The sequence below is a fragment of the Bradyrhizobium sp. CSA112 genome, from assembly GCF_029051645.1.
Classification (GTDB): Bacteria; Pseudomonadota; Alphaproteobacteria; order Rhizobiales; family Xanthobacteraceae; genus Bradyrhizobium.
The window spans coordinates 56,462-105,778 of record NZ_JAACFS010000028.1; the positions used below are offsets into that span (position 1 = coordinate 56,462).

Here is a 49,317-nt window from a genome sequence, read left to right on the forward strand (position 1 = left end):
TGAAGCCGAGCGCGATCAGCGCGAACAGAAGGCCGAGCGTGAGGCCGTTGAGGATATGCGGAAGCAGATCGAACAAAGCTGCAGTCTCGTGTTGGAATTGCGAGACAGCGGGCGCATTTGCGCCCGCCGCAGGAGATGAAGCCCGTTGTCGTCAGGAGTCTACGGTCGGAACCTGCTCGTAGGGCGTCAGCTTGCACTTGGCTTGCGCGTCCGTATCGGCAGCCGCCTTCGGCTCGGTCCAGCTGATGATCTCATACAGGTCGGTGTTATCAGACTGCTTGGCGTTACGCCGCGCCAGGTAGATCGTCTGCTGCATCTGATGCGTCACCGGATCCATGTAGGCATCGAAATGCTGCATGCGGTCGGTCGCCGAGACCTTCAGGTTTTCCAGTTCCTTGATAATCTTGATATTGTTGGTCGAGCCTGCGCGCTCGATCGCGCGCAGCAGTTCACGCGTCGCCATGTAGCCGTTGTAGGAGACGTTTCCGGGCACCGGGATCGACCCCTCCTTGTTGGTGGCCTGCCACTTCTTCACGAATTCGGCTACGCCCGGCAGCGCCAGCTTGTGATACCAGGTGGTGCCGAACACGCCGAACAGGCTGTTGGGCGCGCCCCACACATCGGGCCAGTCCTGCTGGTTGTTGATCCAGGCCGGCTTGCCGTCGAGCTTGAGCTGGGCAACCTGCTCGCGCAGCGCCTTGATGTCGTCGCCGCCGATCGCGGTCGCCACTACATCCGGTTTCGCCTGCTGGATCTTCAACAGATACGCCGTGAAGTCACGGGTGTTCTGCGGCACCAGCAGATTGTCCATGATCTTGCCGCCGGCACCTTCGACCTGCGCTTTCGTCGCAGCCGACGTGGTGTGGCCCCACACGTAATCATTGGTGAGCAGCATCCAGTTCTTGCCGATCGAATCGACGGCGTTCTTGACCGACGCCTTGGAGAAATTGGTGCCGTTACCGTCCCAGACGAATTTGATGCGCGAACAATTCTCGCCGGCCTCGCTGGGCGCCGAGGAATTGGTGTTGAGGTAGATCACGCCGTTCTTGGCGGCGACCTGGGTGATGGCGTTGGCGACGCCGGAATGCACCGCGCCGATCAGGATGGTGCAGTCTTCCCGGGTGATGAAACGCTCGGCGATGCGACTGCCGGTCGCCGGCGTCGTTTCGGTGTCGGCGGTGATCCAGGTGACCTTGCGCCCGAGCACCCCGCCTTTGGCGTTGGCCTCGTCGATCGCCATCTGGATGCCGCGCAGATCGTCCTGGCCGCTGTTGCCATACTGGCCGCTGGCGTCGCAGGTCAGGCCGAGCTTGATCGGCTTGGCGGCGCCTTGCGCCCAAACCTGATTCTGCTTCCAGGGGCCGAAATAACTGGCCGTCCCGGCAAAGGCACTGGCCATCAGGCTGCCCTTGAGAACGCTTCGCCGCGAGATTTCACGCTTCGTCATGGCTCCCTCCCAAACGCTTCGTTTTCTTGTTGCGGCTCATAGAATGAACGTTCTATTATAAATGTAAAGTGGAATATTTGGACCAGAAGATTGAACCAATCGGCGAAACGGCCGCGATCGGGTAAAGCTGACACCATGGACAAGCCTGCCGGCACGGCGATGAATTACGATGAGTTGCGCGGCGCGATCGCCCAGCGGCATCGCGCCCTGTCCGGACGCCTGCAGCAGATCGCCGAATTCGTGCTGGACCATCCAACCGACGTCGCGCTCGGGACCGTTGCGGAGATAGCGGAGCGTTCCGGCGTGCCGCCTTCGGCCATTGTCCGCTTCGCCCACGCGCTCGGCTTCGACGGCTTTACCCAGATGCAGCAGGTGTTCCGTTCGCGCCTCGTCGCCGGCGTGGCGCCAAGCTACAAGGCGCGGCTGGCGCGGATGAAGAGCGAGGAGAAATCGATCCTCGGCCGCAAGCCTGCCGCGGTGCTGGGACGCTTCGTCGCGGAGGCGCAATCATCGCTGGTAGCGCTGAGTCAGTCAGCCCACGAGCACCAGCTTGAAGCCGCCATCAAAATACTGGCGAAGGCGCGCGACATCTATTTGCTCGGTCTTGGCGGCTCGTTTCCGGTGGCGACGCATCTCGCCTATGTGCTGAGAAAATTCGGGCGGCGCGTGGTGTTGCTCGACGGCACCGGCGGCAGCATTCATGAGCAATCCCATCCCGCTACCGCCGAGGACGCGCTGGTCGCGATCAGCTTCCGCAACTATTACCCCGACACGGCGCGACTGTTTCCCGAACTGGTGGCTCGCAACGTGCCGGTGATTTCCATCACCGACAGTCTGCTGAGCCCGATCGTCGAGGGCGCATCGGTCGTATTCGAGATCCAGGACATGCCGGAGCCGGCACTGCGCACGCTGGTCGCGCCGATGTGCCTGGTGCAGGCACTCGCCATCGGCCTCGATCTCGCCGCAGACTGACCTTTCACATCAGGAGAAGACATCATGCCGACATACGACGCCGCTCGAGCGCTGAAGGATAAGGTTGCGTTGGTCACCGGCGCCGGCCGCGGGCTTGGCCGGGCGTTCGCCGAACGGCTCGCGAACCTCGGCGCCGATGTCGCCATCCACGGCATGCGCGAGCATGGCCCGGCGGAATATGGCGAGGGATCGACACTGACGGCGGTCGCCGCCGACGTTGCAGCGGCGCATGGCGTGCGCACCATTCGCGTCCTCGGCGATCTCACCCAAGGCGCCGACATCGCGCGGGTGGTCGAGACAACGACAAAGCAACTCGGCCCGATTGACATTCTCGTCCACAATGCCGGCGGCGACATCGCGGCCAAAGGCGGCAAGCCCGACCCGAACGACGCCGTCGGTATCAGCGAGGAGGATGTGCGCGCAGTGCTCGACCGCAACCTGCTCTCAACCATCCTCACCTGCCAGGCCGTGGCGAAGGAGATGATGCCGCGCCGCCAGGGCCGCATCGTCACCATCGGTTCGGTCGCCGCCTTCAAGGGCCGCACCAATGCTTCGATCTACGCGGTCGCCAAGGCGGGCATGACGCATTACACGCGCTGCCTCGCCGACCAGCTCCGCTCCTACGACATCACCGTGAACTGCATCGCGCCGGGCGACACCCGCACCGGCCGGTTCATGGGCACGCGTGCGGTCGATCAAAGCCGGATGGTCGAAACCGGCACGCTCGACCGCATCGCCACCGTCGACGAAGTCGCCCGCGTCGTCGAAGTGTTCGCAGGCCCCTTAGGCGCGTTCGTCTCAGGGCAAGTCTTGCGCGTCGATGGCGGAGGACAATGCTGGGCGGCGTGATGGCCGCTGAAAGCTGCCTGTTTAGGAGCTCATTAACGTAACTATGCCATAAGGAGAGTATTTAAATAAGGAATATTGCGGTGGTCGAAACTCGGGTTGCGCCACGCGTTAAAATTATGAAAGCTGCCAAGATGGACTACGGCGGCGACAAGTATCCATGCATTATTCGCGACATATCCAGCACCGGTGCAGCGCTGGAGTTTTCCGATTTTCTCCGCATTCCCGATGAATTCACATTGATCATCCCAGATGACCGCTTGCGGCTTCCATGCCGCGTTGTATGGCGCAGGGAGTACCGCGTCGGAGTGCAGTTCAGTTGATTTGAGCAATCAGCCCCGCTGGGCGCGGCTCAGCAACGCTATCAGTCCCGGTAGCCAACGATCGCCTTCACCTCGAGATATTCTTCGAATCCGAAAACGCCGAACTCCCGGCCATTGCCGGACTGCTTATAGCCACCGAAAGGCAGGCTGCGGTCGAACGGAGCACCGTTGAGGTAAACGCGCCCGGCGCGAATGCGGTTGGCGACAGCGCGGGCGCGGTCGAGGTCCCTGGACTGCACGAAGCCCGCCAGTCCAAACGGCGTGTCATTGGCGATTTCGATCGCCTCGTCCTCGGTATCGTAGCTCATGATTGACAGCACGGGGCCGAAGATCTCCTCGCGGGCAATCCGCATTTGCGGCGTCACATCGCCAAAGACGGTCGGGTGAACATAGTATCCACGGTTGACTTCGGCCGGCCGCCCCGTTCCGCCCGCCACCAGGGTCGCCCCCTCATCGACGCCCGACTGGATAAGATTTTGAACTTTCTCGAACTGCGTCTGGCTCACCAGCGGGCCCATGGTGGACGCCGGATCGAGCGGGTCACCCAGGCGAATGGTGTCGACAGCCTCACGCGCAGCCGCGAATGCCGTGTCCCGCTGCGCGCGAGGAACAAGCATGCGGGTGGGAGACTGGCAGTTCTGGCCGGCGTTTGTGTAGCAGGCGTGAACGCCCTCGATCACAGCGGCTTTCAGGTCGGCATCGGCGAGGATGATGTTCGCGGACTTGCCGCCCAGTTCCTGCGCGACGCGCTTGACCGTATCGGCCGCAAGCTTCGCCACTCTGACGCCGGCCGTTGTCGAGCCCGTGAAAGACACCATGTCGATCTCGGGGTGGGCGGCGATCGCCTCGCCCACCGTGGATCCGTCGCCGTTGACGAGATTGAAGACGCCTGCCGGGATGCCGGCGTCGTCGACGATCTCTGCAAACAGCATCGCGCTGAGCGGCGCGATTTCGCTGGGTTTCAGGACGACAGTGCAGCCGGTCGCCAGCGCCGGCGCGACCTTGGAGGCAACCTGGTTCAGCGGCCAGTTCCAGGGCGTGATCAGCCCGCAGACACCGATCGGTTCGCGGCGAATGATCCCGTTCCCCATCCGCTCCTCAAACCGGTATTGCGCAAGTACGCGCGCCGCTTCCTCGAAATGAAACAGCGCGACGGTTGCCTGACGCTGGGTCGCAAACGTGATCGGCGCGCCCATTTCGAGGGTCATCGTCCGTGCCAGTTCCGGTAGACGCGCCCTAAAGCCCTCGATGATCTTCTGAAGCCAGGACAGGCGCTGTTCGACACTTGCTTCGGAATAGGTCGCGAATGCGCGGCGAGCTGCCTTTGCGGCCCGATCCACATCCTGACGGGAGCCCAGGCTGATCTGCGCGAAGGTCTCCTCCGTCGCGGGATTGACCACTCCCAAACTTGACGGTGCGGCAGGATCTACCCAAGCGCCATCGATGTAGAATTTCAATTTTTCCATTGTTCCTTATCCATGACGTCCACACGACGGCGTGGTTGTTCCGCGGGACTTAGAGATGCCGACCCTCATCCACCGGCACCACGATTCCCGTCGAGCTGGTCAGATTGACGATGCAGGCAATCACAGCCCTGGCGACATCGTCGGACGTGGTGACGTGGGCCAGCGGCATTCTCTCAGCGGTTTTCTGCAACTGTTCGCGAGTCCGGCCGGCGACGAAATCCGTATCGACGCCGGCCGGCGAGACGGAGAACACGCGGATGCGCGGCGCAAGCACTTTCGCGAGCGCGATCGTGAGCGCGTCGACGCCCGCCTTTGCAGCCAGATATGCCAGGCTGCTGCCCAAGCCCGTACGCGCTGCGATCGACGAAATGTTCACGATTGCCGCCCCGCTGCCGCGTTCGAGCAAGGGACGGAAGGCGCGAACCATGGCAAATGGCCCGCGCAGATTGAGCGTAACGGTTCGGTCGAAGATATCGTCCGTCAGTCCCTGGAGATCGGCGGCAGGCACAGGGGTTGTGGCGCCTCCGCAGTTGACGAGAACATCGAGCCGCCCGTGCTGCTTGTCCACCGCTGCCACGGCCTCGGCAATCGAAGCCTGATCGTCGATTGCGATGCTCATGGCGAGATGTCCGCTGCCCTGCAGCCCACCGACCACCTCCTCCGCCAGTGCGCGGCGGCTGTTGTAACCGACCACGACAGCCGAACCCATGGCGGCAAGGCGCGCCGCGGTTGCCTTGCCGATACCGCTGCTGCCGCCGGTCACGAGCGCGACTTTCGGGATCGACAGCGCAGGAATTTCAATGCCAGTCATTTACGGCGGCCTTGCCCTGCTACATCGTGATCTTGGCGGCCGCGATCACAGGCCCCCATTTGGCGAGTTCGCCGGCGACAAACGCCTTGAGGTCTTCCGGAGAGCCTCCAACGCCCTGCAGGGCGTTTTGCGCGAGAACGGACTTGCCCTTGTCGCTTTTCAGGAAGGCGTTCACTGCATTGTTCATCTTGCTCACGATGTCATGCGGCGTGCCGGTCGGAGCGACGATCGCGTACCACGCGGTCGCCTCGAATCCCCTGAATCCCGCTTCCTGCACCGTCGGCACATCGGGCAATTGCGCGACGCGCTGGCTCGTCGTCACCGCCAGTGCGCGAATCTTCCCGCCGGCCACCAACGGCAGATAGGTCGGCATGAAATCCATGGCGACGTTGACTTGTCCTCCCAGCAGGTCCGTGATCAGCGGCGCTGAGCCGCGATAAGGCACATGCGTCATGTCCACGCCGGCAAACTGCTGAATCAGCGCCGACGTAATGTGTCCGAGCGTGCCGTTGCCGGGAACGCCGACATTGACCTTGCCGGGGTTCTGCTTGGCATAGGCGATCAGCTCGGGAAGCGTCTTCGCCGGAAAGTCCGATGTCGCCGTAATGATCATTGGAGACTTGGCGACGAGCACGACCGACGTGAAGTCTCGCTCGGAGTCGTAAGCCAGGCCCTTGTACATGAATTTGTTGAGCGCGATCGGCGCCGGCGTCCCGAACAGCCACGTATAGCCATCGGCAGTCGCCTTCGCGACCGCCGCTCCGCCGAGATTGCCGCCCGCTCCCGCTCGGTTCTCGACGATGAACTGCTTGCCGAAGTTTTCGCTCAGCGTATTGGCGACGGCGCGTGCGAGGGTATCAACGGCGGCGCCAGCCGGGAACGGCACAATCATGGTGACCGGACGATCCGGCCACTCTTGCGCGACGGCGCGGTGACACGGCGCAAGCGCAAGTGCGAGTCCCAGGAGACCTAACGTGAGCATGCGCATGCGCTTATTCTCCGGCAAACTTGTCCAGGCCTTTGCGGTGCAACCATTTGGATAGTTCGTCCGCAACGGATTCGTTGTTGAGATCGGCAAAGGCGATGTGCGTGTTACCGCGTAAGCCAGCGTCAGGAAGCAGCAGGACCTCGCAATCTCCGCCGTGCCGATTGACGATATCGCAGAAGGTCCGCGCCACCTTGACCGAGGTGGCCCAGATGGGACGCGTGTCGGTGTAGTCGCCGAACACCATCTGGATCGGAAATTTCGTCAGCTTCTTGAACTCCGCCAGCGGCACGGAATTGGGACCGTACGGGGCGCCGGGCTTGGGCTCGGGTCCCTCGCCCTCCGGGAAGATGAAGCCCGGAGTCTCATAGGCAACGATGCCCTTCATGTTGCCGCTTTTTGCCTTGAGCGCCGACAACAGCGCACGCCAGCCGCCCGCGGAGTTGGTGACGGCAACGACGGGGCCAACCTTGTCGATGGCCTGACCGCCGGCGTCCGCCTGCAGCAATGCATTCTCGAGCGTATCGAACTCGTCGTAACGGGCGCGCGTCGCCTGATTCCAGGCTTCCCGATCGGCCGTCGGAAACTGCAGGCCCGGATGCCAGTTCAGATAGGTCAGGCCGAAACGCCAGGCGGCGAAGTTACGCTGATCGAAATAGTCAGGCGTGTAGGTGATCGGCTCGCAACTCCAGTTCGCGCGACCGACGCGCGGGCCGTCCCACAGATAAACCAGATACCCCTTGCGCAGGAAAATGCTCTTGTAACCTTCGCCCCCGTCCCAACGGTTCTCCCACACCTTCGTGCTGGAGCTGTGCCACATGATCAGGCCGACGCTGCGCCTCTTCACGGGCATAAAATATTCGACGTAACCATGGTCGCAGGACAGCGTTTGGCTGGGATCACCCGGCTTGGTAATGACCTTGCCGCCCACTTCAAACGCACCCGTTGTTTCCAGGACGATCGGAGGCTTTGGTTTGCGATCCTCTTCAGCGAAGGCCGTATTGCTCAATCCGGCAAGCAACAATGCTGCAGCAAACGGCGGCAACAGTTGACGGCCTTTCGAATGGCTTCTACCGCAATTCATGATCTGCCTCCCTCCCCTGGGCGCGCCCGCTTTTCGCGGACTTCGCGCTTGTCTTGCTAGGCGGCGTTCTGTGCGGCCGACTGCGTCACCGGAAGATTCAGGAACCGCGCCGCGTTGTCGCTGATGAGTTTCCTGATCGCCGGCCGCGGCATCTGCAGATCGAGCAGGATCTGCGTGATGCTGCGGAAACCATCGACCGGGCGCTGCGAGCCCTGCAGCCCGAGATCGGACGATAAAATCGTATTGTCGACGCCGGCAACTTCGATCAGGTGCGCGAGATCATCCGGGCTGTACTTCAAGGATTTTCCCTCGATGAACATGCAGATCGAATGTTCCATCTTGACGCCGCGGGCGACGAGCTGGCGGATATCGGTGTCGTTGCAGCCGACGATGTAGGTCGGATGATTGACCATCATCTTCTTGACGCCGCGCCGCGCTGCCTCGTCGAACAGGATATGCAGTTCGCTCGCAGGCAGGTGCCCACCGGCCAGGATGATGTCAGCTTCGGCAATGAGGTCGATGACCTTTCTGGTGTCATCAGTGAGCTTGCCGTTGGCGTCGAGCGCGGAAAGCGGAATCGGATCGAGCATCTTCTGCGCGGTCTTTGGGAAGGTCGAATTTCCGGCCGCCATGGCTTTGATATGGTTCGCCGCCGACAGCGTCGGCATCCAGACGATCTTGGCGCCTAGCTTGATCGCGTGGTCGACGGCGTGCGGGTTGATGCCACCAGACGCATTGTTCAGCACGATGCCCGAGAACAGCTTCACATTGGTTTCGGGGAACAGCTTCTCCAGGAGGATCGCATGCGCCATGCCGGCGTAGAAGTGGTCCTTGTAGAGCACGGCGCGGAATTTCGCTTCCGCCGCATCGAGCAGCTCCTCGTGATGATCGAGGATGCGCGGCATCGCCGCCGGCCCGCTATGGCAGTGCAGATCGATCGCACCTACCAGAAGCTCGGCGACTTCCGCCGCCCGCGACAGCGGCGGCAGCGGCACCGTGTTCGGATAGGACACTTGCTTGTCGGCCATGGTCAGGGCCCTTTCGGTTACGTGTCAGGCGGCGGACTTGCCGGCGGGAGTTTGCGCGGGCATCGGATAATCGTCTGCGTTCAGCACCCAGCCCGGCTTCGCCGAAAAATCCAGACGCGGCGGGCAGAAGATGTCGACGAGAACGTTGAGCTTGGGATCGACGGCCTGCGAGGTATGAATGGCCGGCGGCGGGATCACGGCGATCGAGGGCGACCCGCAGCTTTCGTGATCGTCGTTGCGCCACTGCGCCATGTCGGTCGTCCAGGGCCAGCGCAGGTGATGAACAAAAGTGCCGGCCAGCGCCAGCGAGCATTGCTCGAAATCGTCATGGTGGTGCGGCGACATCTTGCTCGGATCGCGCGGGCCGTTCCTCGGTTCGAGGAAATTCACCATGAAGGTCGAGCAGCGGAAGATCCGCCCGAACCGGCCTGGCGTTGCCGCGACGTCGAGACTGTAGGTACGGATCTTCGGCCCACCGGCAGCTTCCGGCCACGGCTCGAACGGCGGCAGATTGGGGTGCGCCTTCGCGTAGGAGGCGGCATTGGAGCACAGCCTGGCGAGGTCTTCGGATCGCGTCGTCATCATGCGCACCACCTTGGCGGCGCCGAGCAGCGTCACAGAGCTTGCGCCCGCCGGCACGAAGCTGATGGTGTGGCCGTTGACGACTTTGCGCTCGCTGCCCCACGCAATCTCGGCGCCCGCCCCTGGATCGGGAAACAGCACGACATATTCATCCGGCTGGTCGGCCCGGCTCAGCACCGCGCCCTTGTCGGTATCGCTATAGGCGATGATGAAGTTCTGGCCGCGGGCGTACCAGGTGCGTGCGCCGCTTTGACTTTCGGCCGGCGGCGTTTCGTAGAATTTCGCATACTCGGCGCCCGCAAAGTGGGTGGCGGCCGGTTTTGTGCCGACCGGAGCGGCGGCGAGCGCGGCGCGAGGATCAGTGCTGTGATACATGCGAGCCATCCGTGGTTTGAACGAGGGATTTGAAATCCGAAAGCGTTTGCGCCGCGGCCCGGCGCATCTGGCCCTGATCCGACGATATGATGAAGGCGCTGGCGCCGAGGCCGGCGAAATCCTTGGCTTCCGCCGCGCTCGCGACCATCACGCAGACCGGCTTGGCGGCTTTCTTCGCGGCCGCAATGATCCTGATGACCGCGTCCTTTACGGACGCGTCGGCCGACGACTTGGCGCCGAGGGAGACGGTGAGATCACCACGTCCGATAAAGAGCCCGTGGATTCCATCAACGGCGGCGATGGCGTCGATCTGATCCAGCGCTTCGGGATCCTCGATCATCGCGATCGTGCAGACCGATGCGTCCTGTTCATCGACGAGGGCCCACATCGGCGTGCCGCCATAGGCGCCGGCGCGGGCCGAGCCGGAATAGCCGCGCCGTCCACCGCGGTATCGCGCGGCGGCCGCAATCGCGCGCGCCTTCTCGACCGTCGCGACATGGGGCACCAGCACACCGGCTGCGCCGCAATCCAGGCACGACAGGATCTTGGCCGGATCGTCCGACGACACCCGCACGATGCCTGCGAGGTTGCTGGCTCGCGCGGCCAGCAGCATGACATCGGTCATCGCGCGATCGATCGGCGCGTGCTCCTCGTCGATCACGATGAAATCATAGCCGAGCGCGCCGAATATCTCGGTCGCGTGCGTGGTCGGCGTCTTGATGAATGAGCCGACGACGGTCTGCCGCGCGGAGAAGCGGCGGCGGAATGACGAAAAATGCGGCCTGACGACGTCTCCGGACACGGTTGCTCCTCCCCGGCCATCTGCACGGGCCGCCTTCAGAAGGCGGGCTCTGGCGTGGCGCTTGCGAAAACCATTGCAGGGAGGACGCCGGCGGGCCATAGCTATTCCGCCGCGTTCCACCAGGTGGAATATTGAATATGCCGCTCAAATCCGACACTGTCGAAGCCGCCTCGCGTAGCCTCCTGCTGCTGGAGGAGCTCAATCGCCACCGCGTCACCTCGATCGACCGCCTGCACAAGGCGACGAGGCTGCCAAAATCGACGGTGGTGCGGTTGATGAAATCACTCTGCGCGATGGGCTATGCTGCCAACGACCGGCGGCAGGGCGGCTACGCGGTCGCCTCGCGGGTCAAATCGCTGAGCAACGGCTTTCACGGCGATCCGCTGGTGGTGGAAGCCGCGCGCCCGTGGGCGATCGCCTTCACGCGACAACATCACTGGCCGATCGCCATCGCCGTGCTCGACAGAAGTTCTGTCGTGGTCCGCTTCAGCACGATTCCCGACAGCCCGGTTTCGCCATTTCACGGCACCCTCAACATGCAGCTCAGCCTGCTCGGGCGGGCGCTGGGGCGCGCCTATCTGGCCTTCTGTCCAGTGAGCGAACGGTCGATGCTGCTCGACGCGCTGACACGATCCCAAGAGCCTGAAGACAAGCTCGCCACCGAGCGCAAACGCGCATTGTCGTTGCTGGCCACGATCCGCAAGCAAGGCTTCGCCGAACGCGACCCGATGGTCGAACCGCGCTCGTCGAACACGATCGCGATTCCCATCATCGTCAACCAGCGCGTGCTCGCCACCGTCGGCATGACCTACTTCACGTCGGCGCTCGACCGCGCAGACGTCATCCGGCGCTACGTGCCGCTTCTGAAGAGCCTGGCCGACAACATCGCGGCAAGCGTCTCATCGTTGCAGGAGTAGATGAGACCGCCCGAAGGCTCTCTCTGGAGCTCTGATGGGGCTGGCGCTATTAGGCTATGAAAGAGCAGGCTGATTGTGGCGTCGATAGGCTAGGAAGCCGACGCCAGCAACAAGCGCGACATGAAATCGATGCCGGGCTCTCCAACGGAAAGAGGGTAACTTTCAGAATTTCAGTGAGTGAGCGTGGTAGCGAGAGAGGGACTCGAACCCCCGACCCCAGGATTATGATTCCCGTGCTCTAACCAGCTGAGCTACCTCGCCACGGTTCACCGTCACGGCACACTATACCGCATTCGCGAACGCGCGGCATATAAGGAGTGGCTCGCGGACCTGTCAAGCAAAGCCGGCGGTCCGGCCAACCGTCTGCAAAAATAGCGCTATTTCGGCCGGATTGTCGGGTCGCCGCCGGGGCTGCCGGGCGGCGGAATCACCGGCGTCTTGCCGCCGTCCGGCGGCGGAGGCGCGTGCATTTCGGGATCGACCCCTGGGGGCGGACACAATACGCCCTCCGAGCGGGCCAGCTTGTCGCCTAGCGGCTCGGTCCGCTGGCCCGTGGTCGTTCCTTCCGGCGTCTTCTCGCCGGGCTTCGGCAACGGCTGCATCGGCGCGCAATCGGCGGCGCGCTGCGGCGATGGCGGCGCGGTCTGGGCCGGCGGCGTGGTCGGACTTGGCGGGGCCTGTGCCCCCGCCACGTCGGCGGCCGCCATCAACACACATGAGAGAAGAAGTGCGCGTTTCATTGCCATGCGAGGGAAACGGCCTGCACTCACGGAGGTTCCGCAGTCAAGCTGTCGCTCTTTTGTTTGACGCGTTATCTTAACGCGAAACCGGCCTTCACCCCCGGATCAGGTCCGAGGGCATGCTTCGCTCGAAAACGCTATTTGCTTCACGATTTCCGAAAGCGGATCAGCGAAAAATGTCCCATAGGCGGCATCGGCCGCCGCTCGGTCAGGGTGACGCCGCCATGTTTGGCGGCCCAGTCGGTCAGCCGTTCCCACGGGAATTCCGGCCGCCAGCCGAGCCGCCGCGCCAGTGGCGCAAAAGCCAGTTCGAAGATGCGGCGCGGGCCGCTTTCGGCACCGATGTGATTGACTAGAATGAGTTCACCGCCGGGCTTCAGAACGCGGATGAAATCATCCAGTGTCGCCTCGGGATCCGGCACCGCCGTGATGACATACTGCGCCACCACCGCATCGAAAAACGAATCCGGGAACGCCAGGTTCTTGGCGTCCATCACCGCGAGCGCTTCGACATTGGTGAGGCCGAACTCGCGCACGCGCTTCCGCGCCCGCCGCAGCATCGGTTCGGAAATGTCGACACCGCACAATTTCGTGTTGCGCGAATATTCAGACAGCGACAGCCCGGTACCGACGCCGACGTCGAGAACGCGCCCGCCGATCTTGTCGGCTTCCGCGATGGTCGATCGGCGGCCCTCGTCGAATACCTTGCCGAAAACGAGATCGTAGACCGGCGCCCAGCGCCCATAAGCCTTTTCGACCCCCTCGCGGTCGATGTCCCCAGCCATTTCCCCTGCCCCGATTTTTTCTTAAGTGCGCATCGCCTCGGCGAGCGGCGCAGCCTTTTCCTGCGCCCCTCCCCTCGTCACCGGATGGCGTGCGGTCGCGCTCCTGATGAATCCGCCGCCGAGCACGCGCGCCTGTCCCGCAGGCGCATCGTAGAATACGCAGGCCTGGCCGGGCGATACGCCCTCTTCGCCGGCAACGAGTTCGACCTCATAACCGCCATCGACCGCGCGCAGCCACGCCGGCTGCGGCGCGCGCGTCGAGCGCACGCGCACGAACATCTCGATGCCGTCGCCGATGACGCGGTCGAGCGCGCCGTCGCCGATCCAGTTGACGTCACGCAGGCGGATGCGATCCATCCGCAATGCCTCGCGCGGCCCCACCACGACGCGGCGGCTGGCCGCATCGAGCTTGACGACATAGAGCGGCGCGCCGGCGGCGATGCCCAATCCCTTGCGCTGGCCGACGGTGAAATGAACGATGCCCTGATGCCGGCCGATGACGCGGCCCTCGAGATCGACGATGTCGCCGGGCTCGATCGCGCCGGGCTTGAGGCGGCCGATGATGTCGGTGTAGCGCCCGGTCGGCACGAAGCAGATGTCCTGGCTGTCCTGCTTCTCGGCGACTTCGAGACCAAGGCGCCGGGCCAGTTCGCGCGTCTGCGGCTTGGTCATGTCGCCGAGCGGAAAGCGCAGATAATCGAGTTGCTCGCGCGTGGTCGCGAACAGGAAATAGCTCTGGTCGCGATCGGCATCAGCGGCGCAGACCAGCGCCCGCGATCCGTCGGCAAGGCGGCGCGACGCGACATAGTGTCCGGTCGCGAGCGCCTGCGCGCCGAGTTCGCGTGCGGTCGCCAGCAGGTCGCGAAACTTGACCGAGCGGTTGCACTCGATGCAGGGCACCGGTGTTTCACCGAGCGCGTAGCTGTCGGCAAAATTATCGATCACGGATTCGCGGAAACGGCTCTCATAGTCGAGCACGTAATGCGGAATGCCGATCCGTTCAGCGACGTTGCGGGCATCGTGGATGTCCCGCCCGGCGCAACAGGCGCCCTTGCGATGGGTGGCCGCGCCATGGTCGTAAAGCTGCAGCGTGATCCCGACCACGTCGTAGCCTTCGGACTTCAGCAAGGCAGCCGTCACCGATGAATCGACGCCGCCGGACATGGCGACCACGATCCGTGTGTCCTGCGGACGGCCTTCGAGATCCAGACTGTTTCGCATGCCAGGGGTCATCGACTTCACTCGCGAGCAACACCACGCGGCTCGCGGTCAGGGTTAAAAAGCCTTGATATATAAGGCCTTATGGCATCATTCGGCCGTACCGGGCCGGATCGGACGCCGCTCTTTAATATAGGCCGTATTCCCGCGAGGCAATCAGCCGATCTCCTTTTTGGAGCGGCTCCAGGACGGCAAATCTTGCCGCCGGGCAGAAAAGGGGGCCGCGGTCATGCACGGCAATCCGGCGACCATCTTCCTAAGTATTTGAAAAATAAAAAAAATTTTTGCAACGGCAGGTGGCCCGGTCCTTGCTGAATGGTAGCCGAGAGCTCAGCGCGAGGGTCACCCGTGGTTAGTGTCACGTCAGAAGTATCGGCAAACGCATCTTTTCAGTCCGCAGCGGCGAGGTCCGGCCGGCCGGATTCCGAGCCATCCTCCGGAAACGACAGCTTCGCGGCGCTGGTCGACAGCAATACGGCCGCCAGCCACAACGACAATCGCACGCCGGACCCAGCGCCCGCCCCGCGGCGCTCCGACGATGCGCAAGCAGCGTCCGACAATCGCGCCCGCGACAACGCCGCCGCTTCGGACAAGGCAGACAAAGCCGCGCGCAACGATTCGAATGATCGCAACGCCACGGCCAAGGCAGGCGACCGCAAGGCCCGCGACGACGACAAAGTCAATGCCGACACCGATACCATGGCCGATACCGATGCCAAGGCGACGACGACCCGCCGCGGCAAATCAAAGTCGGACGCGGCGAAGTCCGACAATGCGAAGTCGGACGAAACAACTCAGGCATCCACCGGCGATACTTCCCCGGCAACCGGCCAGACCGAGACGGCATCAGATGGAACGGCTGTGATGACGGCCGATGCGGTTGCCGCAACCATCCCTGCTGCCGCAGCGCCGGCTTCCACGACGCAAGCAACCGACAAGGCGACCGCGCCGCTTGCGATCGCCGCGGCTGCGATCGCTGCCTCCGCTTCCATCGCCGCCGAGACCGCGCCAGCCGCTCCCGCCGCTGAAAGCGCGGATACTGCCGCCACCGTCACCTCGCCTGCAACTGCGAACACCACGCAAGTGGATGCCGCTAAGGCGAGCGCGCAGAACGGCATCGGACAGACCGTCAGCGCCCAAGCGACGTCCGCCGACACAACCGGCACCGCGAAGGCCGCCTCAGTGGTCGCGGCGACACCCGCAGCCCCCAAGGCTGCTGTACTCAAGAATCCCGATCTCGCCAGGAAGAGCGCCACGACGATCGTCGAGCAGGCCGGCAGCACCGACACGGCCGATACCGCCACGCCCACAGCACCTGCCGCTGATACTATTGTGGCCGCCGTCACGCCGACGACCGAAGCTGCTGGCAAGCCGACGTCCGAGAACGGCATTGCCGACGCCGTGAAGGCCGACGCGTCAGGCAATTCCATCGCGCCTTCGCCCGCGCATGCCAATGCGAACGCGAATGCGCCTCTCGCCACCCCTGAAGTCGGCCAGGCGCCGCTCAGTTCCGCCGGCAACGGCCTGCAGGCCTCCGGCGCGATCCAGATGCACCAACCGGCCGCTTCGGCCACGACGTCGACCGCCGCTCCGCAACTCACCGCCACCGCATCCACAAGCGCGGCGGTGCCGCTGAGCGGGCTTGCGATGGAAATCGCCGCTTCCGCCAAGAGCGGCAAGACCCGCTTTGAGATCCGGCTCGATCCCGCCGAACTCGGCCGCATCGATGTCCGCATCGATGTCGATCGCCACGGCCAGGTGACGTCTCATCTGACCGTTGAACGGCCGGAAACGCTGTCGATGCTGCGTCAGGACGCCAATCAGTTGCAGCGCGCGCTGGACAATGCCGGCCTCTCGACCGGCAACGGCGGCTTGCAATTCAGCCTGCGCGACCAGTCTTCGCAGGGCCAGAACGACGGCAACCAATCCAATCCCAACGCGCATCGCATCGTCGTCAGCGAGGAAGACAGCGTGCCGGCCGTCGTCGCCGGCCGCAGCTATGGCCGCATGCTCGGTGCGAGCGGCGGCGTCGACATCAGGGTTTAAGGGAGATCGCCATGGCAGTTGACGTAACCATGCCGACGACGGTCGTCTCGGCGCCCGGCACTGGCACCGCCACCAGCAACAAGACCGCTTCGGAGAAGACGACGGGAATTGCGGATAATTTCCAGACCTTCCTGACGCTGCTGACGACACAGCTCCAGCATCAGAACCCGCTTGACCCGCTCGACACCAACCAGTTCACCCAGCAGCTCGTGCAGTTTGCCGGCATCGAGCAGCAGCTCAAATCAAACGAACAGTTGAAGGCGCTGGTCGAGATCGAAAAGAGCGCCCAGGCGACGCAGGCGCTGGTCTATGTCGGCAACACGGTCTCCGTCGACGGCAGCAAGGCGCAGTTCGACAAATCTGCGACCTGGAATTTCAATTCCGACAAAGACACCAGCGCGACGATCACGATCACCAATTCGACGGGACAGACGGCCTATACCGGCAACTATACGCTCAAGAAGGGCGGCTCCAGTTTCGTCTGGGACGGCAAGGGCAATGACGGCGTGCAGTGGCCGGCCGGCACTTACACCTTGACCGCCACGGGCAAGGACAGTTCAGGCAACAATGTCGCGATCTCTACCGAAGTCCAGGGCGTCGTCGATTCAGTCGATCTCAGCGCCTCGCCGCCGCTGCTGTCGATCGGCGGCCACAGCTATACGACCGACAAGATCAAGCGCGTGATACGTCCGAGCACCTCGAGCTGACCCCTTCAGCCCGCCGCATTCCTTTATCCGGCCCTCGTAGGCCCGGTCCTCCAGCAACCGCAAAAGCGGTTCCCGGAGGCTCGGGCCGCAGCCATTTCCGGTCATTTTCAAGGAGATTCGTATTGAAGCCGTAGGCTTAGGTAAATTTTAAGCCGAGGGGCGTAGATTACTACCCTGAGTTCAGTGGTTGAGAGTTTGTGAGTACGCCATGACAGAACCCCACCGCCCGAGGGTGAAATACGTCATCGGGCCTGACGGCAGTCCGTTAACAATTGCTGACCTGCCCGCGCCCGGAACCAAACGGTGGGTGATCCGCCGCAAGGCCGAAGTCGTTGCAGCGGTCCGCGGCGGCCTGCTCTCCCTCGAGGAAGCCTGCAGCCGTTATACCCTGACGGTCGATGAATTCCTGTCCTGGCAGTTTTCCATCGATCAGCATGGCCTGGCCGGCTTGCGGACCACCCGCATCCAGCAATATCGGCAGTAAACTCTCCCGAACCGAACGATTTGATGAAAACCGACTTCGTTTTGCGAAGCCGGTTTTTTTCATGCCGGAACTATTCGCGGCGGCTTTAACTGACGTTAACCATATGGAAACCATCCCCTAGGCAATAATTGCCCAGTCGGTCCCGGGGACCGAATCCCCTGGGGGCAGTTGGTGCAAAGTCTCGTTGCTTTCTTGAAAGGCCTGGGCGCAGCGCGGCTGATGGCCATGGTTGCGGTGACGACCGCGCTGATCGGCTTCTTCGCCTTCGTCATCATGCGTGTCACGACGCCGCAGATGACCACCCTGTTCACCGATCTCACCACCGAAGATTCCTCCAGCATCATCAAGGACCTGGAACGCCAGGCGATTCCCTTCGAGCTGCGCAATGAAGGCGCGGTCATCATGGTGCCGAAGGACAAGGTCACGCGGCTGCGGATGAAGCTGGCCGAAAGCAACCTGCCCAAGGGCGGTGGCGTCGGCTACGAGATTTTCGACAAGTCCGACGCGCTCGGCACCACGAGCTTCGTCCAGAACATCAATCATCTGCGTGCGCTGGAGGGTGAACTCGCCCGCACCATCCGCGCCATCGATCGCATCCAGGCCGCCCGCGTCCATCTGGTGCTGCCGGAACGGCCGTTGTTCGCGCGCGAGGCGCCGGAGCCGTCGGCCTCGATCGTGGTGCGGGTGCGCGGCAGCCTCGAACCCCAGCAGATCCGCGCCATCCGCCATGTCGTCGCCTCGGCCGTCAACGGGCTGAAGCCGCAGCGGGTGTCGATCGTCGACGAAGGCGGCCGGTTGCTTGCCGACGGCGCCACCAAGGACGCCGAGATCGCCGTCGGCGACGAGCGCCGCACCGCCTACGAGAAGCGCATGCGCAACGAAGTCGAGGCGATTGTCTCCTCGGTGGTCGGCCAGGGCCGCGCCCGCGTCCAGCTCACCGCCGACTTCGACTACAACAAAATCACCCAGACCTCGGACAAGTTCGATCCCGAGGGCCGCGTGCTGCGCTCCAGCCAGACCCGCGAGGAATCTTCCCTCACCGCCGAGAACAGCGGCCAGGTGACGGTCAACAACGAACTGCCCGGCAATCAGACCAACACCACGACGCCGGCGGCCCGCGACCAGAGCAAAAAGAGCGAAGAAACCAACAATTACGAGATCTCCCGCACCACCAAGACCGAAATCACCGAGGCCGGACGCGTCAACCGGATCTCGGTCGCGGTGCTGGTCGACGGCGCCTATACCAAGAACGAAAAAGGCGAAATGGTCTATCAGGACCGCAGCAAGGAACAGCTCGATCGCATCGCCACCCTGGTGCGCTCGGCGATCGGCTTCGACCAGAAGCGGGGCGACCAGGTCGAGGTCGTCAATCTTCGCTTTGCCGAAGCGCCGTCCGTCGCTCCGGTTGTCGAACCCGGCGGGCTGCTCGGCATGCTCCAGTTCACCAAGGATGACGTCATGTATGTCATCGAGCTCGGCGTCATGATGCTGCTCGGCCTCGTCGTGCTGTTCATGGTGATCCGGCCCCTGGTCAAGCGCATTCTGGCTTCCGAAGTCATCCCTGCCCTGACTGAAGCGATGCCTGCGTTGATCGAGGGCAGCGGGCCAGGCGGAGAACTCGGACCCGGCCAGGCCTTGATCGCCGGCACCAGCGGCGCCGCTCAGTTGATCGACGTCGCCCAGGTCCAGGGCCAGGTCCACGCGCAAGCCGTGCACCGCGTTGGTGAACTCGCCGAACGCAATCCGAACGAGACCGCTTCCATTGTTCGCCAATGGCTCAGCGAACCCGCCGAGTGACCTGACATGGCCGTACCGCAAACCACGAACGTCAACGACATCACCACCGTCATCTCGGCGCTGGCGAGCCGTCAGGCGAGCCGGCCCAAGGGCAAGCCGCTGAGCGGCCCAAAGCGCGCCGCCATCCTGATGCTGGCCCTGGGCGAGCAATATGGCGGCAAGGTGTGGTCGCTGCTCGATGACGACGAGGTACGCGAACTGTCGATCCACATGTCGACGCTCGGCACCGTCGAGGCCGACATCGTGGAAGACCTGCTGCTCGAATTCGTCTCCCGCATGTCGGCGTCCGGCGCCCTGATGGGCACCTTCGACGCCACCGAACGGCTGCTGCAGCAATATCTGCCGTCCGAGCGCGTCACCGGCATCATGGACGAAATCCGCGGCCCGGCCGGCCGCAACATGTGGGAGAAGCTCTCCAACGTGCAGGAAGAGGTGCTCGCCAACTACCTCAAGAACGAATATCCGCAGACCATCGCGGTGGTGCTGTCGAAGCTGAAGCCGGAGCACGCCGCCCGCGTGCTGGCGATCCTGCCCGAGGATCTTGCGCTCGACGTGGTCGGCCGCATGCTGAAGATGGAAGCGGTGCAGAAGGAAGTCATCGAGCGCGTCGAGCAGACGCTGCGCACCGAATTCATGTCCAACCTGTCGCAGACCCGCCGCCGCGACGCGCACGAGGTGATGGCCGAAATCTTCAACAATTTCGACCGCCAGACCGAAACCCGCTTCATCACCTCGCTGGAAGAGGAAAATCGCGAATCCGCCGAGCGCATCAAGGCGCTGATGTTCACCTTCGACGACCTCATCAAGCTCGACTCCGCCTCGGCACAGACGCTGATGCGCAACGTCGACAAGGACAAGCTCGGCATCGCGCTGAAGAGCGCCAACGAGGAGGTGCGCGCCTTCTTCCTCGGCAACATGTCGTCGCGCGCCGGCAAGATGCTGATGGACGACATGGCCGCGATGGGACCGGTGCGGCTGCGCGACGTCGACGAGGCGCAGGCGCTGCTCGTCAATCTCGCCAAGGACATGGCCGCCAGGGGCGAAATCACCCTGACCAAGAACCGCGCCGACGATGAGCTGGTGTACTGATGGCCGCGCCCGCAAAATTCCTGTTCGACACCGACTTCGCGGCGCCCGACAGGACGCGCGAGCGTGCCGCCACGGCCGCCGAGATCGCGCAGAAGGTCGCGGAGGCCGAGGCACGTGCCTACCGCGCCGGCTATGAAGCAGCCCAGCACGAGGCCAAAGTCGAGAGCGACCGTCGCTCGGCGCTGGCGCTGGAAGAGATCGGCATCGCCATCAGGGGCATCGCCACGCGTTTCTCCGGAATCGAGGCCAGAATGGAAACCGAGGCCGTCGATGTCGCGGTCGCGGTGGCGCGCAAGCTGTGCGGCGAACTGGTCGCCCGCGAGCCGCTCGGCGAGATCATGGCGCTGGTCAGCGACTGCTTTTCGCATCTGGTTGCCACTCCGCACCTCGTCGTTCGCATCAACGACCAACTCTACGATGCCGCCCGCGAGAAGATCGAACGGCAGGCGGCCCAAAGCGGCTTCGAGGGCCGACTGGTGATCCTGGCCGAGCCCGGCATCGCCACCGGCGACTGCCGGATCGAATGGGCCGACGGCGGCGTGGTGCTGGAACGCGCCGCCATCGAAGCGAAGATCAGCGAACTCGTCGGGCGCTATCTGGCGTCCCGCAATCAGGCCGGAATGTGAAGGCCATGAGGACTGAACCATGAGTGACACCGACGCACAGGTACCGCTTCCCGATCTCAACGCTGCGGACGCACCGCCGGTCGACGATCTCGCCTACAACGAGGACGAACAGGCCACGCGCATCGCGGCCGACCTTGAGGCCGTATTCGACGTTCCCGTGCAGGTCTCGGCCGTGCTCGGCCGCTCCAAGATGGATGTCGGCGAGCTCTTGAAGCTCGGACCCGGCACCGTGCTCGAGCTCGACCGCCGCGTCGGCGAAGCCATCGACATCTACGTCAACAACCGCCTGGTGGCGCGTGGCGAGGTCGTGCTGGTGGAAGACAAGCTCGGCGTGACCATGACGGAAATCATCAAGGCGGAACGTAACTAGCAAATTTGGCGACACGCGCCTGCGAGGCGCGAGGGAATTAACAGGAGACTGACATGCGGCTTCTCATCGTTGGCACATTGAAGGGCCAACTCACGACCGCCACCAAGATCGCGATGGCTAACGGTGCCTCGGTGACCCATGCCGAAGCGACCGAGCAGGCGATGGCTGTGCTGCGCAGCGGTAAAGGCGCCGACCTGCTGCTGGTCGACGTCGCGCTCGACATCCGCGACCTGGTGATGCGGCTGGAAGCCGAACACATCCACGTGCCGATCGTGGCCTGCGGCATCTCCAACGACGCCCGCGCCGCGGTCGCCGCGATCCACGCCGGCGCCAAGGAATACATCCCGCTGCCGCCCGATCCGGAACTGATCGCCGCGGTGCTGGCCGCCGTCGCCAATGACTCGCGCGACCTGATCTATCGCGACGAAGCCATGGGCAAGGTCATCAAGCTCGCACAGCACATCGCGGGCTCCGACGCCTCCGTGATGATCACCGGCGAATCCGGCACCGGCAAGGAAGTACTGGCGCGCTACGTCCACTCCCGCTCGAACCGCGCCAAGCGGCCGTTCATTTCGATCAACTGCGCGGCGATCCCCGAGCACCTGCTGGAATCGGAACTGTTCGGCCACGAGAAGGGCTCCTTCACCGGCGCCGTCGCCCGCCGTATCGGCAAGTTCGAGGAAGCCACTGGCGGCACGCTGCTGCTCGACGAAATCTCCGAGATGGACGTTCGCCTGCAATCCAAACTGCTGCGCGCGATTCAGGAACGCGTGATCGACCGCGTCGGCGGCACCAAGCCGGTTCCGGTCGATATCCGCATCATCGCGACCTCGAACCGCAACCTCTCTGAAGCCGTGCGCGAAGGCACCTTCCGCGAGGATCTGCTGTTCCGCCTTAACGTCGTCAACCTGAAGATCCCGCCGCTGCGTGACCGTCCGGCCGACATCCTCGAACTGGCGCAGCACTTTGCCAAGAAATACGCCGGGGCCAACGGCGTGCCGCTGCGTCCGATCTCCGCCGACGCGCGGCGGGTGCTGACATCGAACCGCTGGCAGGGCAACGTCCGCGAACTGGAAAACACCATCCACCGCTCGGTGCTGATGGCACAGGGCGACGAGATCGGCCCCGAGGCCATCCTGACGCCCGACGGCGACCGCCTCGATCTTGCCAAGACCGCACCCGCAGTCGCGCACGCGACCTTTGCCGCCGAACAGGTCACGCGTGCCCTGGTCGGCCGCACCGTCGCCGATGTCGAACGCGACCTGATCCTGGAGACGCTCAAGCACTGCCTCGGCAATCGCACCCATGCCGCCAACATCCTCGGCATCTCGATCCGCACGCTGCGCAACAAGCTGAACGAATATGCCGACGGCGGGATCCCGATTACGCCGGCAGGCGCGGGTGAGCATCAGCGGTTTGTCGCGGCGGGGTAGACGGCGATGCGACGATGATTTCTCCTCCGTCATTCCGGGATGGTCCGAAGGACCAAACCCGGAATCTCGAGATTCCACAATATGCAATTGCACATTGGGGTTCGATGCTTTGCATCGCCCCGGAATGATAGCCCTACGAATAACTCGGCGCGTCCGGCTTGCGGAAGATGTGAATGGGATCGCCTGGCTGCAGGTCCCGCCCGGTGAAAACGGCATACGCATATAGCGCGAGATAGGCGATCGCGACCGCGCCGATGCCGTAAAATACCCAGGTCGCCAATCGTTTCATCAGACCGCCGCACCACGTTGAGCCTTCGCTAAGCTAACACACCGTGGGACATCGGCCCAACCGCTATCCCGCAGCCACCTTCGGCGTCGGCGCGACGTTTATCGCCAGCTTGCCGTAACGATCCCTGAATGCCTCGGTGTCGATCTCTTCGAGCTGGATGGCCCCGCCCAGCACGCCCGTCTTCCACGCGTCGTGCTCGGGGTCGTTCTGGAACTCCGGCATCACTTCCTTGGCGAACAGTTCGAGCGACTCGCAGATGTGCTCATGGGTATTCTTGCCGGCCTGGTTGAGCAGGATCACCTGGTCGATGTGAGAGGTGCGGAACCGCCGCAATTTCTTAGCGATAGTTTCCGGCGATCCGATCAGGCCGCCGCGCAGCGCCGCCTCCTGTGCCTTCGGATTGTCGCTCTTCCACTTGTTGTACTCGTCCCACATGTTGACGGTGCCGGGGTCTGGACGCTGCCGGTTCTGCGACGCGCCGTAGTAGCGCAGCGCGAACTGGAAGAAGGTGGCGCCGTCGGCGCGGGCGCGCGCCTCCTCGTCGGTCTTGGCGCACATGAAGAACGAGACCAGCGCCATGTTCGGATTGATCTCGTAGTCGGCGAGCTTCTTCAGCCGTTTTGTGATGGCGTTGTAATAGGCATGCACCCAGGCATGCGCCGCATCCGCGCTGACGAACTGGAAGCCGAGGGCGCCAAAGCCGTTCTGGCCGGCGCGCTCGATGGTCGGGAGCTGCGAGCACGCCATCCACAGCGGCGGATGCGGCTTCTGCATGGGTTTCGGCACCACATTGCGCAAGGGAATGTCGAAATACTTGCCGTGATGCTCGGAGCCGACCTTGGTGAACATCGGGAAGATCGCCTGTACGGCTTCCTCAAATACCTCGCGCTTGGTTTCCATGTCGATGCCGAATGGCGTCAGCTCGGTGATGGAGGCGCTCTCGCCCATGCCGAATTCGCAGCGCCCGTTACTCAGGAGGTCGAGCACCGCGACGCGCTCGGCGACGCGCGCGGGATGGTTGGTGGTGAGCTGGAAAATGCCGTGGCCGAGCCGGATACTCCTGGTGCGCTGGCTGGCTGCGGCGAGAAAAGATTCCGGCGCGGGCGAGTGCGAATATTCCTCCAGGAAATGATGTTCGACCACCCAAGCATAGTCATAGCCGAGCCGGTCTGCGGTCTCGAGTTGCGTCAGCGCATTCTGGTAGAGCCGGAGCTCGTCGCCCTCTTGCCATGGGCGCGGCAGTTGCAGCTCGTAAAAGATGCCGAATTTCATGACGCCTCCCAGAACCGCTGGTTGCGGCTGCTTGTTGTTTTTCGGTCAGTGTATTCGCCGCAAGGCCCAAGTCCAGCCTCGACCGCGAAACAGCAATTCCGTGACGCGGAAGCAGCCTTGCATGGAACGCGCGAATGGTTAGCTTTACGCTTCAGTTGAGTCGCGGCCATCGCCGCGCTCTTCTCTCCATCTGGATCCCATGACCACGTTTACGCCGCATCAGGATTCCGCGCTGAAGGCCGTTGCCGACTGGCTAAAGGCCAAGCCCGGCAGGAACGGCACGCCGCCTGTGTTCCGCCTGTTCGGCTATGCCGGCACCGGCAAGACCACGCTGGCGCGACACATCGCCGAAGGCGTCGATGGCGAGGTGAAGTACGCCGCCTTCACCGGCAAGGCGGCGCTGGTGATGCGCAACAAGGGTTGCGACAACGCCTCCACCATTCACTCGCTGATCTATCGCGCCAAGGAATCCGGCGTCGAGCAGCCAAGTTTCGAACTATGGGACGACGCGCCCGCTTCCAAGGCAAAGCTCATCGTGATCGACGAATGTTCGATGGTCGATGCCGAACTCGGCCGCGACCTGATGTCGTTCGACTGTCCGCTCTTGGTGCTCGGCGATCCCGCGCAATTGCCGCCGATCCAGGGCGGCGGCTTCTTCACCAATTCCGAGCCCGACGCGATGCTGACGGAAGTGCATCGCCAGGCCCAGGACGATCCGATCGTGCGGATGTCGATGGATATCCGCGAGGGCCGCGAACTCGAAATCGGCCGCCACGGCGAGAGCGAGGTGGTACCGCGCAGCGAGCTCGATCCGGACCGCGTGATGAGCGCCGACCAGGTACTGGTCGGTCGTAACAACACCCGCCGCGCCTACAACATGCGGATACGGCAGAAGCAGAACATCGAGGATCCCTTGCCGGTCGCCGGTGACAAGCTGGTCTGCCTGCGCAACAACCGCAAGAAAGGCCTCTTCAACGGCGGGCTGTGGCGCGTGAAGTCGCGCACTCAGCCGCGTGCGAAGTCCAAGATCCTGACCATGCGGCTGTCGCCCGACGAGGAGTTCGGCCACAAGGTGACCAAGGTCTCGGTGCGCCACGATTGCTTCGAAGGCGGCATCGAGGCGATCCCGTGGGAGCAGCGCAAGCCCTATGACGAGTTCGACTACGGCTATGTGCTCACCGTGCACAAGTCGCAGGGCTCGCAATGGGACGACGTGGTGCTGTTCGACGAGAGCTTTGCGTTCCAGGACAGCCGGGCAAGGTGGCTCTACACGGGAATTACGCGGGCGGCGAAGCGGCTGAGCGTGGTGGTGTGACGGTATAGCCGTCATTGCGAGCGAAGCGAAGCAATCCATGGTACCACATGCCGAAGCATGGATTGCTTCGTCGCTTTGCTCCTCGCAATGACGGCCGAACCTACCTCCCCGCCACGAATTAAAAATCCTCGCGCCCTGGCAACGACCGGTCGCGGTGCGCGACCCCGGGTTCATTGTGGAAAGGGAGGCCTGCACCGGCCAAGCGTGACCGATCGCCCTGCCCAAAAGCCTTGCGCGGGCGCGGCTTTATTCACGAACTCGTGTGGCGCACGCCGTAACAATCCGTGAGCGGGGCCGTATCTTGAGCATCGGCAGAGAATTGAGCCGATTGCGAAACGCCTGACACGCTCTAGACTGCCCCCAACCATTGCCGAAGAGGAAACCATGTCCCCTCGCCATCTCAGCCGCCTGTCGCTGTGCGCTGCCGCCATCGGCGCGCTGGCCATCGCCGCTGTTACCATCGGCCCCGCGCGCGCCTCGGAGGAGGCCGTCATCATTCCCGCCCCCGCCGTCGACGTTCAGGCTGCCGACGGCATCCAGACCGCCGTGATCGCCGGTGGCTGCTTCTGGGGCGTCCAGGGCGTCTATCAGCACACCGCCGGCGTGCTCAACGCGGTGTCCGGCTATTCCGGCGGCAGCAAGATGACCGCGAACTACACCATGATCGGCACCGGCACCACGGGACACGCCGAAGCGGTCGAGATCAAATACGATCCGAAGAAGATCAGCTACGGCAAGATCCTGCAGATCTTCTTCTCCGTCGTGCACGACCCGACGCAATTGAACCGCCAGGGCCCGGACACCGGCACGCAATATCGTTCGGCGATCTTCACTGCCAATGACGAGCAGAAGAAGGTGGCGGAAGCCTATATCGCCCAGCTCAACGCCGCCAAGGTCTACAAGAAGCCGATCGTGACCAAGGTCGGCCCGCTGCAGGCGTTCTATCCGGCGGAAGACTATCACCAGGACTACCTGACGCTGCACCCGAACCAGCCCTATATTGTCTTCAACGACATCCCGAAGGTCGAGAACCTGAAGAAGATCTTTGCGGAGAATTACATCGAGAAGCCGACGCTGGTGCGCAACGCGAAGGCTACCAACTGACGCCTCGTCATTGCCTGCGACAAACGCGAAGCGTTTGCGCAAGGAAGCAAAGCGACGAAGCAATCCACCTTTCCCCGAGTGGCGCCATGGATTGCTTCGCTTCGCTCGCAATGACGACCAACCGAAGGAGATTGCATGTCCGACACCAAGACATCCGGCAAGGTCGTCAAGAGCGAGGCCGAGTGGCGCCGTGAGCTGACGCCGATGCAGTACGCCGTGCTGCGCGAGAAGGCGACCGAGCGGCCGTTCTCCGGCGAATATGAGCACGAGCACCGCAAGGGCACCTATACCTGCGCCGGCTGCGGCCAGACGCTGTTCGAATCCGATGCCAAGTTCGACTCCGGCTGCGGCTGGCCGAGCTTCACCGCGCCTGCCGTGGACAGCCATGTCGACGAGGAGCGCGATGTCAGCCACGGCATGGTCCGCACCGAGGTGCTGTGCTCGAAATGCAACGGCCATCTTGGCCACGTCTTCAATGACGGCCCCGGCCCGACCGGCCTGCGCTACTGCATCAATTCGGCGGCGCTAAAGCTGCAGCCGAAATAACTGCTCGCCGTTATCCTCTATTCGTCATGCGCGGGCTTGACCCGCGCATCCGTCAAAAGAACTCCTCTTCGAGGGGATGGATTGCCGGGTCAATCCCGGCAATGACGGCGGAGATCATCAACTTTTTTCGAACCTGTTTTTCGCCCCGCACGACCAAGGGCTGGTCGCGCGGGGTTTCTGTTTGGTGGGACGCATCTTTCCAGCCTGCCCGGCGCGGAATTCGAGGAAAACTTTAGATGCACATGTCCAAACGTCTGCTGCTCGGTGTCGGCGCAGCCATCCTCATCATGGAGAGCGTCGTGATCCAGCCAGTCTTTGCCGCCGACAAGGTCTCCCTGTTCAAGGTCGTCACCACCAAGGACGAGATCGTGATCGGGATCAGCGAGGGCGATCTCGCCCAGATGGAAGGCAACGCCGGCGGCATCGCCAAGGCGCTGGTCGCCAAGGGCTCGATAAGCGTGTGGCGGTACGCCGTGCACAAGTCCGCCAGCGGCGATCTCGAACAGGCGCCGCTGCACAAGATCGGCCTGATCGCCAGCGACAGCCTTCGCGTCGAGCCCTATGCGACGCCGTTGAAGGTGCTGCCGATCGACGAGACGAAGAAGTGACGTAGTCGTCATTCCGGGGCGCATCGAAGATGCGAACCCGGATCTCGAGATTCCCCGATGCGCAATTGCGCATCTGAGGTCTGGTCCTTCGGACCATCCCGGAATGACGACACGTCCATTGCGCCTTTCCCCTTCCGCCCGATCGGCCAAGGACTCGCGACCCGGAATATGCTTTGATCCGGGCCGCGGGGGAGCCGCGTTGCACGCCTCCTGCGGGCTTGGGGGAGCGCGTCATGACGCTTGGGACGATACTCGTCATCATCCTGATCATCATCCTCTTGGGCGGCTTTTCCGGGCGCATCAGGGGCTATGGCTACGGCTATGGGCATTCCGGCATGGGGCTCGTCGGGGTGATTTTGATCGTGCTGCTCATCCTGCTGCTGCTCGGCAAGCTTTGATGCCTCCTAAATCATTGAAAAAACTTGATTAAATTTTGGTTCCCGGCAGCCATGCGTGGATTCATCATCACCCCCGATGGCGGACTTCAGGGGTCGCATTTCTTTCAAAGAAGCTTATATTAGACTACGAAATGACGTGCACGGCGCGCCGCCCTTGTGGCCCACCGTCATCCAATCCCCATTGCTCACGCGCAAGAGCCGAAAAAGATTGAGGTCACCGTCCATGCGTCCATTCAGCTACAACACCGCCGCCGAACTGTTTCCCGCCGCGATCCGCAAGAAGAAGCGGGCCGGCTTTGCCTATCGGCGTTTTGGCACCGCGGCGGAAGCAGTTCGCTTCGCGATCGAGGAACTGCCGGCGGACTCGCTGAACGGCGCCTATCTCCAGGTCGAGGAAGCCCGCTTCGACCAGAGCGGCATCCGCTCGCTCTATGAAAGCGAGGCCTTCCCGCTGCCGCGTCGCCCGCGCCCGGCCGCCAGCACCGAAGACAAGGCCGACGCGGCCTGAACCTCCTTATTGTCAAACAGCGCGCCCCCGGAAATCATGCCGGGGGCGTTTTTTCTTAGTGCGGCTGCTTGTCGAGCCACCGCTTGAGCATGCGCACGTTGCGGACGTTGGCGCGGAACACGACGTCGAAGGCGTCGCCCGCGACGGGCACCAGGCCAACGGCGCCGTCGACCGCGACATTGGCAAGCATCCGCGCCGTGATGTGCCAGGGCGCCCCGAGCGCGCGCGCTTCACGCACCACCCACAGCGAAATCGCCGTCGTGATGATGTCGCCGACCACCGGGATCAGCCCGATCAGTCCATCGATGCCGTAACGGAAATTGGTGCCGGGCACGATGAAGGCAACGTCCAGCAATTTCGCTATGGCGTCGAGCCGCGCCAGCCGCTGCTCGCGCGTCAGATCGCCGAACGGATTGGCGGCGGAATGACCGAAATCGAACCGCATCCCTTCGAACTGCGTGTGCAGGTTCGCTTCGGGAAGCTCGCGCCCTTCCTGGTCGATGACCGGCCCACGCCCCGGCGCGCGCTTCCGGGAAGACTGCGCGGAGCGTGAATGCGGCGGCGTATAAATATCGTCGTCAGACATGGTCATCACATGGTAACGCGAGCGCGAGCTGCAAGTTGCGTCAAATTATCGCTTGTCCGGTTTGCGCATATTCCAATCGCAAACCGGCGTCCCACGTCGCGCTTAATGTCGTCCCTGCGAACGCAGGGACCCATACTTCGCGGCCCTTGTTAGGGAAAAGACGTGACAACAGCGACATCGCAAAACAATTCCGGCCGGTGGTTATGGGTCCCCTGCGTTCGCAGGGACGACGGCCGAGGCCTTCGCATTCTATTCTTAGCAGCAGCCCGTAGGATGGGTGGAGCGAAGCGATATCCATCAATGCCGGTGCGTGTGGCGATGGGTATCGCTGCGCTCCACCCATCCTACGATTCCATATCGATGCGAAGCGTTACGTCGAATGCACCGTCTGCGGCTCGTCCGCATATCTGTGCGCCAGCCACGACGACAGCGTCGCGGGCACCATGCCGACGATGCCGTAGAGCACAAACTGCAGCACGCCGGTATCCGGCCCGCGCGAGCCATAGAGCAAGGAGGCGGCGGCAAAGCCGATGGCGCCTATGATCAGCACCCGCGCCACGGGAGAAATGCGCTTGACGTGACAGAGAATGTCGTCGATGGCGCCGACCATCAGCGCCGGTACGATGCCGAACAGATAACTGTACTGCAGCGTCTTGACGAACGCGCCGAGGAATTTTCCGATCTCCGACCAGTTGGTATCGTTCCAGTAGCCCGAAGCCACCGTGGCCGCGAACAGCATCAGGAACCCGCCGACGAGCGGGCCGATAGCTCCGAAGATCAAATAGCGTTTCATGGGAACTGCCTCCTGGCGCTGCTTACTCCATTACAGCAGCTCCAGGGCCAAGTAAATTTGCTCGGTCTGCTTCCAATTGACGAGATAATCGCTGCGCGCTGACAGCGCGGGTGCATTCGCACGATGAAAACACCACGCGACTTCATCTGACGATTGCGACGCAATCATCGTGCACGACCGCGCGATGGCCATGTGGAACGGGATTTGGCGTCGTGCCTACAGATCTCCGCCGGCTCAAAGAACGGCCCCAGCGCGGGGGCGAGCCGAGGCCGTCTAGTCGAAGCTGTGCCGAGCGGCGGCTCGGCACGAATTCATAATCCGGAACATTGCCATTTGTTCCCGCATCAGAAATTCCCATGCTAGGCTTGTCCGCTTACGAACCGGGAACTGAGCCATGCCAATCTATCGCTTGCTGCAAAACGTGCCGATGGGACCGGAAGAGATCACCCGCTTGACGACGGCCTATGAGGAAACGTTGCGCACAATTGGCCTTGTTGACCGGAATGACCCGATAGCCGAAATGATCGCCAAAAAAGTCATCGAAATCGGCCAAAGAGGCGTTCAGGACCCGACGCAGATTTCAGAGCTGACAATCAAGGAAATGGGATTCTCGTAAGGCCGGCTCAGTGATGGAGAGCCGAAGAGCGCGCGGGCCTGGCTCCAAAGATCGCCAGCATACCGCGCGCCTTCGGATCACGCCGCCAATTCCTTGCGGAAGGCGGCGGCCGAATTCCTCACCTTATCGATCGCACGGACTGAGAAGAAAACGCGCTTAAGCCTTCGCTGTTCCTACGAAGGGTTTGCGTCCCGCTCGTAGTGCGAAACGGTCATGACTTCGTCTACGACACAAACGCTAAGCAGGCTGACTCACTTTCTTGGCCGGCGTCGAGACCGCCACAGCCTCATTCTTCTTTTTTCCAAGAATCCGATCGGACCCGAACCGGATTGTCCATTGCGCGACCGACAGCAACAAGGACTCAAACACCGCCACGCATTGTTCGAGTTCCCGGTCCGTGGATGGCGGGCAATCGGGCCGGTTGCGGACGATCATCGTCGTCGTCGACCAGCTCAGCCGGGCCGCCTTGCAGGCGACGATCAGTCCATACACGCGGTCAGGCTCGAGCAAGGGTTCGATCGCCTCGACCTTGACATCCGCCTTCAAGGCAAGGGCTGCGACCACGTGAGTATATTCACCCCTCACCGCAAAACGGTTGACGATTGAATCATTCAGCTTGCCGGTGCGATTGAGCGCAACGACCTCGCTTTGCGCCTGGGTGTAGTCAATCGCCTTCCTGGCGGCGCTGCTCTGGACGGCGGCGGCCGTCGCAGCAGAGCCTTGGGTTTTCTTCCGCGCGACGGGTCGTGACGCAGTCAAGAAGCGCGCGCGAACCACGTCGGCAACCTTGTCAATGAGCTCGCGCAGCAAGCTGCCGGGAATGTCCAATCGAAGGCCGAGTTCTTCGGCGAGGTCTTCGTCGCGCTCCGCCCGCCCGACCAGGGTCGCGTAACCGCATTCGGAGAAACGTGCGCCCGTGTTGCGGGCGAGCGCGTTGGAGACGTTGACGTCGCCAAATCTCATCAGCGCATCCGTCAATGCTTCGCTGAGCACCTTTCGGTCGCAGATCGCCAGCAAATGCTGCTGGCCACGGCTCCCGGCAATTTCAATGAGGTCTTTTTCCAACAGACAGATGGAATGTCTCAGAACGGGTCCGGCGACAAGAACGTCATCGTGAAAGGCAAGCTTGCGGACCGTCTGCCGCGGCGCCAGCTCGATGGTGGACACGGCTTCGCTGAGAGGGACCAGGGTCGTTGCTTCCACCCGCTGAATCAGTTGAGCGAGGACGCCGTCGACGGCTGCGATCTGGGATTCACTGAGCCGACCAACATTGGACAGGAACAGGTCCGTCACCTGCCCGAAAATTTGGGCATCGTGCTCCGGTCCACCCTTTTCGGCGCCGTTCAATTCCGCGCGCAGATTCGGCGATACCGCAGGCATGGCTATCCCGCCCCCGTCCGGACCGTTCCGGCTCGCCGCAATGCCCCCGGCAGCGGACATTCTATCGTGCGGATGGCCGGCATCTTCGTGGATCCACCGGCGGCGGAAGGAACAAGCATGTGAGTGCCACTCGAAAGGCCGGTTTCGGCAGCCCTTTCACTCCAACGAAAGCCATGAGACGCGCGCGAGCAATAATGGCTGATCGTACTCGGGCTTCCCTAACGGGTGGTTGTTTCGAACCCGGGATTTTCCGCATTTATACGGAGTTTGTGGCGCGGAAAGCGGCCGGCCGACTGGGGGCAGCCGGGCCAAGTAACATCCGCTTCCAGAGCCTCAGGGAATCGCGGGGGCCAAGGAAGCCGCGCCATGGAGCGTGGGGTAGCGGCCGCGCAGGACTTTACGGGCGGAAGGAGGCTTTACTCGCCCACGCCGCAAGCGCGCCTGAGCGCGCATTTGCCGGGCCGGCTGTTCGATCGCGGTCGAAGGCGGAGAGACCGCTCCTGTTCCTTCGACGAAACCCGTCGACCTGGCAAAAGCGCAGCGTCAAAATCGGCTTGTCGCACATCTATCGCTTCGGTTGACGTGGCGCGCACGCAACAGTCCAGGAAGTGTTGGTGCGAGCCATTGCAGCTTCGCAGCATTAGCGCATAATTCGCGGCGGAGTGGCGCAGCACTTTTGATTCGAACATCGGCAGAATTCGAGCAACCGCACCGGGTGACTCCCGGGTGATGGATGACGCGTGCGGCAGCGCAAACCGCGTGCAGCGCCCCCAATGAACAGCGGCCAGCACCGCGCGCGCAACTTGGGGAACGCATCGATGACTTTCCACCGTACAAGCAGAATCGCACTTCTCTTCGCCATCGCCTTCGCGGCGACGGCGCTTTCCGCACGCCCGAGCCTTGCCTTCTCGGAGGCGCAGCAGATGTGCACAGGCGACGCCATGCGGCTATGCGGCCATGAAGTTCCCAACGTCCAGCGAATCACCGCCTGCATGGTCAGGCACCGCGCGCAGGTCAGTCCAGGCTGCCGTGCCGTAATGGACCGCGAGCACACCGCTCGGAGGCGGGCCGCCGCCCAGTAACCGGCCGCTTCGTTCGAAGACGAACGCGAACGGCCTCGGCAGAGCCGCGTGCAATGCTGAGGCCGCTTTTATATTGGACTCTACGCCGCGCAGCGATCAATTAGCGATCGCTTTCCTGGCTCAACGGAGATCAGCTCAAGCTTGAGGGCGCATCTGCTACGCCCTCGGTGGCTACTCCCCCCATGCCGCGAACGCGTCATTGAACGCGCGTTCGCCGGGGGCACCCTTTTCGATCGCGATGATGGCACGGCGCTGGTTGACGTAGACCAGCGGCACGTCGAACCAGGAGCGCTCCTTCAGGAGCTGCAGGTTGCGGGCGCGATCGGAATCGACGTTGGAGAGGCCGACCAGGAAGAAGCCGTCGGTAACCTTCACGGCGAGACCGGCCAGCGGCGTGCCGCGCGCCTGTTCGTTGGACTTCATCAGGATACCCGGCACGTTGCCGACGCCGCCGCCGGAGAAATCCTGCGGCAGGATGAAGGTCAATTCCGCGGTGTGGCTCGCCGGCAGCGACGAGTCGGTATTGCGGCGGAACGACATCGTCATCTTGAACTTGCGGTCGGGAATCTCGATGTCGGCGCGCACGGCAAAGTCTGGCTTCTGGTTGCCGCTCGCCTTGATCGGTTCGGTGCGCCAGATCACCGAGCCTACATATTGCTTGCCCTTGGGATCGGACGGGTCCTCGTCATACAGCACGACGCGCTGCGCCACCGGCGCGATGTTCTCGCCTGGCGACGGCTGGCCGACGCGATCGGGGATCTTCGGACGCGACTGCGGCGCGGCCGGATCCTTTGGTGCTTCCACTGCGGGGGAGGATTTGAACAGGCCGCTCACGGCCGTGACGAGCGACCTGCCCCACAGGATGCCGGCGCCGACCAGAATGAGCACGATGCCGACCGCAATCGCGCTCTTGAATGGAAACGCTGCGCCCGCGCGGGCGCGCTTCTTCGGCTCATGGTCGCGATCCTGCGCGAGCCGCGGGCGATCGCGCATCGGCGGCGGCGCGAAGCGGTCGGCCTCCTCCGCCGACTCATCATAGGAATAGGGTACCTCGGGATCGGCGCCGCGGTTTTCCATGCTCGGCTCGAGCCGGTCGAATTCCGGCGAGGGCGACGGCACGTTGGCGTAGGTCTTTCGCGCGGCGCGATTGGCCTGCGCCGCGGCGCGGCCGAGATCGTCGGCGTCGGCAGCGATGTCGCGGAAGCCGCGCATGCCTGGCGGCTGCGGCATCGGAGGCGGACCACCATTGTCGGGACCGCGGCGGGGGCCGGCCCCGCGCTCGCGGCGCGGCGGTGGCGGCAGGCCGGCATCCTGCATCGGAATTTGTGGCGGCTGCGGGCGCGGCGCGCCGGGCGGCGGCGCGTCGGGACGCAGATTGCGCGGCGGGCGTTGCTCGTCCTGGCCGAGCGGCGGACGGCCCTCGCGCGAGGGGCCTTGAGAAGGCGGACGCGGGCGCGGCGCACCGGGTGGTGCGCCCGGAGGGCCTGCGGATTCCGCCGGTCGGGCATTGGCGCGGCGGAAAGCGTCGCCGCCGCGCGCGGCACCGCCGCCGCCGGGCCGGCTTGCCTCGCGGGCGCGCTGGGCGGCTTCCGATTCGACCTTGCGCACGGCTTCTTCCAGCGACAGCCGCTCGCGGGTGATTTCGGATTCGGAGAGCGGCGGCTGAACGCTGCGCAACTGCGCGATCAGCGCGGTGCGGGCCCGCTCATAGAGCGCGCGGCGGCTCTCGCCTGGAGCATTGGGGTCCAGGCCGGCGATGGCGCGTGCGATCAGCGGGTAATAATCAGCCATTTCTCTTCAATACTGCAGGCCCTGCGGTAACATCTCGTTAAGCCTCGAACGGGTTCTGCACCAGGATAGTATCCTCGCGTTCAGGGCTGGTGGAAAGCAGTGCGATAGGACAACCCACGAGTTCCTCGACCCGGCGGACATATTTGATGGCCTGGGCCGGCAGGTCTGCCCAGGAACGGGCGTTGGCGGTCGGCTCTTTCCAGCCCTCGATGGTCTCGTAGACTGGAACCACCCGTGCCTGGGCGCCCTCGCCCGCCGGCAGATGGTCGATTTCCTTGCCGTCCAGCATATAGCCGGTGCAGACCTCGATAGTGTCGAAGCCGTCGAGAATATCGAGCTTGGTGAGCGCGAGCCCGGTGATGCCGCAGGTTCGGACGGTCTGGCGCACCAGCACCGCGTCGAACCAGCCGCAGCGGCGTGGACGGCCGGTATTGGTGCCGAACTCGCGGCCGCGTTCGCCAATCTTGCGGCCGATGTCGTTGTCCTGCTCGGTCGGGAACGGTCCCTGCCCCACGCGGGTCGTGTAGGCCTTGCAGATGCCGAGCACGTAACCGACCGAGGCCGGCCCCATGCCGGTGCCGGTCGCCGCCTGCGCCGCCACCGTGTTGGACGAGGTGACGTAAGGGTACGTGCCATGGTCAACGTCGAGCAGCGCGCCCTGCGCGCCCTCGAACAGGATGCGCTTGCCTTCGCGGCGCTTGATGTCGAGCAGCCGCCACACCGTCTCGGCGTAGGGCAACAGTTTTGGCGCCAGCGCGGTAAGCTCCTTCAGGATCCCGTCGCCGTCAATCTCCTCCAGATTGAGCCCGCGGCGCAGCGCGTTGTGATGCGCCAACAGACGGTCGATCTTGTGCGGCAGCGTGTCGAGGTCGGCGAGGTCCATCAGGCGGATGGCGCGGCGGCCGACCTTGTCCTCATAGGCTGGTCCGATGCCGCGACGCGTGGTGCCGATCGCGGTGACCACATTGGAGGATTCCCGCAAGGCGTCGAGATCGCGGTGCAGCGGCAGGATCAGCGTGACGTTCTCGGCGATGCGCAGATTGTCCGGGCTGATGGCGACGCCCTGCTCCTTCAATCTTGCAACTTCGTCGAGGAAAGCCTGGGGATCGAAGACCACGCCATTGCCGATCACGGCGAGCTTCGAGGGCCGCAGCACGCCGGACGGCAGCAGCGCGAGCTTATAGGTCTCACCGTTGATAACGAGCGTATGGCCGGCATTGTGGCCGCCTTGGAAGCGCACGACGATATCGGCCTGCTCCGACAACCAGTCGACGATCTTGCCCTTCCCCTCGTCGCCCCACTGGGCGCCGACGACGACAACATTGGCCATTTTTAAGGTTTTCCCTGCAAATCTATTGGTCCCAGCATGACCTTTCCGGAAAACCGGTATCCACTTTTCCGGATCATGCGCTAGCTTGCCCAGCCCAAATCATGGCCGGGGGCCGTTCGCATGCAAGGCAGCCCCACCGGATAAAGGAAGCGGGTGCTCTAGGCAAGCAAGAACGCAGCTTCAAGGGGGGCTTAGAACAGCTCCAACCCATTGATATCCCCGGAAAATTTGTAGCCCCCAGGGCCCGCGAGGGCGAGAAACGCATTAACATCCGGCAATGATGGAAAGGCCATGTCAAAAACCACCCGTGCAACCCAGGCGCTGGAAAAGCTTGGCGTGAAATTCGCCCTGCACGCCTACGACTACGATCCGGATGCGGCGAGCATCGGGCTGCAGGCGGCGAAAGCGCTCGGCGTTGAGCCTGCGCGCGTGCTCAAGACACTGATGGCCGAGGTCGACGGCAAGCCGGTCTGCGCCGTGGTGCCGTCGGACTGCGAGATCAGCATGAAAAAACTCGCGGGCGCGTTCGGGGCCAAGACCGCGAAGATGATGCGGCCGGCGGATGCCGAACGGCTGACCGGCTACCATGTCGGCGGCATCTCGCCGTTCGGGCAGAAGAAGCGCGTGCCGGTCGCGATCGAGGAGGCCGCCCTCGGCCATACAAGCGTGTTCCTCAATGGCGGCCAGCGCGGCTTGCAGGTCGAACTTGATCCCAACGATGCGGTGAAGGCTGTCGGCGCGATCGTACGGGCGCTCGTGGCGTGAGCGGCCTTCGCTTCGACGGGGCCCCTACTTGGTGAGTTTGGGCTGCGTCTGCGCCCATAGCATTGCCTCGATGATGGCCTGGCGCAGTTTCGGGCGCTGCTCCTCAACGCATTCGATGAACGCCAGAATCGAATTGGCGCGAACGGCAAACTGGTGACGTATTTCTATTTCGGCCTCTTCGGCCGACATCGGCTTGTCCAAGGAATGCCCCATCATCTCTAGAAATTTCGACCTCACGGGGCGGAGGAAGCTGCTGACAAGCGCAGTCGCCTGCAAACCCGTGGTCCCAACGATCGAACGAACGCCCAAAACTGAAATAACCCGGAATAACTCAGAGCAGACCCCAAAAAAACAAACCAGGGTTGGGTTACATGAAACAATCGTCCTTTGATTGCATATTCGCCTGCCCGTTGGCAACCCCAAACAATGGCCATGGAACAGGCAAGGCGGCTGCATGGTCGCGATGCATCCTGCACCATTGATGGGCGCCGCAAATCCGTGTCTGTGACGGGGGCCGGGTCATCTTCCGGCCCGGCAACGTCGGCCGGGCGGGCCGCGGCACCATGAACCCGGGCCTTATCCTTGAAATGACGGCATCCGAACAGACTTCACCCGCATCATCCGGGAACTGGCTTGCCAACCAGCCTTATCTGTTGCTCAGCATCACCGCGCTGTGCTGGGCCGGCAACGCCATCGTCGGGCGGCTGGCCGCCGGCCACATCGCGCCGGTGACCCTTTCGTTCCTGCGCTGGTCGTTCGCGTTCCTGATCATCCTGCCGTTTGCCTGGAAGCATCTTGTCCGCGACTGGCCCGCGATCCGCAGCCGCCTCGGCATCATGATCCTGCTCTCCATCACCGGCATCGGTGCGTTCAATACCTTGCAGTACTGGGCGCTCGAGTACACCCAGGCACTGAACACGCTCCTGTTGCAGTCGGCAGGCCCGCTGGTGGTCGCGGTGTGGTCGCTGCTGCTGCTCGGAGTGCGGCTGACGCTGGCGCAGGCGGCCGGCGTCATGCTGTCGATGGCCGGCGTGCTGATCATCCTGATGCATGGCGACCTCACCAAGCTGTCCGGCATCGACTTCAACATCGGCGACCTGATCTTCATCGTGGCGCTTGCGATCTTCGGGATCTACTCGGTGCTGTCGCTAAAGCGCCCTGACATCCACGGCCTGTCGTTCGTCGCCTTCACCTTCGGGGCCGGCGCAGCCTGCCTGATCCCGCTATTCATCTGGGAGTTGTTCGCGCGGCCGCTGATGCGGATCGACACCGCGAACCTGCTGACGCTCGCCTATGTCGCGCTGTTTCCCTCGACGATCGCCTATCTCTGCTACAATCGCGGCGTGCAACTGATCGGCGCCAACCGCGCCGCGCCGTTCTTCCACGTGGTGCCGGTGTTCGGAACCATCATGTCGATCGTCTTCCTCGGCGAGCACCCGCAAGCGTTCCACTTCATCGGCTTTGCGCTGGTGCTGAGCGGGGTGTTTGTGGCGTCGCGGAAGCCGAAGACGGGCTGAGGTCAAAGCGTCACGACAATCTTGCCGAACTGTTCGTTCGACTCGAGAAATCGATGCGCCTCCACGATCTGATCAAACGAAAAGGTCTTTGCGATTACCGGCTGTAGCGAACCCGACTTCAGCCCCGCGAGCACGAACGCCTTAGCGGCTTCAAGGCGCGCCGGGTCGCCGACGATCTCGTGCATGAGGTAGCCGCGCAGCGTCAGGCGCCTGCTCAGCACATTGAACAGCGGAAAAGGTGTCGGCTCCGAACTCAGGCCGCCATACTCGATGAGGACGCCGTCTGTCGACATCGCCGCCGTCAGAGGTCCAAAGATCGGGCCTCCGACCGCATCGAACACGACCCGAACGCCCGTGGGGCCGGCGATTTCCTTCAGCCGCGCTTCCAGATTCTCTTCCGCCGAAGCGATCACATGCGCGGCACCGAACCCTAGCAAGGCCCCTCTTTTACAGGACGTCCGCGTCACCGCGATCGCAGTCGCGCCGATCTGGTTGGCAATCTGAATGGCGGCAAGTCCGACACTGCTGGATGCCGCGGTAATGACCACGAAATCCTCCCGCTGCAGCGTGGCGATCTCGATCAGTGCGCCATAGGCGGTAACGGTTGGCATCCAGACCGCTGCTGCCGCCTCAAAGCTGAGCGAACGCGGGTGCTGGACAACGAGTTCGGCAGGGAAGCTCGCCAGCTCGCCATAGGCGGGCCACCGGACCATCGATAGCGAAGGCACCACGCTGACGGCATCGCCCGGCGCGAAGCTGTCGACGCCTGCACCGATCGCTTCGACGACGCCGGCTGCTTCCAAGCCAAGCCCGGAAGGTAATGTCGGCGTCTCGATATAAGAGCCGGAACGGAGCAGCACTTCGGCGCGGTTGAGGCCCAACGCCCGAACGCGGATTTGCACCTCGCCCGGGGCGGGCGGCGGCACATCGATATTCTCGATGCGCAGCACCTCGGGACCCCCATGCTGATGAAAGCGGACGACGCGAACCATTCGACAAACTCCAAAACAATTGAGCTGAATAGCTATGCCCGAGCGTCATTGGGGCAATAAATCGCTTTCCAAGCAGGACAGTCGAAACTAATAGTTTTGAATTATGGATCGTCTTTCCAGCATGGCCGTATTCGTCAAAGCCGCCGACCTCGGCTCGTTCGCGGCCGCGGCGGATGCGCTCGATCTGTCGGGGCCAATGGTCGGCAAGCACGTCCGGTTTCTCGAACAACGTCTGGGGGTTCGCCTTATCAACCGCACCACGCGCCGTCAGAGCCTGACCGAGTTCGGCCGCGCCTACTATGATCGCTGCCGATCAGTGCTCGCTGAAGCCGAGGCCGCGGACGCACTCGCGGCCGAACAACTTTCAGAACCGCGCGGCAAGCTGCGGGTCACTATGCCCGTGCTGTTTGGCCGCCGCTGCGTTGCTCCCGTGTTGTTGGAGCTGGCGGGGCGGCATCCCAAACTCGAGCTCGATCTGTCTTTCAGCGATCCTCTCGTCGACCTTTCGGACGGCGGCTTCGACCTCGCAATCCGCACTGGCACACTGGAGGACAAGGCCGGATTGATCTGCCGTCGCATCGCGCGCCAGCGCATGATTGTCTGCGCCTCGCCATCCTATCTGGCGAATCACGGAACGCCGCGCGAGATCGAGGATATCGGCACACATCAAGCGATCCTCTATGGCCGTTCCGGTCATGTGAGCCCCTGGCTGTTTGCGCGCGACGATCAGCCTCCGATACAGCTCACGCCGGTCAGCCGGTTCCGGCTCGACGATCTCGACGCCATCGCCGATGCTGCGGCTGCGGGAATGGGAGTTGCGTGGCTACCGTATTGGCTGGTTCGTGAACGAATTCAGGCAGGCGCCCTTGTCCCGTTACTGCCCAATCAAACTGGTTTCCTATACGACGGCTATGCGCTTTGGCTGCAGGCGCCTTATTTGCCTCTGAAGTTTCGTCTTGCGGTTGACGCGCTGGCGGCTGCGTTGCCGAGGCTGATGACGTGAACGGTGATCACGCCGCCCTCCACAGAAACACTGGCAGCGCATGCATCCGCGGTGACTTTATCTGCCAGATCCGTTACTCCTGAGGCGTATTTCGCTTAAGGCAACTCGATGAAAGTTCGCGCCAGCAATCTGATGATCGGCACGCTCGTCCTGGTCCTGCTCGGGGGATCGCTGGGCGGGTTTCTCGGCTACCAGAAGTTCGTCAGCGCCAAGCAGAAGGTGCAGTTCCGCGTGATCTTCGAGGGCTCGGCTTCCGGCCTGCGCAAGGGCGGCAGCGTGAACTTCGCCGGCATCCGCGTCGGCGAAGTGGTGTCGCTGAAGCTCGACCATCCGCGCCGCGTCGTAGCCCTCGCCATGATCGACGGCAACACGCCGGTGAAGGGCGATACCCAGGTCGGCCTCGAATTTCAGGGGCTGACGGGCATTGCGGCAATCTCGTTCACCGGCGGATCGGACGAGGCGCCGACGCCGCCAAAAGGCGCGGACGGTATTCCAGAGCTGACCGCCGATCCGGAAGGGATGCTCAACACCCAGGAAAAGATCCGTGCAGCGCTGCGCAACGTCGACCGGGTGATCGCCGACAATGAGGTGGCGATCAAGGATACCTTAAGGAATTTCGAGACGTTCACGGCCTCGCTGTCCGGCAATGGCGAGAAGATCACCAGCATCATCTCGACCGCCGAAAACGGCGTCAACGCCGTCGACGGCGCGCTGGCCAGGACCGAGGACTTCCTCGGCAGCCTCGCCAGCGACAAATATGGCGGCGAATTGCTGCCGACCGTGATCTCGATGCGCGAGCTGATCGAAAGCTTCGACAAGAAATCCGGGCAGTTGATCGCCGAGACGCGAAAAATGCTCGGCGAGGTCAGCGCATCCGTCAACAAGGCCGGCCAGAAATTTGGCGGCCCGCCTCCCCGGCGGTAGGCTGCTTCCGCACAATAACCAAAAAGGTGGAACGCCCGACGTGCTCGACAAATCCGCAAGCGTGACTGCGCCGCCCGCGACCGTGACCCGCACCGAGAGCGCGGTGCCGCGGGCTTTGCAAAAATATCTGTCGCTCGACGATTTCGAGCCTGTGGCGCGGCGCCGGATTCCAAAATTCCTCTACGGCTACATCTCCGGCGGCGCCGAGACCGACGCGGCCGTGCGCGACAACCGCAAAGCCTTCGACGATTACGGCTTTGTGCCGCGCGTGCTCAACGACGTCTCCGGCCGCGACCAGACGGCGACGCTGTTCGGCAAGACCTACGCCTCGCCGTTCGGCATTCCGCCGATGGGCTCTTCCGCGCTGTGCGCCTATCGCGGCGACATCGTGCTGGCGCAGGCGGCCAGGTCTGAGAATGTGCCGATGATCCTCAGCGCCTCGTCGCTGATCACGCTGGAGGATGTGCGCGCCGCCAATCAGGCGGCGTGGTATCAGGCCTATCTCGCAGGCCTGCCCGAGCGGATCGAGCCGTTGGTCGATCGGGTGGCGGCGGCCGGCTACGACACCTTCGTCATCACCGCCGACGTGCCGGTGCCGCCGAACCGCGAGAACAACATCCGCAACGGCTTTCAGGTGCCGCTTGCGATCACGCCGCGCGTTGCCTGGGACACGGTCACTCATCCGCACTGGCTGTTCGGCACCTGGGCGCGCACCGTGATGAATTTCGGCATGCCGCATTTCGAGAACATGGATGCCAAGCGTGGCCCGCCGGTGCTGGCGAAAAACCTGATGCGCAACATCGGCGCCCGCGACCAGCTCGCCTGGAAGCACGTCGAACTGATCCGAAGGAAGTGGAAGGGCAAGCTCGTGATCAAGGGCCTGGTGTCGCCGGCGGATGCACGCATCGCGCGCGAGAGTGGCGTCGATGGCGTGATGCTGTCCAACCATGGCGGCCGGCAGCTCGACTACACGGTGTCGGGCCTGCGCACGCTGCCGGAGATCGCAGCCGAGGCCAAAGGCATGACTGTCATGGTCGACGGCGGCATCCGCCGCGGCACCGACGTGATCAAGGCGCTCGCGCTCGGCGCGCATTTCGTCTGGGTCGGCCGCCCCTTCCTCTATGCGGCGATCGCCGGCGGCGAAGCCGGCGTGCAGCGCGCGATCACGCTCTTGAAAGCCGAGATCGACCGCGATCTTGCATTGCTCGGCATCCGCAAGCTCAGCGAGATCACGCCGGATCTGGTAAGGAAGTTCTAGAGCATGATGATTTTTGGTTAGATCGATTTGGCCGCAGACGCGCTTCACCTCTCCCGCTTGCGGGGGGTCGAGACGAGCGAAGCTCGCTCTTAGGTCGGCGCGAAGCGCCGGGTGGGGGGCTCTCTCCACTCGGGCAGTGTAGCCCGCGGAGACACCCCCACCCCAGCCCTCCCCCGCAAGCGGGAGAGGGAGCGCACCTTCTTCGTGGTCGCAATCAAACCCAATTTCATCGTGCTTTGGAAGGCTCACCTCTGACCGTCGTGCACTGAAATCGCGTCCACCGATAGCCCGCCGATGCGCGCGTGTGTTCGCCCGCCGGTCGCCATCACCAGTCCGAACACGATCTCATCGCGCCGCGGCGCGTCCCAGATCGTCATCTCGGCGGTGCCGAAATGGCTGCGGACATACGCCGCCTCGATGTGGCCGAGCGGCACCATCAGCCGCGTTCCAAGCGTGCCGACGGTCTTGGCCGCGGGAACGATAGCCTTGGCCTGCGCGATCACTTCGCGGATCGCAGCACCACCGGCCTCGTGCCAGACCGCGCCGTGCTCGAGTTCACCGTCACTGCCGACGATTGCGCCTTTGCCATAGGCTTCGATGGCATCCTTGCCGCCCAGTCGCTCGCATAGCGTTCTCGCCAGTTGCCGGCCGAGATCGCGCAAATCAGCCTGAAACGGCATCAGGTCCGGCTCAAAGCGCCCGGCATAGGGATTATTGATCACGGCAAGCGCGGTGCCGATCAATAGCGGCTGCGTCCGGCGCGGCCCGCGTTCGTGCCAGATTCCCTCGATCGAAACCTGTGTCTTGCGGATATCGTAAGCCGTCACGACTGCGCGCTCTCGTCAACGACGGGGTTACGCAACACGCCGATCTTCTCCACCTCGACTTCGACGACGTCGCCCGGCACCAGGAAAATCGGCGGCTTGCGTGTGAAGCCGACGCCGGCCGGCGTGCCGGTGGCGATGACGTCGCCCGGCATCAGATCGAAAATCTCGGAGGCGTAGTTGATCAGCCGCGGAATCGAAAAGATCAGGAAGGACGTATCCGATTTCTGAACGACGTTGCCGTTGACGCGGGTCTCGAGCTTCAGTTTCGTCGGATCCGGCAACTCATCCGTCGTCACCATCCAGGGCCCGAACGGTCCCGTGCCGACGAAATTCTTGCCGGCCGCGATCTGCTGGGCGTGCCTCTGATAATCGCGCACGCTGACGTCATTGTAGATCGAGTAACCGGCGACGTGCTGCATGGCATCGGCTTCGGAAATATGGCGACCTGGCTTGCCGATGATCACGGCAAGTTCACCCTCCCAATCCAGATTTGTCGAGACCTTGGGCCGGATGACCGGCGCGTTGTGGCCGACTTGCGAGCGCCAGACCCGCAGGAAGATCGGCGGAAACGCCGTGATCTCCCGCTGCATACCGAAGGCGACGGCTTCCTGGTGATGGTCGAGATAGTTGCGCACGGCGCAAACAATCTTCTCAGGACGGGGAATGACCGGAAGATAGTTGATATCCGCCAGCTTCAGATCCGGCTTGTGGCCGGCCACGATGCTGTTCCGCTTTTCGAAATCGGGGCTTGCGATGAAGTCCTGCAGCGTGGCGTGGGACAGCTTGCTGCCGAGGTCGACCACGCCATCGCCGACGATCGCTCCCCAGCTCTCCCTGCCGTTGTTCAGAAATGAAAGCAGCCGCATGCGATCTGTATCCTTCTCGTTGGCGCCTTCTGGGTTTAGATTTCGCTTAAACCTACTATTTTCGAAAATCTGGCAGAACGCAACAAAATTCGCGCATGGACGGCATCCGTCGAGTTCTCCTAGCGAGGAGGGCCGCCGCCAGCCGCCCGCTGGCAATCAGCCGGCGCTGATCACGCCGGCGGCGTATTTTGCGACGTTGTCGGACGTGGTCTGGATATGGCTGGCGATCAGGGCGCACGCCTGATCGGCATTGCGGCCGATCCCGGCCTGCATCAATGCCCGGTGTTCGCCGGCCTTGTCGCGAGGCCGCGGGCGGTACAATGCCGACAAATTCCGGTAGCGCTCGGCACGATCGAACAGCGAATTACGCACGGCAAGCAGTGTCGGCGACCCGGATGCCGAGACCAGCGCCTCATGGAACTGGCGATGCGCCGACTTCCATTCGGCGTTGCCGGCATAGTCTTCCGGTGCCCGCTCCTCGATCTTGGCGAGCCGGTGCAGGCACGAAATAACCCTTATTTCCCAGTCATCGTCGCCGCGCTCGATGGACCGCCTGATCAGATCGACCTCGATCAGGATGCGGGCGTGGGTCAGGTCGTGCAGGTCTTCGAGCGTCACCGGCGCGACCTTGTAGCCCCGCTGCTCCTCGGCGACGACAAGCCCTTCCGCCACCAGCAACGTCAGAGCTTCGCGCAGCGTCGAGAAGCTGGCGCCGAACGACAGGCGCAACGCATCGAACTTCAGCGATTCGTTCGGCTTGAGCTGGCAGGTGACGATCTCGTTTCGCAGCCGGTGCGCGATGTCGGAAGCGAGTGTCTTGCCGAATTCCTTGCGCGCCTTGAGGGCAGTCGTTGTCATTGATTCTCTCGTGACCCCGAAGGCCGCGATCCTAGCCCAAAAGAAACCCGTTGCAATAATTTTCGCAATGAGCAATATTTTCGAAAATAGAGAATTTGGGAGGGCCGCTCGGATGAAGGCGCTATTCGGATGAAGGCTGTACTGGTGCATCGCCCTGGAGGCCCTGAGGCGCTCGACTACACCGAGGTGCCGATGCCGGCACTGGGCGGGCAGGACGTTCTAATCCGGGCCAGGGCCTTCGGCGTCGGCCAGCCCGACAAGCTGATCCGCAGCGGCGTCTACAAATGGATGCCGCCGTTGCCGGCCAACCCCGGAAACGATGTGGCCGGGATCATTGAAGCCGTCGGCCCAGAGGTGAGCGGGCTTTCTGTCGGCCAGAGGGTGCTGTTGAGCGCGCGCGACCTTGCCCAGCGCGGCGGCTGCTACGCCGAGTATGTAGCAGCGCCTGCGGACGCCGTGCACGTCCTGCCCGAGAATGTCGCGTTCGAGGACGCCGTCTCCGTGCCGAACTATCAGGTCGCCTGGGCGCTGCTGCACAATTGCGGGTCCGCTACGCCGCCCTACTCCGCCCTCATCATCGGCGCGGCCGGCGGCGTCGGAACGTCGCTGGTTCAACTCGCGAAAATCGCCGGGATGAAGGTGATCGGTACCGTCTCTACGCCTGAGAAAGCCGCCTTCGCGCGAAAAATGGGCGCGGATGAGATCATCTTCTATCGCGACGAGGACGTGGTGGTCCGCACCCGCGCGCTGACGGGCGGACGTGGCGTCAGCCTCGTGCTCGATCATGTCTGCGGCCCGGAATTCTATTCCTATCTCGGCGCGCTCGACAAATGGGGCACCATCGTCTCCTACAATGCATTTGCCGGCCTGCCGACCGAAAACCTGATGGGCGAGATGCGGAAATATCTCGATATCTGCCCGGCGATCCGCTGCTTTTCCTTTCACATCTATGATCACGACCGCGAAGGCCGGCGCGAGATCATGCGGAGGATGATCGGCTACCTCGCCGACGGCGCCATCCGGCCGGCGATCTTCAAGCGCTTCAAGCTCGCAGAAGTTCGCGCCGCGCATGAACTGCTCGATTCCGGCGCGGCGTTCGGGAAGATCGTGATGACTCCGGAGTGAGCCGGGCGCCCGCACAGTCCAAATGGTTGCCTGAATTCAAGAGGTCACGAGATGATCAAGGTCAAGCGGCTACGACACGTCACCTTCACAAGCGCTGACGTCGAAGCGCAAGTCGACTACTATCAATCCGTCATCGGGCTCGCCGTGATCGGACGGGACGCCCGCCGGGTTTTTCTCGGCACCGAGTCCGATGAACTCACGCTGGTTCTCGAGCAGGGCGCAGCCTCTCATTTGACCACCATCGCCTATGAGGTTGCACCCCACCTCGATCTGGCTGACCTGCAGAAGCCGCTGGCAAGCCTCGACATCAAGTCGGAAATCAGGAGCGACACGGCGCCTGGAATTGCGAAGGCGCTGGTTTTCAACGATCGGGACGGGCTTCAGGTCGAGCTGTTCTCCAGATGGGAGTTCTGCAAGCCCGTTGAGCCGATCCGCGGCCTGGCCGTCGCCAAGCTCGGTCACGTCGCGCTCTACACGCCCGATCCCGAGCGGGCTGCCAAATTCTACGGCGACGTTCTCGGCTTCCGCGTATCGGACCGGATCGAAGAAAATTTCGTCTTTATGCGCTGCGGCCCCGAGCATCACGCGATGAACTTTGCGCGCGGCACTGAGGCCCGCCTGCATCATCTGGCGTTCGAACTGCGCGACGCCTCGCACATGCATCAGGCCTGCGACCTCCTGGGACGCAAGGGATTCCAGATCCTCTGGGGGCCGGTGCGACATGGCCCCGGCCACAACGTGGCGCTCTACCACCACAATCCCGATCGCTACCTGATCGAGCTCTATTACAGCATGGACCTGATGCTCGACGAAGAGCTCGGCTATTTCGAGCCGCGTCCCTGGCATCATGATCGTCCGCAGCGGCCGAAGACGTGGGTGGGATTGCCGCGCGACGTCTGGGGCGTCGGCCCGGCCAAGGAGGCCCACGAGTTTTCTCCGGCAATGCGCGGCGCAAAGTAGCTGCGCAGCGCCCACGAACAGCCGAACGGCTGACGTCAAAACAACAAAACACCAGGGATGAAACAAATGGCTCGATCGTTGGATGCACTGCGTGGACGGTGGCGTGCCCTGCGTGGCGTAGCAGCCGTTACCATCAGCCTGATATGTCTTGCGCCCTCCCTTGCCACCGCGCAGGCCTATCCGAACAGGCCGATCCGGCTGCTGCACGGCTTTGCGGCGGGCGGCGCCGCCGACACCATGGCACGCATCGTCTCGGATCGGCTTTCCAAGCGGCTGGGACAGCCGGTGCTGGTGGAAGCCAAACCGGGCGCCGGCGGCAATCTCGCGGCGGACGCCGTCGCCAAATCCGCGCCGGACGGTTACACGATCGGCCTCGTCACGGGCGCGCACGCGATTTCGGGTGCACTCTACAAGCAGCTCGCCTATAGCCCCACCGACAGTTTCGATATGCTGTCGACGATGGTGTATTACGCGCTGGTGATCGCGGTTCGCGCCGACCATAAGGCGAAGACGCTGGCGGACCTGATTGCGATGGCGAAAGCGAAGCCCGATGACCTGAGCTACGGCTCGGTCGGTTTCGGCAGCACGCACCACCTCGCCGGCGAGCTGTTGAACATCACCGCCGGGACGAAGATGGTGCACGTCCCCTATCGCGGTGACTCACTGACCGTCACCTCCCTGCTCGCCGGAGACGTTCCCGTGATCGTCGGAACAACCGTGCTGCTCGCCGGCCAGATCGAAAGCGGCGCCATTCGTGGTCTTGCGGTCACCTCGCCAGCACGCACCAAGCTGCTGCCGAACGTGCCGTCCGCGCAGGAGGCCGGCGTCAAGGGTTTCGACGTGCGGACCTGGGCCGGATTGCTGGTCCCCAAGGGCACTCCGCCCGATATCGTGAAGCGGCTGAACGCGGAGATCCAGTCGATGCTGGCCGATCCCGCCACGAAGACAGCGCTTGAAACCGCGACCGGCGGCGAGGCACGAAGCAGCACGCCGGAGGAGATGCGATCGCTGATATCAGCAGAAATCGACAGGTGGTCGAAGGTCATCAACGACGCCGGCATTCCGCGCATTTGAGCGGCTTACGAGGTGCCGTAGCCCGGATGGCGCGCAGCGTAATCCAGGAAAGCTTGACCGCTGTGAGACTGTCCCGGATTTCGCTTCGCTCCATCCGGGCTTCTGTAACGGGCCTCGATTAGTCAATCCCTTTTGCGTCATCCGCTCGCCGGAAACCTGCTTCTGTACGGGATCGGCGCAAGGCCGTCGCCTGATGGGGTTCGTAAGAGGATAGGTCGGCCAATCTACGGAAAGCGTGATCATATCGCTCGATATGTCGACAACCCGGATGTCGGCCTGACCTGATCCATCGTCCCGGCGAAGGGACTTCGCTTCGGGAAGGCTGGTGTCGTGACCCGCCCGAAACCTTGTTGTTCCTCCTTAAGCCGTTGCAGCGGTTGCCTTGGCGAGCGGATTGAAGGGCACGCTGTCCTTGAGCATGCGATGCATGATCACGGCGAGCTTGCGCGCCAGCGCAACTTTGGCCTTGTTCATGCCAGCACGCTTGGCGATCCGCATCGCCCAGCTCTTAAGCTGCGAGCACCCCTTGACCGGCTTCGTCAGCATGATGTGAGCGGCCTGGTAGAGCGCCTCGCGTACGGAGGCGTCGCCGATCTT

General features: G+C 63.2%; 53 protein-coding genes, 1 tRNA gene and 1 pseudogene (1 of these 55 running past the window's edge). 29 read left to right on the top strand and 26 right to left on the bottom strand.

Annotated features, from left to right (window positions below):
* Together GWE18_RS31125 and GWE18_RS31130 are read right to left on the bottom strand one after the other, a co-directional pair.
* Window positions 1-76, bottom strand: partial view of a branched-chain amino acid ABC transporter permease gene (locus tag GWE18_RS31125; RefSeq protein WP_275189546.1) — the start only. 845 nt of this gene lie to the left of the window's left edge; the window shows 76 of its 921 coding nt (coding positions 1-76); its start codon is at window positions 74-76; the stop codon falls past the left edge of the window.
* Between the two features lie 75 nt (window positions 77-151).
* Window positions 152-1,447, bottom strand: coding sequence for an ABC transporter substrate-binding protein (locus GWE18_RS31130; protein WP_275189547.1), 1,296 nt, complete (start codon window positions 1,445-1,447; stop codon window positions 152-154).
* A 135-nt stretch (window positions 1,448-1,582) separates the two neighbouring features.
* On the opposite strand from GWE18_RS31130, the gene GWE18_RS31135 reads away from it, so the two are divergent.
* The 3 genes from GWE18_RS31135 (at window position 1,583) to GWE18_RS31145 (ending at window position 3,588) form a co-directional block, all read left to right on the top strand.
* Window positions 1,583-2,419: a MurR/RpiR family transcriptional regulator gene (locus tag GWE18_RS31135; RefSeq protein ID WP_275189548.1), complete on the top strand. Its 837-nt coding sequence runs from the start codon at window positions 1,583-1,585 to the stop codon at window positions 2,417-2,419.
* Between the two features lie 24 nt (window positions 2,420-2,443).
* On the top strand, window positions 2,444-3,268 hold the full coding sequence (locus GWE18_RS31140; protein ID WP_275189549.1) for an SDR family oxidoreductase: 825 nt from the start codon (window positions 2,444-2,446) through the stop codon (window positions 3,266-3,268).
* A gap of 131 nt (window positions 3,269-3,399) precedes the next feature.
* Window positions 3,400-3,588: a PilZ domain-containing protein gene (locus GWE18_RS31145; RefSeq protein ID WP_275189593.1), complete on the top strand. Its 189-nt coding sequence runs from the start codon at window positions 3,400-3,402 to the stop codon at window positions 3,586-3,588.
* A 41-nt stretch (window positions 3,589-3,629) separates the two neighbouring features.
* On the opposite strand, the gene GWE18_RS31150 is transcribed toward GWE18_RS31145, so the two are convergent.
* Genes GWE18_RS31150 through GWE18_RS31180 form a run of 7 tightly spaced genes read right to left on the bottom strand, consistent with a single transcriptional unit; the run spans window position 3,630 to window position 10,721 of the window.
* Window positions 3,630-5,054 carry an aldehyde dehydrogenase family protein gene (locus GWE18_RS31150; protein WP_275189550.1) on the bottom strand — a complete coding sequence of 475 codons (1,425 nt, stop codon included), beginning with the start codon at window positions 5,052-5,054 and terminating at the stop codon, window positions 3,630-3,632.
* Window positions 5,055-5,103: 49 nt separating this feature from the next.
* Window positions 5,104-5,865: an SDR family oxidoreductase gene (locus GWE18_RS31155; RefSeq protein WP_275189551.1), complete on the bottom strand. Its 762-nt coding sequence runs from the start codon at window positions 5,863-5,865 to the stop codon at window positions 5,104-5,106.
* A gap of 19 nt (window positions 5,866-5,884) precedes the next feature.
* A complete protein-coding gene (locus tag GWE18_RS31160) occupies window positions 5,885-6,853 on the bottom strand; it encodes a tripartite tricarboxylate transporter substrate binding protein (protein WP_275189552.1) in 969 nt (322 codons plus the stop codon).
* A gap of 4 nt (window positions 6,854-6,857) precedes the next feature.
* Window positions 6,858-7,934 (bottom strand): alpha/beta fold hydrolase, encoded by a 1,077-nt coding sequence (locus GWE18_RS31165; RefSeq protein ID WP_275189553.1) that lies wholly within the window; start codon window positions 7,932-7,934, stop codon window positions 6,858-6,860.
* A gap of 56 nt (window positions 7,935-7,990) precedes the next feature.
* Entirely contained in the window at window positions 7,991-8,962 is a 972-nt protein-coding gene (locus tag GWE18_RS31170; RefSeq protein ID WP_275189554.1) for a DUF6282 family protein, read from the bottom strand.
* A gap of 24 nt (window positions 8,963-8,986) precedes the next feature.
* Complete coding sequence (locus tag GWE18_RS31175; RefSeq protein WP_275189555.1) at window positions 8,987-9,919, bottom strand: hypothetical protein; 933 nt, start codon at window positions 9,917-9,919, stop codon at window positions 8,987-8,989.
* Window positions 9,903-10,721, bottom strand: coding sequence for an aldolase/citrate lyase family protein (locus tag GWE18_RS31180; RefSeq protein WP_275189556.1), 819 nt, complete (start codon window positions 10,719-10,721; stop codon window positions 9,903-9,905). The genes GWE18_RS31175 and GWE18_RS31180 overlap by 17 nt, the downstream gene beginning before the upstream one ends.
* A gap of 137 nt (window positions 10,722-10,858) precedes the next feature.
* Between GWE18_RS31180 and GWE18_RS31185 the strand changes: the two genes are divergently transcribed.
* The gene (locus GWE18_RS31185) at window positions 10,859-11,638 is read left to right on the top strand and encodes a DNA-binding transcriptional regulator (protein WP_275189557.1); all 780 of its coding nucleotides are present in this window, start codon (window positions 10,859-10,861) and stop codon (window positions 11,636-11,638) included.
* 184 nt (window positions 11,639-11,822) lie between these two features.
* Here GWE18_RS31185 and GWE18_RS31190 read toward each other — a convergent pair.
* From GWE18_RS31190 to mnmA, 4 genes are all read right to left on the bottom strand, one after another.
* Window positions 11,823-11,899, bottom strand: a tRNA-Met gene (locus GWE18_RS31190).
* 116 nt (window positions 11,900-12,015) lie between these two features.
* The gene (locus GWE18_RS31195; RefSeq protein ID WP_275189558.1) at window positions 12,016-12,345 is read right to left on the bottom strand and encodes a hypothetical protein; all 330 of its coding nucleotides are present in this window, start codon (window positions 12,343-12,345) and stop codon (window positions 12,016-12,018) included.
* A 179-nt stretch (window positions 12,346-12,524) separates the two neighbouring features.
* On the bottom strand, window positions 12,525-13,163 hold the full coding sequence (locus GWE18_RS31200) for a methyltransferase domain-containing protein (protein WP_275189559.1): 639 nt from the start codon (window positions 13,161-13,163) through the stop codon (window positions 12,525-12,527).
* Between the two features lie 21 nt (window positions 13,164-13,184).
* Window positions 13,185-14,384: a tRNA 2-thiouridine(34) synthase MnmA gene (gene mnmA / locus GWE18_RS31205; RefSeq protein WP_275189560.1), complete on the bottom strand. Its 1,200-nt coding sequence runs from the start codon at window positions 14,382-14,384 to the stop codon at window positions 13,185-13,187.
* Between the two features lie 345 nt (window positions 14,385-14,729).
* Here mnmA and GWE18_RS31210 point away from each other — a divergent pair, with 345 nt between their 5' ends.
* From GWE18_RS31210 to GWE18_RS31245, 8 genes are all read left to right on the top strand, one after another.
* Window positions 14,730-16,427, top strand: coding sequence for a flagellar hook-length control protein FliK (locus GWE18_RS31210; protein ID WP_275189561.1), 1,698 nt, complete (start codon window positions 14,730-14,732; stop codon window positions 16,425-16,427).
* Window positions 16,428-16,438: 11 nt separating this feature from the next.
* The gene (locus GWE18_RS31215) at window positions 16,439-17,134 is read left to right on the top strand and encodes a flagellar hook capping FlgD N-terminal domain-containing protein (protein WP_275189562.1); all 696 of its coding nucleotides are present in this window, start codon (window positions 16,439-16,441) and stop codon (window positions 17,132-17,134) included.
* A gap of 208 nt (window positions 17,135-17,342) precedes the next feature.
* On the top strand, window positions 17,343-17,618 hold the full coding sequence (locus GWE18_RS31220) for a DUF1153 domain-containing protein (RefSeq protein ID WP_002714638.1): 276 nt from the start codon (window positions 17,343-17,345) through the stop codon (window positions 17,616-17,618).
* A 171-nt stretch (window positions 17,619-17,789) separates the two neighbouring features.
* Window positions 17,790-19,415, top strand: coding sequence for a flagellar basal-body MS-ring/collar protein FliF (fliF, locus tag GWE18_RS31225; protein ID WP_275189563.1), 1,626 nt, complete (start codon window positions 17,790-17,792; stop codon window positions 19,413-19,415).
* A gap of 6 nt (window positions 19,416-19,421) precedes the next feature.
* Entirely contained in the window at window positions 19,422-20,504 is a 1,083-nt protein-coding gene (gene fliG / locus GWE18_RS31230; protein ID WP_275189564.1) for a flagellar motor switch protein FliG, read from the top strand.
* Window positions 20,504-21,130, top strand: a complete 627-nt coding sequence (locus GWE18_RS31235; RefSeq protein WP_275189565.1) for a FliH/SctL family protein — start codon at window positions 20,504-20,506, stop codon at window positions 21,128-21,130. The genes fliG and GWE18_RS31235 overlap by 1 nt, the downstream gene beginning before the upstream one ends.
* A 19-nt stretch (window positions 21,131-21,149) precedes the next feature.
* Window positions 21,150-21,500 (top strand): flagellar motor switch protein FliN, encoded by a 351-nt coding sequence (gene fliN / locus GWE18_RS31240; RefSeq protein ID WP_057853824.1) that lies wholly within the window; start codon window positions 21,150-21,152, stop codon window positions 21,498-21,500.
* 53 nt (window positions 21,501-21,553) lie between these two features.
* The gene (locus GWE18_RS31245; protein ID WP_275189566.1) at window positions 21,554-22,933 is read left to right on the top strand and encodes a sigma-54 dependent transcriptional regulator; all 1,380 of its coding nucleotides are present in this window, start codon (window positions 21,554-21,556) and stop codon (window positions 22,931-22,933) included.
* A gap of 133 nt (window positions 22,934-23,066) precedes the next feature.
* Here GWE18_RS31245 and GWE18_RS31250 read toward each other — a convergent pair whose 3' ends face one another.
* Complete coding sequence (locus tag GWE18_RS31250; protein ID WP_275189567.1) at window positions 23,067-23,222, bottom strand: hypothetical protein; 156 nt, start codon at window positions 23,220-23,222, stop codon at window positions 23,067-23,069.
* Window positions 23,223-23,285: 63 nt separating this feature from the next.
* Window positions 23,286-24,494 carry an LLM class flavin-dependent oxidoreductase gene (locus GWE18_RS31255; protein ID WP_275189568.1) on the bottom strand — a complete coding sequence of 403 codons (1,209 nt, stop codon included), beginning with the start codon at window positions 24,492-24,494 and terminating at the stop codon, window positions 23,286-23,288.
* Between the two features lie 199 nt (window positions 24,495-24,693).
* Between GWE18_RS31255 and GWE18_RS31260 the strand changes: the two genes are divergently transcribed.
* The 6 genes from GWE18_RS31260 to GWE18_RS31285 all read left to right on the top strand — a co-directional run bounded on the left by GWE18_RS31260 (window position 24,694) and on the right by GWE18_RS31285 (window position 28,973).
* Window positions 24,694-25,809 (top strand): ATP-dependent RecD-like DNA helicase, encoded by a 1,116-nt coding sequence (locus GWE18_RS31260; protein ID WP_275189569.1) that lies wholly within the window; start codon window positions 24,694-24,696, stop codon window positions 25,807-25,809.
* A gap of 384 nt (window positions 25,810-26,193) precedes the next feature.
* A complete protein-coding gene (gene msrA, locus GWE18_RS31265) occupies window positions 26,194-26,913 on the top strand; it encodes a peptide-methionine (S)-S-oxide reductase MsrA (protein ID WP_275189570.1) in 720 nt (239 codons plus the stop codon).
* A gap of 135 nt (window positions 26,914-27,048) precedes the next feature.
* Window positions 27,049-27,459, top strand: coding sequence for a peptide-methionine (R)-S-oxide reductase MsrB (msrB, locus tag GWE18_RS31270; protein WP_275189571.1), 411 nt, complete (start codon window positions 27,049-27,051; stop codon window positions 27,457-27,459).
* A 242-nt stretch (window positions 27,460-27,701) separates the two neighbouring features.
* The gene (locus tag GWE18_RS31275; RefSeq protein ID WP_275189572.1) at window positions 27,702-28,067 is read left to right on the top strand and encodes a hypothetical protein; all 366 of its coding nucleotides are present in this window, start codon (window positions 27,702-27,704) and stop codon (window positions 28,065-28,067) included.
* A gap of 233 nt (window positions 28,068-28,300) precedes the next feature.
* Window positions 28,301-28,465, top strand: a complete 165-nt coding sequence (locus GWE18_RS31280; RefSeq protein WP_275189573.1) for a DUF3309 family protein — start codon at window positions 28,301-28,303, stop codon at window positions 28,463-28,465.
* 223 nt (window positions 28,466-28,688) lie between these two features.
* On the top strand, window positions 28,689-28,973 hold the full coding sequence (locus GWE18_RS31285) for a hypothetical protein (protein WP_057853834.1): 285 nt from the start codon (window positions 28,689-28,691) through the stop codon (window positions 28,971-28,973).
* 55 nt (window positions 28,974-29,028) lie between these two features.
* On the opposite strand, the gene GWE18_RS31290 is transcribed toward GWE18_RS31285, so the two are convergent.
* Both GWE18_RS31290 and GWE18_RS31295 read right to left on the bottom strand, forming a co-directional pair.
* Window positions 29,029-29,565: a DUF4112 domain-containing protein gene (locus GWE18_RS31290; RefSeq protein WP_275189574.1), complete on the bottom strand. Its 537-nt coding sequence runs from the start codon at window positions 29,563-29,565 to the stop codon at window positions 29,029-29,031.
* 364 nt (window positions 29,566-29,929) lie between these two features.
* A complete protein-coding gene (locus GWE18_RS31295; RefSeq protein WP_275189575.1) occupies window positions 29,930-30,352 on the bottom strand; it encodes a DUF5413 family protein in 423 nt (140 codons plus the stop codon).
* 394 nt (window positions 30,353-30,746) lie between these two features.
* On the opposite strand from GWE18_RS31295, the gene GWE18_RS31300 reads away from it, so the two are divergent.
* Window positions 30,747-30,968, top strand: coding sequence for a hypothetical protein (locus GWE18_RS31300; protein ID WP_275189576.1), 222 nt, complete (start codon window positions 30,747-30,749; stop codon window positions 30,966-30,968).
* 237 nt (window positions 30,969-31,205) lie between these two features.
* On the opposite strand, the gene GWE18_RS31305 is transcribed toward GWE18_RS31300, so the two are convergent.
* The gene (locus GWE18_RS31305; RefSeq protein ID WP_275189594.1) at window positions 31,206-32,033 is read right to left on the bottom strand and encodes a DUF2336 domain-containing protein; all 828 of its coding nucleotides are present in this window, start codon (window positions 32,031-32,033) and stop codon (window positions 31,206-31,208) included.
* Here GWE18_RS31305 and GWE18_RS31310 point away from each other — a divergent pair.
* Both GWE18_RS31310 and GWE18_RS31315 read left to right on the top strand, forming a co-directional pair.
* The gene (locus GWE18_RS31310; protein ID WP_275189596.1) at window positions 31,986-32,471 is read left to right on the top strand and encodes a hypothetical protein; all 486 of its coding nucleotides are present in this window, start codon (window positions 31,986-31,988) and stop codon (window positions 32,469-32,471) included. The two genes, GWE18_RS31305 and GWE18_RS31310, sit on opposite strands and share 48 nt — an antisense overlap.
* 695 nt (window positions 32,472-33,166) lie before the next feature.
* On the top strand, window positions 33,167-33,430 hold the full coding sequence (locus tag GWE18_RS31315) for a hypothetical protein (protein WP_275189577.1): 264 nt from the start codon (window positions 33,167-33,169) through the stop codon (window positions 33,428-33,430).
* 171 nt (window positions 33,431-33,601) lie between these two features.
* Here GWE18_RS31315 and GWE18_RS31320 read toward each other — a convergent pair whose 3' ends face one another.
* Window positions 33,602-35,221 carry a hypothetical protein gene (locus tag GWE18_RS31320; RefSeq protein ID WP_275189578.1) on the bottom strand — a complete coding sequence of 540 codons (1,620 nt, stop codon included), beginning with the start codon at window positions 35,219-35,221 and terminating at the stop codon, window positions 33,602-33,604.
* A 37-nt stretch (window positions 35,222-35,258) separates the two neighbouring features.
* Window positions 35,259-36,551, bottom strand: coding sequence for an adenylosuccinate synthase (locus tag GWE18_RS31325; RefSeq protein WP_275189579.1), 1,293 nt, complete (start codon window positions 36,549-36,551; stop codon window positions 35,259-35,261).
* A gap of 291 nt (window positions 36,552-36,842) precedes the next feature.
* On the opposite strand from GWE18_RS31325, the gene ybaK reads away from it, so the two are divergent.
* Complete coding sequence (gene ybaK, locus GWE18_RS31330) at window positions 36,843-37,316, top strand: Cys-tRNA(Pro) deacylase (RefSeq protein WP_275189580.1); 474 nt, start codon at window positions 36,843-36,845, stop codon at window positions 37,314-37,316.
* Window positions 37,317-37,340: 24 nt separating this feature from the next.
* On the opposite strand, the gene GWE18_RS31335 is transcribed toward ybaK, so the two are convergent.
* Window positions 37,341-37,505: a hypothetical protein gene (locus GWE18_RS31335; protein WP_275189581.1), complete on the bottom strand. Its 165-nt coding sequence runs from the start codon at window positions 37,503-37,505 to the stop codon at window positions 37,341-37,343.
* A 398-nt stretch (window positions 37,506-37,903) separates the two neighbouring features.
* On the opposite strand from GWE18_RS31335, the gene GWE18_RS31340 reads away from it, so the two are divergent.
* Window positions 37,904-38,833 (top strand): DMT family transporter, encoded by a 930-nt coding sequence (locus tag GWE18_RS31340; protein ID WP_275189595.1) that lies wholly within the window; start codon window positions 37,904-37,906, stop codon window positions 38,831-38,833.
* 2 nt (window positions 38,834-38,835) lie between these two features.
* On the opposite strand, the gene GWE18_RS31345 is transcribed toward GWE18_RS31340, so the two are convergent.
* A complete protein-coding gene (locus GWE18_RS31345) occupies window positions 38,836-39,825 on the bottom strand; it encodes a zinc-dependent alcohol dehydrogenase family protein (RefSeq protein ID WP_275189582.1) in 990 nt (329 codons plus the stop codon).
* A 103-nt stretch (window positions 39,826-39,928) separates the two neighbouring features.
* Between GWE18_RS31345 and GWE18_RS31350 the strand changes: the two genes are divergently transcribed.
* The 3 genes from GWE18_RS31350 (at window position 39,929) to GWE18_RS31360 (ending at window position 43,010) form a co-directional block, all read left to right on the top strand.
* Window positions 39,929-40,828: a LysR family transcriptional regulator gene (locus GWE18_RS31350; RefSeq protein ID WP_275189583.1), complete on the top strand. Its 900-nt coding sequence runs from the start codon at window positions 39,929-39,931 to the stop codon at window positions 40,826-40,828.
* 108 nt (window positions 40,829-40,936) lie between these two features.
* Window positions 40,937-41,752, top strand: a complete 816-nt coding sequence (locus tag GWE18_RS31355) for an MlaD family protein (protein ID WP_275189584.1) — start codon at window positions 40,937-40,939, stop codon at window positions 41,750-41,752.
* A gap of 40 nt (window positions 41,753-41,792) precedes the next feature.
* Window positions 41,793-43,010 carry an alpha-hydroxy acid oxidase gene (locus GWE18_RS31360; protein ID WP_275189585.1) on the top strand — a complete coding sequence of 406 codons (1,218 nt, stop codon included), beginning with the start codon at window positions 41,793-41,795 and terminating at the stop codon, window positions 43,008-43,010.
* A gap of 245 nt (window positions 43,011-43,255) precedes the next feature.
* Here the strand turns inward: GWE18_RS31360 and GWE18_RS31365 are convergent, their stop codons facing one another.
* The 3 genes from GWE18_RS31365 to GWE18_RS31375 all read right to left on the bottom strand — a co-directional run bounded on the left by GWE18_RS31365 (window position 43,256) and on the right by GWE18_RS31375 (window position 45,561).
* Window positions 43,256-43,837, bottom strand: coding sequence for an amino acid synthesis family protein (locus tag GWE18_RS31365; RefSeq protein WP_275189586.1), 582 nt, complete (start codon window positions 43,835-43,837; stop codon window positions 43,256-43,258).
* Window positions 43,834-44,703, bottom strand: coding sequence for a fumarylacetoacetate hydrolase family protein (locus GWE18_RS31370; RefSeq protein ID WP_275189587.1), 870 nt, complete (start codon window positions 44,701-44,703; stop codon window positions 43,834-43,836). Before GWE18_RS31370 ends, GWE18_RS31365 begins: the two co-directional genes overlap by 4 nt.
* Before the next feature lie 156 nt (window positions 44,704-44,859).
* Window positions 44,860-45,561: an FCD domain-containing protein gene (locus tag GWE18_RS31375; protein WP_275189588.1), complete on the bottom strand. Its 702-nt coding sequence runs from the start codon at window positions 45,559-45,561 to the stop codon at window positions 44,860-44,862.
* Between the two features lie 129 nt (window positions 45,562-45,690).
* Here GWE18_RS31375 and GWE18_RS31380 point away from each other — a divergent pair, with 129 nt between their 5' ends.
* The 3 genes from GWE18_RS31380 to GWE18_RS31390 all read left to right on the top strand — a co-directional run bounded on the left by GWE18_RS31380 (window position 45,691) and on the right by GWE18_RS31390 (window position 48,720).
* The gene (locus GWE18_RS31380) at window positions 45,691-46,686 is read left to right on the top strand and encodes a zinc-dependent alcohol dehydrogenase family protein (protein WP_275189589.1); all 996 of its coding nucleotides are present in this window, start codon (window positions 45,691-45,693) and stop codon (window positions 46,684-46,686) included.
* Window positions 46,687-46,737: 51 nt separating this feature from the next.
* A complete protein-coding gene (locus tag GWE18_RS31385) occupies window positions 46,738-47,646 on the top strand; it encodes a VOC family protein (protein WP_275189590.1) in 909 nt (302 codons plus the stop codon).
* A gap of 66 nt (window positions 47,647-47,712) precedes the next feature.
* Window positions 47,713-48,720, top strand: coding sequence for a tripartite tricarboxylate transporter substrate binding protein (locus tag GWE18_RS31390; RefSeq protein WP_275189591.1), 1,008 nt, complete (start codon window positions 47,713-47,715; stop codon window positions 48,718-48,720).
* A gap of 360 nt (window positions 48,721-49,080) precedes the next feature.
* On the opposite strand, the pseudogene GWE18_RS31395 reads toward GWE18_RS31390, so the two are convergent.
* Window positions 49,081-49,317, bottom strand: a pseudogene (locus tag GWE18_RS31395) (IS110 family transposase); the annotation flags it as partial.

Excerpts from the sequence above, each read along its gene's own strand:
- GWE18_RS31310 (WP_275189596.1), top strand. The coding sequence starts at position 31,986 with ATGCTGCTGGCCACGGCTCCCGGCAATTTCAATGAGGTCTTTTTCCAA.
- msrA (WP_275189570.1), top strand. The coding sequence starts at position 26,194 with ATGTCCCCTCGCCATCTCAGCCGCCTGTCGCTGTGCGCTGCCGCCATC.
- GWE18_RS31170 (WP_275189554.1), bottom strand. The coding sequence starts at position 8,962 with ATGGCCGACAAGCAAGTGTCCTATCCGAACACGGTGCCGCTGCCGCCG.
- GWE18_RS31135 (WP_275189548.1), top strand. The coding sequence starts at position 1,583 with ATGGACAAGCCTGCCGGCACGGCGATGAATTACGATGAGTTGCGCGGC.
- GWE18_RS31275 (WP_275189572.1), top strand. The coding sequence starts at position 27,702 with ATGTCCAAACGTCTGCTGCTCGGTGTCGGCGCAGCCATCCTCATCATG.
- GWE18_RS31375 (WP_275189588.1), bottom strand. The coding sequence starts at position 45,561 with ATGACAACGACTGCCCTCAAGGCGCGCAAGGAATTCGGCAAGACACTC.
- GWE18_RS31155 (WP_275189551.1), bottom strand. The coding sequence starts at position 5,865 with ATGACTGGCATTGAAATTCCTGCGCTGTCGATCCCGAAAGTCGCGCTC.
- GWE18_RS31185 (WP_275189557.1), top strand. The coding sequence starts at position 10,859 with ATGCCGCTCAAATCCGACACTGTCGAAGCCGCCTCGCGTAGCCTCCTG.
- GWE18_RS31150 (WP_275189550.1), bottom strand. The coding sequence starts at position 5,054 with ATGGAAAAATTGAAATTCTACATCGATGGCGCTTGGGTAGATCCTGCC.
- msrB (WP_275189571.1), top strand. The coding sequence starts at position 27,049 with ATGTCCGACACCAAGACATCCGGCAAGGTCGTCAAGAGCGAGGCCGAG.
- GWE18_RS31235 (WP_275189565.1), top strand. The coding sequence starts at position 20,504 with ATGGCCGCGCCCGCAAAATTCCTGTTCGACACCGACTTCGCGGCGCCC.
- GWE18_RS31160 (WP_275189552.1), bottom strand. The coding sequence starts at position 6,853 with ATGCGCATGCTCACGTTAGGTCTCCTGGGACTCGCACTTGCGCTTGCG.
- GWE18_RS31220 (WP_002714638.1), top strand. The coding sequence starts at position 17,343 with ATGACAGAACCCCACCGCCCGAGGGTGAAATACGTCATCGGGCCTGAC.
- GWE18_RS31250 (WP_275189567.1), bottom strand. The coding sequence starts at position 23,222 with ATGAAACGATTGGCGACCTGGGTATTTTACGGCATCGGCGCGGTCGCG.
- GWE18_RS31260 (WP_275189569.1), top strand. The coding sequence starts at position 24,694 with ATGACCACGTTTACGCCGCATCAGGATTCCGCGCTGAAGGCCGTTGCC.
- GWE18_RS31325 (WP_275189579.1), bottom strand. The coding sequence starts at position 36,551 with ATGGCCAATGTTGTCGTCGTCGGCGCCCAGTGGGGCGACGAGGGGAAG.
- GWE18_RS31130 (WP_275189547.1), bottom strand. The coding sequence starts at position 1,447 with ATGACGAAGCGTGAAATCTCGCGGCGAAGCGTTCTCAAGGGCAGCCTG.
- GWE18_RS31290 (WP_275189574.1), bottom strand. The coding sequence starts at position 29,565 with ATGACCATGTCTGACGACGATATTTATACGCCGCCGCATTCACGCTCC.
- GWE18_RS31255 (WP_275189568.1), bottom strand. The coding sequence starts at position 24,494 with ATGAAATTCGGCATCTTTTACGAGCTGCAACTGCCGCGCCCATGGCAA.
- GWE18_RS31345 (WP_275189582.1), bottom strand. The coding sequence starts at position 39,825 with ATGGTTCGCGTCGTCCGCTTTCATCAGCATGGGGGTCCCGAGGTGCTG.
- GWE18_RS31140 (WP_275189549.1), top strand. The coding sequence starts at position 2,444 with ATGCCGACATACGACGCCGCTCGAGCGCTGAAGGATAAGGTTGCGTTG.
- GWE18_RS31370 (WP_275189587.1), bottom strand. The coding sequence starts at position 44,703 with ATGCGGCTGCTTTCATTTCTGAACAACGGCAGGGAGAGCTGGGGAGCG.
- GWE18_RS31195 (WP_275189558.1), bottom strand. The coding sequence starts at position 12,345 with ATGGCGGCCGCCGACGTGGCGGGGGCACAGGCCCCGCCAAGTCCGACC.
- GWE18_RS31175 (WP_275189555.1), bottom strand. The coding sequence starts at position 9,919 with ATGTATCACAGCACTGATCCTCGCGCCGCGCTCGCCGCCGCTCCGGTC.
- GWE18_RS31145 (WP_275189593.1), top strand. The coding sequence starts at position 3,400 with ATGGACTACGGCGGCGACAAGTATCCATGCATTATTCGCGACATATCC.
- GWE18_RS31215 (WP_275189562.1), top strand. The coding sequence starts at position 16,439 with ATGGCAGTTGACGTAACCATGCCGACGACGGTCGTCTCGGCGCCCGGC.
- GWE18_RS31295 (WP_275189575.1), bottom strand. The coding sequence starts at position 30,352 with ATGAAACGCTATTTGATCTTCGGAGCTATCGGCCCGCTCGTCGGCGGG.
- mnmA (WP_275189560.1), bottom strand. The coding sequence starts at position 14,384 with ATGCGAAACAGTCTGGATCTCGAAGGCCGTCCGCAGGACACACGGATC.
- GWE18_RS31200 (WP_275189559.1), bottom strand. The coding sequence starts at position 13,163 with ATGGCTGGGGACATCGACCGCGAGGGGGTCGAAAAGGCTTATGGGCGC.
- GWE18_RS31280 (WP_275189573.1), top strand. The coding sequence starts at position 28,301 with ATGACGCTTGGGACGATACTCGTCATCATCCTGATCATCATCCTCTTG.
- fliN (WP_057853824.1), top strand. The coding sequence starts at position 21,150 with ATGAGTGACACCGACGCACAGGTACCGCTTCCCGATCTCAACGCTGCG.
- fliG (WP_275189564.1), top strand. The coding sequence starts at position 19,422 with ATGGCCGTACCGCAAACCACGAACGTCAACGACATCACCACCGTCATC.
- GWE18_RS31385 (WP_275189590.1), top strand. The coding sequence starts at position 46,738 with ATGATCAAGGTCAAGCGGCTACGACACGTCACCTTCACAAGCGCTGAC.
- GWE18_RS31390 (WP_275189591.1), top strand. The coding sequence starts at position 47,713 with ATGGCTCGATCGTTGGATGCACTGCGTGGACGGTGGCGTGCCCTGCGT.
- GWE18_RS31350 (WP_275189583.1), top strand. The coding sequence starts at position 39,929 with ATGGATCGTCTTTCCAGCATGGCCGTATTCGTCAAAGCCGCCGACCTC.
- ybaK (WP_275189580.1), top strand. The coding sequence starts at position 36,843 with ATGTCAAAAACCACCCGTGCAACCCAGGCGCTGGAAAAGCTTGGCGTG.
- GWE18_RS31300 (WP_275189576.1), top strand. The coding sequence starts at position 30,747 with ATGCCAATCTATCGCTTGCTGCAAAACGTGCCGATGGGACCGGAAGAG.
- GWE18_RS31335 (WP_275189581.1), bottom strand. The coding sequence starts at position 37,505 with ATGTCGGCCGAAGAGGCCGAAATAGAAATACGTCACCAGTTTGCCGTT.
- GWE18_RS31315 (WP_275189577.1), top strand. The coding sequence starts at position 33,167 with ATGACTTTCCACCGTACAAGCAGAATCGCACTTCTCTTCGCCATCGCC.
- GWE18_RS31355 (WP_275189584.1), top strand. The coding sequence starts at position 40,937 with ATGAAAGTTCGCGCCAGCAATCTGATGATCGGCACGCTCGTCCTGGTC.
- GWE18_RS31285 (WP_057853834.1), top strand. The coding sequence starts at position 28,689 with ATGCGTCCATTCAGCTACAACACCGCCGCCGAACTGTTTCCCGCCGCG.
- GWE18_RS31380 (WP_275189589.1), top strand. The coding sequence starts at position 45,691 with ATGAAGGCTGTACTGGTGCATCGCCCTGGAGGCCCTGAGGCGCTCGAC.
- GWE18_RS31340 (WP_275189595.1), top strand. The coding sequence starts at position 37,904 with ATGACGGCATCCGAACAGACTTCACCCGCATCATCCGGGAACTGGCTT.
- GWE18_RS31245 (WP_275189566.1), top strand. The coding sequence starts at position 21,554 with ATGCGGCTTCTCATCGTTGGCACATTGAAGGGCCAACTCACGACCGCC.
- GWE18_RS31165 (WP_275189553.1), bottom strand. The coding sequence starts at position 7,934 with ATGAATTGCGGTAGAAGCCATTCGAAAGGCCGTCAACTGTTGCCGCCG.
- GWE18_RS31320 (WP_275189578.1), bottom strand. The coding sequence starts at position 35,221 with ATGGCTGATTATTACCCGCTGATCGCACGCGCCATCGCCGGCCTGGAC.